This window comes from Enterobacter sp. RCC_40, from assembly GCF_041360735.1.
Lineage (GTDB): Bacteria > Pseudomonadota > Gammaproteobacteria > Enterobacterales > Enterobacteriaceae > Enterobacter > Enterobacter ludwigii.
On the sequence record NZ_JBFUPR010000002.1, the window covers coordinates 623,067 to 680,737 of the forward strand.

53 protein-coding genes (2 of these 53 cut by a window edge) are annotated in these 57,671 nt (G+C 55.4%); 23 read left to right on the forward strand and 30 right to left on the reverse strand.

The features are described 5' to 3' along the window. The 6 genes in view from moaA to AB6731_RS11130 are tightly spaced (at most 58 nt apart) and all read left to right on the forward strand, a layout consistent with a single transcriptional unit that may run on beyond the window. Positions 1–72 carry the 3' portion of a GTP 3',8-cyclase MoaA gene (gene moaA, locus AB6731_RS11105; protein ID WP_371006363.1) on the forward strand. Its footprint begins 918 nt before the window's first position, so the window shows 72 of its 990 coding nt (coding positions 919–990); its start codon lies beyond the left edge, outside the window; it ends in the stop codon at positions 70–72. Positions 73–96: 24 nt separating this feature from the next. Beyond that, positions 97–609 (forward strand): molybdenum cofactor biosynthesis protein B, encoded by a 513-nt coding sequence (gene moaB, locus AB6731_RS11110; RefSeq protein ID WP_020884931.1) that lies wholly within the window; start codon positions 97–99, stop codon positions 607–609. Positions 610–612: 3 nt separating this feature from the next. Further along, positions 613–1,098: a cyclic pyranopterin monophosphate synthase MoaC gene (gene moaC, locus AB6731_RS11115; RefSeq protein ID WP_047357129.1), complete on the forward strand. Its 486-nt coding sequence runs from the start codon at positions 613–615 to the stop codon at positions 1,096–1,098. Beyond that, positions 1,091–1,336: a molybdopterin synthase sulfur carrier subunit gene (moaD, locus tag AB6731_RS11120; protein ID WP_020884929.1), complete on the forward strand. Its 246-nt coding sequence runs from the start codon at positions 1,091–1,093 to the stop codon at positions 1,334–1,336. The genes moaC and moaD overlap by 8 nt, the downstream gene beginning before the upstream one ends. 1 nt (position 1,337) lies before the next feature. Further along, positions 1,338–1,790 carry a molybdopterin synthase catalytic subunit MoaE gene (moaE, locus tag AB6731_RS11125; protein WP_014169225.1) on the forward strand — a complete coding sequence of 151 codons (453 nt, stop codon included), beginning with the start codon at positions 1,338–1,340 and terminating at the stop codon, positions 1,788–1,790. 58 nt (positions 1,791–1,848) lie between these two features. Further along, entirely contained in the window at positions 1,849–2,556 is a 708-nt protein-coding gene (locus tag AB6731_RS11130) for a Bax inhibitor-1/YccA family protein (protein ID WP_014169226.1), read from the forward strand. 58 nt (positions 2,557–2,614) lie between these two features. On the opposite strand, the gene AB6731_RS11135 is transcribed toward AB6731_RS11130, so the two are convergent. Genes AB6731_RS11135 through AB6731_RS11145 form a run of 3 tightly spaced genes read right to left on the reverse strand, consistent with a single transcriptional unit; the run spans position 2,615 to position 5,576 of the window. Continuing rightward, positions 2,615–3,577: a YbhN family protein gene (locus tag AB6731_RS11135; RefSeq protein ID WP_014169227.1), complete on the reverse strand. Its 963-nt coding sequence runs from the start codon at positions 3,575–3,577 to the stop codon at positions 2,615–2,617. Further along, positions 3,577–4,818, reverse strand: coding sequence for a cardiolipin synthase ClsB (clsB, locus tag AB6731_RS11140; RefSeq protein WP_014169228.1), 1,242 nt, complete (start codon positions 4,816–4,818; stop codon positions 3,577–3,579). The genes AB6731_RS11135 and clsB overlap by 1 nt, the downstream gene beginning before the upstream one ends. Then, entirely contained in the window at positions 4,815–5,576 is a 762-nt protein-coding gene (locus AB6731_RS11145; protein ID WP_014169229.1) for an endonuclease/exonuclease/phosphatase family protein, read from the reverse strand. The genes clsB and AB6731_RS11145 overlap by 4 nt, the downstream gene beginning before the upstream one ends. A 133-nt stretch (positions 5,577–5,709) precedes the next feature. On the opposite strand from AB6731_RS11145, the gene AB6731_RS11150 reads away from it, so the two are divergent. Further along, positions 5,710–6,120 carry a YbhQ family protein gene (locus tag AB6731_RS11150; protein ID WP_014169230.1) on the forward strand — a complete coding sequence of 137 codons (411 nt, stop codon included), beginning with the start codon at positions 5,710–5,712 and terminating at the stop codon, positions 6,118–6,120. On the opposite strand, the gene AB6731_RS11155 is transcribed toward AB6731_RS11150, so the two are convergent. Genes AB6731_RS11155 through cecR form a run of 5 tightly spaced genes read right to left on the reverse strand, consistent with a single transcriptional unit; the run spans position 6,082 to position 11,722 of the window. Then, positions 6,082–7,188, reverse strand: coding sequence for an ABC transporter permease (locus AB6731_RS11155; RefSeq protein WP_014169231.1), 1,107 nt, complete (start codon positions 7,186–7,188; stop codon positions 6,082–6,084). The two genes, AB6731_RS11150 and AB6731_RS11155, sit on opposite strands and share 39 nt — an antisense overlap. A gap of 9 nt (positions 7,189–7,197) precedes the next feature. Further along, a complete protein-coding gene (locus AB6731_RS11160; protein ID WP_371006364.1) occupies positions 7,198–8,331 on the reverse strand; it encodes an ABC transporter permease in 1,134 nt (377 codons plus the stop codon). After that, complete coding sequence (locus AB6731_RS11165; protein WP_284942985.1) at positions 8,321–10,060, reverse strand: ATP-binding cassette domain-containing protein; 1,740 nt, start codon at positions 10,058–10,060, stop codon at positions 8,321–8,323. The genes AB6731_RS11160 and AB6731_RS11165 overlap by 11 nt, the downstream gene beginning before the upstream one ends. Continuing rightward, a complete protein-coding gene (gene hlyD / locus AB6731_RS11170) occupies positions 10,053–11,048 on the reverse strand; it encodes a secretion protein HlyD (protein ID WP_371006365.1) in 996 nt (331 codons plus the stop codon). The genes AB6731_RS11165 and hlyD overlap by 8 nt, the downstream gene beginning before the upstream one ends. Next, complete coding sequence (gene cecR, locus AB6731_RS11175; protein ID WP_014169235.1) at positions 11,045–11,722, reverse strand: transcriptional regulator CecR; 678 nt, start codon at positions 11,720–11,722, stop codon at positions 11,045–11,047. Before cecR ends, hlyD begins: the two co-directional genes overlap by 4 nt. A 237-nt stretch (positions 11,723–11,959) precedes the next feature. On the opposite strand from cecR, the gene rhlE reads away from it, so the two are divergent. Continuing rightward, entirely contained in the window at positions 11,960–13,348 is a 1,389-nt protein-coding gene (rhlE, locus tag AB6731_RS11180) for an ATP-dependent RNA helicase RhlE (protein WP_020884924.1), read from the forward strand. A gap of 96 nt (positions 13,349–13,444) precedes the next feature. Next, positions 13,445–15,622, forward strand: a complete 2,178-nt coding sequence (gene dinG, locus AB6731_RS11185; protein WP_371006366.1) for an ATP-dependent DNA helicase DinG — start codon at positions 13,445–13,447, stop codon at positions 15,620–15,622. Here the strand turns inward: dinG and AB6731_RS11190 are convergent. The 5 genes from AB6731_RS11190 to AB6731_RS11210 all read right to left on the reverse strand — a co-directional run bounded on the left by AB6731_RS11190 (position 15,609) and on the right by AB6731_RS11210 (position 20,979). After that, positions 15,609–16,112 (reverse strand): fimbrial protein, encoded by a 504-nt coding sequence (locus tag AB6731_RS11190; RefSeq protein WP_025204629.1) that lies wholly within the window; start codon positions 16,110–16,112, stop codon positions 15,609–15,611. The genes dinG and AB6731_RS11190 overlap by 14 nt on opposite strands. Before the next feature lie 5 nt (positions 16,113–16,117). Beyond that, on the reverse strand, positions 16,118–17,107 hold the full coding sequence (locus AB6731_RS11195) for a fimbrial protein (RefSeq protein ID WP_371006367.1): 990 nt from the start codon (positions 17,105–17,107) through the stop codon (positions 16,118–16,120). Between the two features lie 22 nt (positions 17,108–17,129). Then, the gene (locus tag AB6731_RS11200; protein ID WP_371006368.1) at positions 17,130–19,673 is read right to left on the reverse strand and encodes a fimbria/pilus outer membrane usher protein; all 2,544 of its coding nucleotides are present in this window, start codon (positions 19,671–19,673) and stop codon (positions 17,130–17,132) included. Between the two features lie 26 nt (positions 19,674–19,699). After that, the gene (locus tag AB6731_RS11205; protein WP_032677726.1) at positions 19,700–20,374 is read right to left on the reverse strand and encodes a molecular chaperone; all 675 of its coding nucleotides are present in this window, start codon (positions 20,372–20,374) and stop codon (positions 19,700–19,702) included. Between the two features lie 68 nt (positions 20,375–20,442). Further along, positions 20,443–20,979 carry a fimbrial protein gene (locus AB6731_RS11210; protein WP_014169244.1) on the reverse strand — a complete coding sequence of 179 codons (537 nt, stop codon included), beginning with the start codon at positions 20,977–20,979 and terminating at the stop codon, positions 20,443–20,445. 256 nt (positions 20,980–21,235) lie between these two features. On the opposite strand from AB6731_RS11210, the gene ybiB reads away from it, so the two are divergent. Then, positions 21,236–22,198: a DNA-binding protein YbiB gene (gene ybiB, locus AB6731_RS11215; RefSeq protein WP_032677728.1), complete on the forward strand. Its 963-nt coding sequence runs from the start codon at positions 21,236–21,238 to the stop codon at positions 22,196–22,198. Positions 22,199–22,313: 115 nt separating this feature from the next. Here the strand turns inward: ybiB and ybiJ are convergent, their stop codons facing one another. The 3 genes from ybiJ to mcbA all read right to left on the reverse strand — a co-directional run bounded on the left by ybiJ (position 22,314) and on the right by mcbA (position 23,510). Beyond that, on the reverse strand, positions 22,314–22,574 hold the full coding sequence (gene ybiJ / locus AB6731_RS11220; RefSeq protein ID WP_020884917.1) for a DUF1471 family protein YbiJ: 261 nt from the start codon (positions 22,572–22,574) through the stop codon (positions 22,314–22,316). A 285-nt stretch (positions 22,575–22,859) separates the two neighbouring features. Then, positions 22,860–23,126, reverse strand: coding sequence for a DksA/TraR family C4-type zinc finger protein (locus AB6731_RS11225; protein WP_014169247.1), 267 nt, complete (start codon positions 23,124–23,126; stop codon positions 22,860–22,862). Between the two features lie 117 nt (positions 23,127–23,243). After that, the gene (mcbA, locus tag AB6731_RS11230) at positions 23,244–23,510 is read right to left on the reverse strand and encodes a DUF1471 family periplasmic protein McbA (RefSeq protein ID WP_032677729.1); all 267 of its coding nucleotides are present in this window, start codon (positions 23,508–23,510) and stop codon (positions 23,244–23,246) included. Between the two features lie 243 nt (positions 23,511–23,753). On the opposite strand from mcbA, the gene rlmF reads away from it, so the two are divergent. Next, a complete protein-coding gene (gene rlmF / locus AB6731_RS11235) occupies positions 23,754–24,665 on the forward strand; it encodes a 23S rRNA (adenine(1618)-N(6))-methyltransferase RlmF (protein WP_371006369.1) in 912 nt (303 codons plus the stop codon). Between the two features lie 46 nt (positions 24,666–24,711). Here the strand turns inward: rlmF and ybiO are convergent, their stop codons facing one another. The 6 genes from ybiO to rhtA all read right to left on the reverse strand — a co-directional run bounded on the left by ybiO (position 24,712) and on the right by rhtA (position 31,314). After that, positions 24,712–26,922, reverse strand: a complete 2,211-nt coding sequence (gene ybiO, locus AB6731_RS11240) for a mechanosensitive channel protein (protein ID WP_047366371.1) — start codon at positions 26,920–26,922, stop codon at positions 24,712–24,714. 131 nt (positions 26,923–27,053) lie between these two features. Continuing rightward, positions 27,054–27,776, reverse strand: a complete 723-nt coding sequence (glnQ, locus tag AB6731_RS11245; RefSeq protein WP_014169252.1) for a glutamine ABC transporter ATP-binding protein GlnQ — start codon at positions 27,774–27,776, stop codon at positions 27,054–27,056. Next, positions 27,773–28,432, reverse strand: a complete 660-nt coding sequence (gene glnP, locus AB6731_RS11250; RefSeq protein ID WP_014169254.1) for a glutamine ABC transporter permease GlnP — start codon at positions 28,430–28,432, stop codon at positions 27,773–27,775. Before glnP ends, glnQ begins: the two co-directional genes overlap by 4 nt. An 84-nt stretch (positions 28,433–28,516) precedes the next feature. Next, positions 28,517–29,260, reverse strand: a complete 744-nt coding sequence (glnH, locus tag AB6731_RS11255; protein WP_014883108.1) for a glutamine ABC transporter substrate-binding protein GlnH — start codon at positions 29,258–29,260, stop codon at positions 28,517–28,519. A 362-nt stretch (positions 29,261–29,622) separates the two neighbouring features. Beyond that, positions 29,623–30,126, reverse strand: a complete 504-nt coding sequence (gene dps, locus AB6731_RS11260) for a DNA starvation/stationary phase protection protein Dps (protein WP_010428924.1) — start codon at positions 30,124–30,126, stop codon at positions 29,623–29,625. Between the two features lie 300 nt (positions 30,127–30,426). After that, positions 30,427–31,314, reverse strand: a complete 888-nt coding sequence (gene rhtA, locus AB6731_RS11265) for a threonine/homoserine exporter RhtA (RefSeq protein WP_020884911.1) — start codon at positions 31,312–31,314, stop codon at positions 30,427–30,429. Positions 31,315–31,668: 354 nt separating this feature from the next. Here rhtA and ompX point away from each other — a divergent pair, with 354 nt between their 5' ends. Further along, positions 31,669–32,187 (forward strand): outer membrane protein OmpX, encoded by a 519-nt coding sequence (gene ompX / locus AB6731_RS11270; protein ID WP_020884910.1) that lies wholly within the window; start codon positions 31,669–31,671, stop codon positions 32,185–32,187. Positions 32,188–32,283: 96 nt separating this feature from the next. Here ompX and AB6731_RS11275 read toward each other — a convergent pair whose 3' ends face one another. Further along, positions 32,284–33,867 carry a phosphoethanolamine transferase gene (locus AB6731_RS11275; protein WP_371006370.1) on the reverse strand — a complete coding sequence of 528 codons (1,584 nt, stop codon included), beginning with the start codon at positions 33,865–33,867 and terminating at the stop codon, positions 32,284–32,286. Positions 33,868–34,150: 283 nt separating this feature from the next. Next, a complete protein-coding gene (gene mntS, locus AB6731_RS11280; RefSeq protein ID WP_020884908.1) occupies positions 34,151–34,282 on the reverse strand; it encodes a manganase accumulation protein MntS in 132 nt (43 codons plus the stop codon). A gap of 183 nt (positions 34,283–34,465) precedes the next feature. Here mntS and mntR point away from each other — a divergent pair, with 183 nt between their 5' ends. From mntR to AB6731_RS11325, 9 genes are all read left to right on the forward strand, one after another. Next, positions 34,466–34,939 carry a manganese-binding transcriptional regulator MntR gene (gene mntR, locus AB6731_RS11285; protein WP_014169260.1) on the forward strand — a complete coding sequence of 158 codons (474 nt, stop codon included), beginning with the start codon at positions 34,466–34,468 and terminating at the stop codon, positions 34,937–34,939. Then, the gene (locus AB6731_RS11290) at positions 34,936–36,045 is read left to right on the forward strand and encodes an anion transporter (RefSeq protein ID WP_020884907.1); all 1,110 of its coding nucleotides are present in this window, start codon (positions 34,936–34,938) and stop codon (positions 36,043–36,045) included. The genes mntR and AB6731_RS11290 overlap by 4 nt, the downstream gene beginning before the upstream one ends. 101 nt (positions 36,046–36,146) lie before the next feature. Continuing rightward, positions 36,147–37,241 carry an HlyD family secretion protein gene (locus tag AB6731_RS11295; protein WP_020884906.1) on the forward strand — a complete coding sequence of 365 codons (1,095 nt, stop codon included), beginning with the start codon at positions 36,147–36,149 and terminating at the stop codon, positions 37,239–37,241. Then, positions 37,238–38,809 (forward strand): DHA2 family efflux MFS transporter permease subunit, encoded by a 1,572-nt coding sequence (locus AB6731_RS11300; RefSeq protein WP_014169264.1) that lies wholly within the window; start codon positions 37,238–37,240, stop codon positions 38,807–38,809. Before AB6731_RS11295 ends, AB6731_RS11300 begins: the two co-directional genes overlap by 4 nt. Next, a complete protein-coding gene (locus tag AB6731_RS11305; RefSeq protein ID WP_063925235.1) occupies positions 38,809–40,329 on the forward strand; it encodes an efflux transporter outer membrane subunit in 1,521 nt (506 codons plus the stop codon). Before AB6731_RS11300 ends, AB6731_RS11305 begins: the two co-directional genes overlap by 1 nt. Positions 40,330–40,435: 106 nt before the next feature. After that, positions 40,436–41,476 (forward strand): aldo/keto reductase, encoded by a 1,041-nt coding sequence (locus AB6731_RS11310; protein WP_014169266.1) that lies wholly within the window; start codon positions 40,436–40,438, stop codon positions 41,474–41,476. Positions 41,477–41,623: 147 nt separating this feature from the next. Beyond that, on the forward strand, positions 41,624–43,000 hold the full coding sequence (locus AB6731_RS11315) for a glycoside hydrolase family 1 protein (protein WP_032677737.1): 1,377 nt from the start codon (positions 41,624–41,626) through the stop codon (positions 42,998–43,000). Positions 43,001–43,051: 51 nt separating this feature from the next. Continuing rightward, positions 43,052–44,374 (forward strand): PTS sugar transporter subunit IIC, encoded by a 1,323-nt coding sequence (locus AB6731_RS11320; protein WP_014169268.1) that lies wholly within the window; start codon positions 43,052–43,054, stop codon positions 44,372–44,374. Positions 44,375–44,389: 15 nt separating this feature from the next. After that, the gene (locus AB6731_RS11325) at positions 44,390–45,106 is read left to right on the forward strand and encodes a GntR family transcriptional regulator (protein WP_014169269.1); all 717 of its coding nucleotides are present in this window, start codon (positions 44,390–44,392) and stop codon (positions 45,104–45,106) included. Between the two features lie 70 nt (positions 45,107–45,176). On the opposite strand, the gene ldtB is transcribed toward AB6731_RS11325, so the two are convergent. After that, complete coding sequence (ldtB, locus tag AB6731_RS11330) at positions 45,177–46,097, reverse strand: L,D-transpeptidase (protein ID WP_025204618.1); 921 nt, start codon at positions 46,095–46,097, stop codon at positions 45,177–45,179. A gap of 221 nt (positions 46,098–46,318) precedes the next feature. On the opposite strand from ldtB, the gene AB6731_RS11335 reads away from it, so the two are divergent. Further along, positions 46,319–47,914, forward strand: coding sequence for an ABC-F family ATPase (locus AB6731_RS11335; protein WP_014169271.1), 1,596 nt, complete (start codon positions 46,319–46,321; stop codon positions 47,912–47,914). 76 nt (positions 47,915–47,990) lie between these two features. Here the strand turns inward: AB6731_RS11335 and AB6731_RS11340 are convergent, their stop codons facing one another. After that, positions 47,991–50,354 (reverse strand): TIM-barrel domain-containing protein, encoded by a 2,364-nt coding sequence (locus AB6731_RS11340; RefSeq protein WP_371006372.1) that lies wholly within the window; start codon positions 50,352–50,354, stop codon positions 47,991–47,993. 17 nt (positions 50,355–50,371) lie between these two features. Beyond that, positions 50,372–51,673 carry an MFS transporter gene (locus AB6731_RS11345; RefSeq protein WP_020884899.1) on the reverse strand — a complete coding sequence of 434 codons (1,302 nt, stop codon included), beginning with the start codon at positions 51,671–51,673 and terminating at the stop codon, positions 50,372–50,374. Positions 51,674–51,960: 287 nt separating this feature from the next. On the opposite strand from AB6731_RS11345, the gene AB6731_RS11350 reads away from it, so the two are divergent. Further along, positions 51,961–53,034 (forward strand): LacI family DNA-binding transcriptional regulator, encoded by a 1,074-nt coding sequence (locus AB6731_RS11350; RefSeq protein ID WP_047366374.1) that lies wholly within the window; start codon positions 51,961–51,963, stop codon positions 53,032–53,034. Here the strand turns inward: AB6731_RS11350 and AB6731_RS11355 are convergent. From AB6731_RS11355 to AB6731_RS11365, 3 genes are all read right to left on the reverse strand, one after another. Beyond that, entirely contained in the window at positions 53,031–54,287 is a 1,257-nt protein-coding gene (locus tag AB6731_RS11355) for a DUF1479 domain-containing protein (protein ID WP_371006374.1), read from the reverse strand. The two genes, AB6731_RS11350 and AB6731_RS11355, sit on opposite strands and share 4 nt — an antisense overlap. A 149-nt stretch (positions 54,288–54,436) precedes the next feature. Beyond that, entirely contained in the window at positions 54,437–55,252 is an 816-nt protein-coding gene (locus AB6731_RS11360) for a Cof-type HAD-IIB family hydrolase (RefSeq protein ID WP_086532758.1), read from the reverse strand. 161 nt (positions 55,253–55,413) lie between these two features. Further along, on the reverse strand, positions 55,414–57,671 hold the 3' portion of the coding sequence (locus tag AB6731_RS11365; protein WP_371006375.1) for a formate C-acetyltransferase/glycerol dehydratase family glycyl radical enzyme. The gene runs 175 nt beyond the window's last position; the window shows 2,258 of its 2,433 coding nt (coding positions 176–2,433); its start codon lies off the right edge, out of view — the gene reads right to left on this strand; its stop codon occupies positions 55,414–55,416.

The window sequence follows — 57,671 nt, forward strand, 5'->3', positions numbered from 1 at the left end:
AAAAAACAGACCCACTTCCTGCATCAGGGCAACACCGGCATTACTCAGAACCTGTCCTACATTGGCGGGTAATCAGGCTTAAGAAGGAACCAGAAGATGAGTCAGGTTAGCGCGGAATTTATCCCGACACGCATTGCTATTCTTACCGTTTCCGACCGCCGCGGTGAAGAGGATGACACCTCCGGCCACTGGCTGCGCGATGCGGCACATGATGCCGGGCACAGTATTGTTGATAAGGCGATCGTGAAAGAGAACCGTTATGCCATTCGTGCACGGGTCTCTCAGTGGATTGCCAGCGATGAGGTGCAGGTGGTGCTGATCACCGGTGGCACCGGTTTTACCACAGGCGACCAGGCTCCCGAGGCGCTCGTCCCGCTGTTTGACCGGGAAGTGGAAGGCTTTGGTGAAGTGTTCCGCATGCTCTCGTTTGAAGAGATTGGCACCTCCACGCTGCAGTCGCGTGCGGTGGCCGGTGTGGCGAACGGCACGTTGATTTTTGCCATGCCCGGCTCGACAAAAGCGTGTCGCACCGCGTGGGAAAATATCATTGCGCCGCAGCTGGATGCCCGTACCCGTCCGTGTAATTTCCATCCCCATTTAAAGAAATAAGTTATGTCGCAACTGACCCACATTAACGCCGCTGGCGAAGCACATATGGTGGATGTCTCTGCCAAAGCCGAAACGGTGCGTGAGGCGCGTGCTGAAGCCTTCGTGACCATGTTGCCAGAGACCCTGGCGATGATTATTGACGGCAGCCATCACAAAGGCGACGTCTTTGCCACCGCCCGCATCGCCGGGATCCAGGCTGCGAAACGCACCTGGGACTTAATTCCGCTCTGCCACCCGCTGATGTTGAGCAAGGTGGAAGTCAACCTGCAGGCGCAGCCGGAGCACAACCGCGTGCGCATCGAGTCGCTCTGCCGCTTAACCGGGAAAACCGGGGTTGAGATGGAAGCCCTGACGGCGGCCTCTGTCGCCGCGTTGACTATCTATGACATGTGCAAAGCGGTGCAGAAAGATATGGTGATTGGCCCGGTTCGTTTGCTGGCGAAAAGCGGTGGTAAATCCGGTGATTTTAAGGTGTGCAACCATGATTAAGGTGCTCTTTTTTGCTCAGGTCCGCGAGCTGGTGGGCACCGACAGCCTGACGCTTGATGCCCCGTTTGACACCGTTGCCGACCTGCGTGCGCATCTTGCCGCGCAAAGCGACCGCTGGGCGCTGGCGCTGGATGAAGGCAAGCTGCTGGCCGCGGTTAACCAGACGCTGGTGGAGCTGACCCATCCGCTGACGGCCGGGGATGAAGTGGCCTTCTTCCCGCCGGTGACAGGGGGCTAAGATGGCTGAAACCCGAATTCTGGTAGGTCATGATCGTTTCAGCGTTGGTACAGAATATGACTGGCTGGCAGAGCGTGACGAAGACGGTGCGGTTGTCACCTTCACCGGTAAAGTGCGTAACCATAATCTCGGCGACAGCGTAAAGGCGCTGACGCTGGAACACTACCCGGGCATGACGGAGAAATCCCTCGCGGAGATCGTTGAACAGGCGCGTGGCCGCTGGCCGCTCGGGCGAGTGACGGTTATCCACCGTATTGGTGAAATGTGGCCTGGCGAGGAAATCGTTTTTGTCGGCGTGACCAGTGCCCACCGTAGTAGCGCGTTTGCAGCTGGGGAGTTCATTATGGATTACCTCAAAACCAAAGCGCCATTCTGGAAACGTGAAGCGACGCCGGAAGGCGACAGGTGGGTTGAGTCGCGTGACAGCGACAAAGAAGCCGCCAGTCGTTGGTAGTCGGTTTGCGTGGATGTGTTAGTCTTAACGTGTGTGTCTACTTAATCAGGAGTGAATCATGGACCGATTTCCGCGTTCCGATTCAATAGTACAGCAGACCCGTACCGGGCTGCAGACGTATATGGCTCAGGTTTATGGCTGGATGACGGTCGGTTTACTGCTGACCGCCTTTATCGCATGGTATGCAGCCAACACGCCTGAGCTGATGATGTTTATCTTCTCAAGCAAAATCACCTTCTTTGGGCTGATCATCGCGCAACTGGCGCTGGTCTTTGTTCTCTCCGGCCTGGTGCAGAAGCTGAGCGCCGGAATGGCGACCACGCTGTTTATGCTCTATTCGGCACTGACGGGGCTAACGCTCTCCAGCATCTTCATCGTGTATACCTATTCCTCCATCGCCAGCACGTTTGTGGTCGCAGGCGGGATGTTTGGTGCGATGAGCCTCTACGGCTACACCACGAAGCGTGACCTGAGCGGTTTCGGCAGCATGCTGTTTATGGGGCTGATTGGGATTGTGCTGGCGTCGCTGGTGAACCTGTGGCTGAAGAGTGAAGCGCTGATGTGGGCGGTGACCTATATCGGGGTGGTGATCTTCGTCGGTTTGACGGCCTACGACACTCAGAAGCTGAAAAATATTGGCGAACAGATTGACGTACGCGACAGCTCAAACCTGCGCAAATACGCGATTCTGGGCGCCCTGACGCTGTATCTGGACTTCATCAACCTGTTCCTGATGTTGCTGCGTATTTTAGGCAACCGTCGTTAAGGGTATTTCCCTTACCCGACCTGCGTTGCGCAGGCCGGGTAAGTTCCCTCGCCAGACCTCACTTCGCTAACGCTTTCTCATTCTTCGCCCGCAATTTCTTCGCCCGACTCTCCAGCACCAGATAACACACCGTTGCCAGCGCCAGCGGCAGGAAGTAATAGAGCATACGGTAGGCCAGCAGGGCGGCAATAATCGTACCCTGTGAAACATGCTCTCCGGCGAGCAGGGCGATAAATACCGCCTCCAGCACCCCAATCCCCGCCGGAATATGCACGATCACACCGGCAATGCTGCTGACCAGCAGCACACCCAGCACAAAGAAGTAATTCACATCTTCACCAATGAGCATCCAGATAATCGCCCCCATCGCCATCCAGTTGGCGCTGGACACGGCCATCTGCAGGACCGCGAATTTCCACGAAGGCAGTACCAGTTTTTGTCCCTTGATGGTCATGTGTCGGCGTTTGGCAAAGGCGCAGGCCCAAAGATAGAGCGCAATGATGAGCAGTAATGCAAAGCCTAAAATCCGCAGCGTGGTTTCATCGATGTACCAGTGCGCAGGCAATTGCACCACGCCGATGGTGAAAATCACCCCGCCGAGCAGAATGTAACCCAGCCAGTTGGTGGTGATGCTGAGGGAAAAAATGCGCGTAATGGTCCCGCCCGGCAGGCCGAGGCGCGAGTAAAGGCGATAGCGCATGCCGATCCCACCCACCCAGGTACTCAATGTCAGGTTAAAGGCGTAGCAGATAAACGACACCAGCATGACCTGGCGCTTCGCGAGCTTATGGCCGCAGTAGGCGCGGCCCAGCAGGTCATAGCAGCCGTACATAAGGTAGCTCACAATCACCAGCCCCACCGCGCCCAGCAGCACCAGCCGGTTGTAGTTGCGGATAACTTTCCACACCTCTTCCCAGTCAACTTTCTGTGCGTAAACCACCAGCAGAACCGCGACGGCGATGAAAAACAGCCAGGTGAGGATCTTTTTAGCCAGCCGCCAGCGTGGATGTGATTTCGACATCAGGTTTTCCCTCCATCTTCCGCTTCAACGCGGTCCTGGGTTTCCATTTCGGGCTGGACAGGCGGATCCACCAGCGCAAGTTTTGGCGTGTGCGCCGGCAGCCAGCCCACCATCGCCGGGAAATGACGCAGGAAGTGGAACACCACCACGCTAATGCCCAGATTCCACCAGGTGCGTTTGGGCACCATGGATTCGTCCACGCGCACGCAGTCGTTCACGATCAACGCCTGCAGGTTATCCCTCAGAGTCTGGTTGAACTGGCGATCGTGGATGATCAGGTTAGCTTCAAGATTGAGTGACAAACTCAGCGGGTCGAGATTGCTGGAGCCCACGGTGGCCCAGTGATCGTCCATCAGGGCTACTTTGCCGTGCAGCGGCCGGCGGCGATATTCGTAAATTTGTACGCCACCTTTCACCAGATAGTTGTACAGCAACCGGGCACCGATTTTGACAATCTGCATGTCCGGCTCGCCCTGAACAATGAGCTTCACGCGCACGCCGCGTCGGGCCGCATTGCGCATGGCATGCAGCAGGCGATAGCCCGGGAAAAAGTAGGCGTTGGCGATAATCACTTCGCGCTTCGCATTCGCCAGCATCTTCAGGTAATGCCGCTCAATGTCGTCCCGGTGCTCACCGTTATCCCGCCAGACAAACAGCGCCTGCGCTTCACCGGGGTGACGGTTCTCTTCCGGACGATGATGGCGGCGCTGCCACCAGCGCCGGGCAGCCTCTTTACCGGGCAGGTTTTCCAGCTCAAAGAGCAGGATATCCTGCACCACCGGTCCTTCAATGCGAATCGCGTAATCCTGCTTGGCTTCCGGGCCGTAATCGGACATATGTTCAGCGGAGTAGTTAATGCCGCCAACAAACGCTACCGTCTCATCCACCACCACAATTTTGCGGTGCATCCGGCGGAAAAGATTGGTACGCATGCCGAAAAGGCGAGGGCCAGGATCGTAATAACGGAACACGACGCCTGCTGAGGTGAGCTCATTGACGAACGCATCACTGAGGTCCGGTGAGCCATAGCCATCCAGCAGCACTTCGATTTTGACGCCACGCAGGGCAGCACGCAGCAGCACGCTGTGCAACTGCTTACCGACGTCGTCTTCGAACCAGATAAATGTCTCAAGGATCACTTTCTGCTTTGCGTGGTCAATCGCGTCAAACACCGCGGGGTAATATTCATCTCCGTTGACCAGCAGCGTGATCCGGTTGCCTTCCTGCCATGAACATTTCATAAGTGGATCTCCGCGCTGAGCGGCGCATGGTCGGAAAGATGTCGCCAGTTAAGTAACGCCAGTGCCGTCGGGCTGCTGGCATGGGCGTTTTTCACGTAGATTCTGTCGAGTCGCAAAAACGGGAACCGTACCGGAAAGGTGCGTGCAGGCCTGCCGTTTGCACGGGTGAAAATCTCCTCAAGTCCCGCATCAACCTTCAACGGATGGTTAGCACGCTGCCGCCAGTCGTTGAAATCACCGGCCACGACCACGGGTTCACCTTCGGGCAGGGCATTGGTCCATTCGGCCAGCATTTTTAGCTGTGCCTGGCGATGGGCTTCGCGCAGGCCCAGATGAACACAGCCCACGTGCACCGGGAACGCCAGGTCCGGTGGGGCGATACGGCAGTAAAGTAGCCCGCGTTTTTCACTTTCACCCACAGAGACGTCGCGGTTCTCGTAATGTTCAATGGGAAAACGTGACAGCACCGCATTACCGTGATGCCCTTCCGGGTACACCGCGTTGCGCCCGTAGGCGTAATCACTCCACATGGTGTCGGCCAGGAATTCGTAGTGCGGGGTGTCCGGCCAGTTTTCAAAGTGAAGCGGATGCACTTCGTGGGCGCCCATGACTTCCTGAAGACAGACAATGTCCGCGCTGACGGTGCGTACCGCGTCGCGCAGCTCCGGTAAAATGAAGCGGCGGTTAAATGCTGTGAAGCCTTTATGAATGTTTATCGTCAGCACTTTAAGCGAGAAATGCTGCATTTTTTTGGTCATACGTTCCTTCTAGGGTGACTATCCCGATGAAAATAAAGTGTAGTAGGCGTCACAAAAAGATGCGGTGTTACGGAATTTTCCGTAAAGTGCGGTAGTCTGATTAAGCAGAGAAAAATCCTTCAGGAGAGAAGCCATGAAGTGGCAACAACGCGTTCGTGTCGCAACTGGCCTGAGTTGCTGGCAGATAATGTTGCATTTACTGGTCGTGGCCGTACTGGTGATGGGCTGGATGAGCGGCACGCTGGTGCGGGTCGGCTTAGGGCTATGCGTCCTCTATGGCGTCACCGTACTGTCGATGCTGTTTTTACAGCGCCACCACGAAGCACGCTGGCGTGAGGTGGGTGATGTGCTCGAAGAGCTCACCACCACCTGGTACTTTGGTGCGGCGATGATTGTGCTTTGGTTGCTGTCGCGTGTGCTGCAAAACAACCTGCTGCTGGCCCTGGCCGGTCTGGCAATCCTCGCAGGGCCTGCCGTGGTCTCGTTACTGACCAAAGAGAAAAAGCTACGCGATGTTTCGTCTAAACATCACGTACGCCACTGAGCCCGTCGTGGCCGCTATGATCAGTAGCGGCCACAAACTTCCCCAGACAATGTCCAGACTCGCATCCTTCAGATAGATTTGCTTGGTGATATCCGTGAAGTGCCGAATCGGGTTTATCCACGTCAAATCCTGTAACCATACCGGCATGTTCTCGACGGGCGATACGTAGCCCGAAAGCAAAATCGCCGGCATCATAAAGACGAACACGCCAATAAATGCCTGCTGCTGGGTAGAGCAGAGCGCGGAAATCAGCAGTCCAAACCCGACCAGCGACAGCCCGTAAATCACCATGGTGAAGTAGAACAGCGCCAGCGAACCGGCGAACGGGATCTGGTAGGCCCATATTCCCACGCCCAGCACGATGGTGGCCTGGAAGGTCGCGACAATCAGCGCCGGAACCGCTTTGCCGACGAAAATTTGCCATGTTGCGAGCGGGGAAACCAGCAGCTGATCGAGCGTCCCCTGTTCGCGCTCACGGGCGACGGAGAGCGACGTTACGATCATCACTCCGATGGTGGTGATCATGGCGATCAGCGATGGCACCACGAACCATTTGTAATCCAGATTCGGGTTATACCAGTTGCGCACCACCAGCTCGCTGTTGTTGGGTTTCGGTTTCCCGTCCATCAACTCCTGTTGGTAATCTTTCACCACCTGCTGAAGATAGTTGGCTGCAATCTGGGCGCTGTTGGAGTTGCGCCCGTCGAGGATTAATTGCATTGGTGCCGTCTGGAAGGTATCCAGGTTGCGGGAAAAATCGGCCGGAAAACGCACCAGCAATAACGCTTTTTGCGTATCGATGGTGGGCTGGATCTCCTGCGGGCTTTTCAGCAGCAGGATGTGGGTAAAAGCCTTCGCCCGGGCGAAACGCTGCGTCAATTCGACAGAATGTTTGCCGTTATCTTCGTTGTAGATAGCAATGGTGGCGTTAGTCACCTCCAGCGTGGCGGCAAACGGGAAGAGCAACACCTGAAGCAACACCGGTAATACCAGAATGGCGCGCGTCTGCGGCTCGCGCAGCAGCGACTGCAGCTCTTTGCGTATCAATGTCCATAAACGGTGAAACATGTTCGCTCCTTAATCCAGACGCCGTTTGGTCTTTATCCACGTCAGCCCAATAAACATCGTCGCCGATGCCAGCAAAAACAGCGTGTTGATGATCAACACCACCGGAATATTCCCCGCCAGGAACAGGCTTTGCAGCGTACTCACGAAGTAGCGCGCCGGAATAATGTAGGTCACGGCACGGATCACGGCGGGCATGCTGTCTATCTGGAAAATAAACCCGGACAGCATAATCGACGGTAAAAAGGCGGCGTTCAGGGCCACCTGCGCGGCGTTGAACTGGTTACGGGTGATGGTGGAGATAAGCAGCCCCATCCCGAGGGTGCTCAGTAAAAACAGACTGGTGATAAAGAACAGCACTACCAGCGATCCGCGGTACGGCACGCCGAGGATAAACACCGAGACCAGCATGCAGAGCAGCATCGCCAGCATGCCGAGGAAGTAGTAGGGGATAAGCTTACAGAGCAGCAGTTCAACCCGTGTGACCTCGGTAGACAGCAGCGCTTCCATGGTGCCGCGTTCCCACTCGCGGGCAATCACCAGCGAGGTCAAAATGGCGCCAATAACCGTCATGATGATGGTCACTGCACCCGGGATAATAAAATGCTGGCTAATGGCTGCAGGGTTAAACCAGTAGCGCGTCTGCACGTCGATCAGCGGTTCGAAGGTTTCCCCGCGATCTTCGGCACGCTGCATTTGCCACAGCTGCCAGATGCCCTCCACATAGCCTTGTACAAAGTTCGCGGTGTTTGGCTCGCTGCCATCAGTGATCACCTGCACCGGCGCACTGGCCTCGGTGCGCGCCATGTTGGCGGCAAAATCCACCGGGATCACCACCAGCCCGCGTATCTTCCCGGCCTGCATCATCTGGATTAGCGCCTGCCGGTTGTCGCTGATGGTGGCGTCGATGTAAGGGGAGCCGGTCATGGTGTGGGTGAAATCAAGCGCCTCTTCGCTCTGTTGCTCCAGCAAAATCCCGACCCGCAGTTTGCTGGAGTCAAGGTTGATCCCGTAGCCAAAGATAAAGAGCAGCAGCAGGGGGATCACCACAGCGATCAGCCAGCTGCTGGGGTCACGCACGATCTGGCGCGTCTCTTTGATACACAACGCACGCACCCTGCGCCACGAAATGGCGTTATTGCGCATGGGCATTCTCCTTATCCCAGTCGTGGATGAGGGTAATAAACGCCTGTTCCATGGTCGGGTCCGGCACCTCGTCATCGGCGGCCTGTTCTTTCAGGTCGTCCGGCGTACCGTGGGCAATCAGCTTGCCGCGATACACCAGCCCGATGCGGTCGCAGTATTCCGCCTCATCCATAAAGTGGGTGGTTACCATGACCGTGACCCCTTTCTCCACCATGCTGTTAATATGCAGCCAGAACTCGCGGCGGGTGAGGGGGTCAACGCCGGAGGTCGGCTCATCGAGAAACAGGATATCGGGCTCATGCATTAATGAGCAGGCCAGCGCCAGCCGCTGCTTGAAGCCGAGCGGCAGTTCGTCGGTGGCATGGGAAGCAATGCCCGTCAGGCCAAAGGCCTCGCTCATGCGGTGGATTTTCTCGTTCTGCGCGCGGCCCCGCAGGCCGTACACGCCGGAGAAAAAGCGCAGGTTCTGCTCGACCGTCAGGTTGCCATACAGCGAGAATTTCTGCGCCATATAGCCCAGATGCTGACGCGCCTTGCCGGAGCTGACCTTCAGGTCCATGTCGAGCACCAGCGCTTTCCCCGAGGTCGGTACCAGCAGGCCGCACATCATCTTAAAAGTGGTCGATTTCCCGGCGCCGTTTGGCCCGAGCAGGCCAAAAATCTCACCGCGTTTCACCGCGAAATTGACGTTATCGGTGGCGGCGAAATCCCCAAACTTTTTGGTGAGGGATTTGGCTTCAATCACCGTTTCACCCGGCGTACCTTCAACCGTATGCAGGATCGCGGCGAGGGGGGATTCTGATGTCCCTGCGCCGCCGAGCAGATCGATAAACGCATCTTCAAAGCGTGGCGCGGTCTCCTCCATCTCAATTTCAGGCATTCCCGGTGCACGGCGTATATCGTCCGCGGTCGCCTCTTTCGTGAGGATCACGCGCACCGAACGGCCCTGAATCATTCCGTCGCTGACCTGAGGTAGCTTCAGCACCCGCTGCAGCAGCTGACGGTTGGAGGCCTGGGCGCTGTGCAGCAGGAAGCTGCGTCCAGCCATGCTCTGCGTCAGCGTGGTCGGCTCTCCCTGATAAAGCAGCTCACCTTCGTTCATCAGCAGAACGTCACGGCACTGTTCCGCTTCATCAAGGTACGAGGTGCTCCAGAGGATCAGCATCCCATCGCCGGCTAACTCATGCACCATCTGCCACAGCTCGCGGCGCGAAATCGGGTCGACGCCCACGCCGGGTTCATCGAGCAAGAGAACCTTCGGCTCGCCCACCAGCGTACAGGCCAGCCCCAGCTTTTGTTTCATCCCGCCGGAGAGCTTGCCCGCCAGCCGGTCGGTGAAGGGGCCAAGCGAGGTAAATTCCAGCAAACGGGCAAAGGTCTTCTGACGGGTTTCGCCAGTGACGCTGCGTAGGTCAGCATACAGATTAAGGTTTTCCATCACCGTCAGGTCTTCATACAGACCAAACTTCTGCGGCATATAGCCCAGCATGGCATGGAGCGCGCCATCGTCTTTAATCGGGTCGAGTCCGAGCACGCTGGCGGTTCCTTCATCGGGCTTTAACAAACCCGCCAGCATCCGCATCAGCGTCGTTTTGCCTGCGCCGTCCGGGCCAACCAGCCCGGTCACATAGCCTTTCTGAACGGTACAGTTCAGCGGGGCGACGGCAGGTTTTTCCATCCCCGCGAAGCGTTTGACCAGATTGTTGAGCTGAATAACCGCGTCATTCATGTCGTTCCCCGTCGCTGACTTTTACGGTGACAGGCATGCCCTGACGCAGCGCGTCGTCGGCATCGGTCACGATGATGCGCAGGCGATAAACCAGGTCGGTACGCAGATTCGGCGTTTCAACCGTTTTGGGTGTGAATTCAGCCGTCGGTGACACAAAGCCAACTTTGCCATGATACGGTTTATCCGGCCGACCGTCGGTGTAGAGCAGCAGCTCGCGGCCCGGCTGCATCTGGCCGAGATTAGGCTCATCAATGTAGGCGCGCACCCATACTGGACGCGTCAGAGAAAGCGTCAGGACGGTGCTTCCCGCGCTTAACATGCTGCCCGGCTCCACGGCGCGGGTCATCAGCGTGCCGTCAGACGGGGCAATGAGCGTGGTGTCGTGCAGATCCAGTTCCGCCTGCGCCAGCTGCGCCTGCGCCTGTTCCAGGCTGGCTTTTGCCTGCGCGATGTCCTGCGGGCGGTTACCGGTGTGGTACTGGCTTAATTTATCCTGGGCGGATTTCAGCGTCGCCTGGGCCTGGTCGCGGGAGGAGCGGGCGTTTTCCAGGTCGTTGGCAGAAATGGTGCGGCTTTTCCACAGCCCCTGCTGACGGGCAAAGAAGTTTTGTGCGTAGTCATAGGCGGCCTGCGCCTGTTTGACCGCGGCGGCGGCCTGAGCAATCTCTTCGTCACGGTAGCCGGCCAGCATCAGGTCATATTGCGCCTGCGCCACGGAAACGCCTGCTTTCGCCTGCATCAGCGCGTTCTCGTACGGGGCCTTGTCGAGCATCCCCAGCATCTGACCGGTTTTGATGGTATCGCCTTCATCAACGGTGAGGGAGGCCAGGCGCCCCCCGACGCGGAAACTCATATTCACGGTGCGAATATCGACGTTACCGTACAGCGTCAGGCCTCTGTCCTGGTGACTTTGATACCACAGCCAGCCGCCGATACCTGCGGCAAGCAGAACAACGACCACCAGAATGATGGCGACAGGTTTTTTCATGACTTCAGGCTCCTTTGCGTTAAGCCTTGCAGGATCAGATCGAGATGACAGGTGATGACCTGGCTAATCTGCGCGGCTTTATCCTCATCAAATTGTGTCCAGCCGGTGCGTAACAGGATCGTTTCGCGCCCAAGACGGAAGGCGAGAATTTCACCCAGCAGGGCGTGGGTATGCAAAATAGTCTCGGTATCGTCGGCGTCTCGTCCGGTATAGGCCGCGATCAGCCGGGTCAGGTGCGTATGCATAGGGGCAATCACCTGATCGTGCACTCGCTGGTAAGCCGCCGTAGGGGAGAGCTGCTCACGGGAGATGAACTTACTCAGGCTCAGCGTCTCGTCGTGGGTCAGCAGGCGAATCATATTGTCGCAGGCGCTGATAATCAGCTGCCTGATGGCGGCGCGATCCGGCGACGGCTGGCTCAATAGCCCGCTGGCCTCTTCAACGTGTGGCCGAAAATGGTTACCGATAAAGTCGGCGATCCACTGGGCACAGGCGAGGTACAAATCCTCTTTTGAGCCAAAATAGTAGGTAATGGCCGCAATGTTTTGCCCGGCCTGCGCCGCGATGTCCCGCGTGGTGGCATGCAGACCATATTCGCCAAACTGCGCCAGCGCGGCGGCAATAAGCTGGTTTTTGGCCTGTTCACCTTTCGATGTCGTAGGGGTCGTATTCATGGCGGTTTTAAAAATTAATCAATCGATTGATTAACATTATGCCCGGTTGCCCTTTTTGTCCAGTGACCACACGGCGGGAAATCTGTCGTCAACGCAGCGCCGAGGGATATTTTATGCGCCACGTCACAAAACCTGCTACACTCCGCTGCTTCACGACATTGTGGTTTTTGTCCTTCCCTATTCGTTATATCTCCCTGAAAACTACACCTGTGATGGTCGGGGCGGTTCGGAGTTTTTATGTCTTTTGATTCCCTTGGCCTGAACCCTGAAATTTTGCGCGCTATCGCAGAGCAGGGCTACGTCGAGCCAACCCCAATCCAGCAGCAGGCTATTCCAGCCGTTCTGCAGGGCCGCGACCTGATGGCCAGCGCCCAGACCGGTACCGGTAAGACCGCGGGTTTTACCCTGCCGCTGTTAGAGCTGCTGGTAAAAAATCAGCCGCACGCCAAAGGACGTCGTCCGGTGCGTGCTCTGATCCTCACCCCAACGCGTGAGCTGGCGGCCCAGATTGGTGAGAACGTGCGTGAGTACAGCCGCTATCTCAACATTCGCTCGCTGGTGGTTTTCGGTGGAGTAAGCATTAACCCGCAGATGATGAAGCTGCGCGGTGGCGTGGACGTGCTGGTGGCAACGCCGGGTCGTCTGTTGGATCTTGAGCACCAGAATGCCCTGAAGCTTGATAGCATCGAAATCCTGGTGCTGGACGAAGCTGACCGCATGCTGGATATGGGCTTTATCCACGACATTCGTCGCGTGCTGGCTAAGCTGCCACCGCGTCGTCAGAACCTGCTGTTCTCTGCCACCTTCTCTGATGAGATCAAGGCGCTGGCGGAAAAACTGCTGCATAACCCGCTGGAAGTGGAAGTGGCGCGCCGCAACACCGCCTCTGAGCAAATTACCCAGCACGTACACTTCGTTGATAAAAAGCGTAAGCGGGAACTGCTCTCCCATATGATTGGTCAGGGCAACTGGCAGCAGGTGCTGGTCTTTACCCGTACCAAGCACGGCGCTAACCATCTGGCGGAACAGCTGAATAAAGACGGTATCCGCAGCGCGGCGATCCACGGCAACAAAAGCCAGGGGGCACGTACCCGCGCGCTGGCTGAATTTAAATCCGGTGACATTCGCGTCCTGGTTGCCACCGACATTGCTGCCCGTGGTCTGGATATTGAAGAGCTGCCGCACGTCGTAAACTACGAGCTGCCAAACGTACCGGAAGACTATGTTCACCGTATCGGTCGTACCGGTCGTGCGGCGGCAACCGGTGAAGCGCTCTCGCTGGTGTGTGTGGATGAACACAAACTGCTGCGTGATATCGAACGTCTTCTGAGAAAAGAGATCCCGCGTATCGAAACCCCGGGCTATGACGTGGACCCGTCCATCAAGGCGGAGCCTATTCAGAATGGCCGTCAGGGCGGCGGCGGTGGTCGTGGTCAGGGTGGCGGGGGGCGCAGTCAGCAGCCGCGTCGTTCTGAAGGCGGTGCACCGAAAGCCGCGGGCAAACCTCCGCGTCGTAATACAGAGGCTAAGCCAGGCGGTGAAAGCCCATGGCGTAGCGGCGAGGGGAAACCGGCAGGGGAAGGGCAGCGCCGACGCCGCCCGCGTAAACCTGCTAACCCGCAGTAATCTGGAAGCCCGGTCGTAAAGCCGGGCTTTTCTTTTGCGGCAGCGGAAAGAAAGTGCCACAATAGTGGCTGTTTATACAGTATTTCAGGTCCTCCGATGGCTTTAACCGCGGCGCTCAAAGCGCAAATTGGCGCCTGGTATAAGGCGCTACAACAGCAGATCCCCGATTTTATCCCCCGAGCGCCTCAGCGGCAGATGATTGCTGATGTGGCAAAAACGCTCTCCGGGGACGACGGACGACATCTGGCGATTGAAGCCCCGACGGGTGTCGGGAAAACCCTTTCGTATTTAATCCCGGGCATTGCCATCGCGCGGGAAGAGCAAAAAACGCTGGTGGTCAGCACCGCTAACGTGGCCCTGCAGGATCAAATCTTCAGCAAAGACCTGCCGCTGCTGCGCAAAATCATCCCTGAACTGCGATTTACAGCTGCCTTTGGCCGCGGGCGTTATGTGTGTCCGCGCAATCTCGCGGCTCTCGCCAGCAGTGAGCCCTCTCAGCAGGATCTGCTGGCCTTCCTGGATGATGAACTGACGCCGAACAACAAAGCGGAACAGGAGCAGTGCGCGAAGCTAAAAACCGAGCTCGACAGCTACAAGTGGGACGGCCTTCGCGATCACACCCGCCATGCCATCAGCGATGATTTATGGCGCAGGCTCAGCACCGATAAAGCCAGTTGCCTTAACCGCAACTGCCACTACTATCGCGAGTGCCCGTTCTTTGTCGCACGGCGGGAGATACAGGAAGCGGAGGTGGTTGTCGCTAACCACGCGCTGGTCATGGCCGCGCTGGAGAGTGAGGCCGTCCTGCCGGAGCCCAAAAACCTGCTGCTGGTGCTCGATGAAGGCCACCATTTGCCCGATGTGGCGCGGGATGCGCTGGAGATGAGCGCCGAAATCACTGCGCCGTGGTTCCGCCTGCAGCTGGATCTGTTCTGCAAGCTGGTGGCGACCTGTATGGAGCAGTTCCGCCCGAAAACCACGCCGCCGCTGGCGGTGCCCGAGCGGCTGAGCGAACATTGCGAAGCGGTCTACAGCCTTATTGCTTCCCTGAATAACATTCTCAATCTTTATCTCCCGGCGACCCAGGAAGCAGAGCACCGCTTTGCGATGGGAGAGCTGCCCGACGAGGTGATGGAGATCTGCCAGCAGCTGGCGAAGCACCTTGAAAAGCTGCGCGGGCTGGCGGAGATGTTCTTAAACGATCTCAGTGAGAAAACCGGTAGCCACGACGTGGTACGTTTGCACCGCATTCTGCTGCAGATGAACCGTGCGTTGGGCATGTTCGAAGCCCAGAGCAAGCTCTGGCGTCTGGCCTCGATGGCGCAGGCGTCCGGTGCGCCGGTCACCAAATGGGCAACCCGTGACGTGAAAGACGGACAGGCGCACCTGTTTTTCCACTGCGTGGGGATTCGTGTTGCCGATCAGCTGGAAAAGCTTATCTGGCGCAGCGTGCCGCACGTGGTAGTGACTTCCGCGACGTTGCGTTCCCTGAACAGTTTCTCCCGTTTACAGGAGATGAGCGGGCTGAAAGAGAAAGCTGGCGATCGTTTTGTGGCGCTGGATTCGCCGTTTAACCACTGTGAACAGGGCAAGCTGGTCATTCCGCGCATGAAGTATGAGCCGCTTATCGACAACGAAGAACAGCACATTGCCGAAATGGCAGCGTATTTCCGCGAGCAGCTGGAGAGTGAAAAATATCCCGGCATGCTGGTCCTGTTTGCCAGTGGAAGGGCGATGCAGCGTTTTCTGGAGCACGTTACCGACCTGCGATTACTGTTGCTGGTGCAGGGCGATCAGCCCCGCTACCGGCTGGTAGAGCTGCACCGCAAACGCATTGATAACGGGGAACGTAGCGTGCTGATCGGGCTGCAGTCATTCGCGGAGGGGCTGGATCTGAAGGGGGATTACCTGACGCAGGTGCATATCCATAAAATCGCCTTCCCGCCCATCGACAGCCCGGTCGTCATCACCGAAGGTGAATGGCTCAAAAGCCTCAATCGCTATCCGTTCGAGGTCCAAAGCTTACCCGCGGCGTCGTTTAATCTGATTCAGCAGGTGGGACGTCTGATCCGTAGCCACAGCTGCTGGGGAGAGGTGGTGATTTATGACAAACGTCTGCTCACCAAAAATTACGGCCAGCGGTTACTCAACGCTCTGCCGGTTTTTCCGATTGAACAGCCGGACGTGCCCGACGTTAAAAAACGTCCGGCAAAACCTGCCGCCGGGCGGCGTAAAAGCGTCCGTACGAAGGGGCGCGGTCCTACTGGTAAGTAAAGGTCACCTGGACCACACTGTTAAACGTTCCGGCGGTGACGGGCAATGCGCTGGCATAATAGCGGGCAGCCAGAGGAAACGTTGCCGTGTGGTCCGCTGAGTTAACCGGAACGTTAAAGGCTGCCTGCGGGGCAATGAGTATATTGTCTTGGCGGTCTGCCAGTTCCAGAGCCAACCCTTTCGCACTGCCGATATTGGCGAATTTTGTCGGGTGCGTACTGTCGGCCTGACCATAGAAAAAGGCGGTCGCCAGCGCAAGTGTGGGAGGGCAATGTGAGACCGAGAGCGTAAAGTCTTTCCACGCGCCGGTATCGCCCACATTTTTAAAATCCCCTGATACCGCCTGGCCTAAATCCACCGTCAGGTTGCGGCTGGCGCTGTCAATAATGCAGGTGTTGGCGTAAATATTGCCTGTCATCTGGATCTGAATATCGTCCGCCTGTGCCCGGGCAATCAAGCCGAGAATCAGGATCGCAAGTGTCTTTTTCATGTTGGTCACTTATAAGCCAGAGTGATAGTCGCCACGGTATTGGCCGGCCCCGGTGTCACCACGTTGCTGACCTGTTCGTAACGAACCTCGAACGGTATTCGCAGGGTTTCGTTGGCGATGGCCTGGCTTCGGGTGCTGACATAGGTGTCAAAGGTGGCGAGATGGTCATCAAAGAGCATTCTCACGCCCACGCCGGTTGCCATGCCGTTCTGCTGAGTCAATTTGATCACCCCTTCGAATGCCGTTTCGTAGCCGTTTGCGCTGGTCACCTTTAGCTCAGGCTGGACGGTGCTGTCGCAATTAATCGTGACGTCAAAGTTTTGTGCAGGGCTGGATAGCAACCCGATACTGATAAAATCACTGACGGGAAAATCGCCCAGATTCACGGTGAGATTTTTAGGCAGGACAGAGCAGGTAACCGTTTCGAGATTCACATTGCCCGCATAGGAAATCGTATTGGGATCGCTGATGCCTTCATGCTGATAAACCCCGACGCCAAATTTAGACTCCGCCTGAGAAAGCGAACCTGATTTGACCGTATTGCTCGTTTTCACCAGTTCCAGCGTGACATTAAAGTAAAAGGACTCAGAAATGTCGTTGGAGACATAGCCCAGCGGCGTGCCGCTTGAGTTACAGTAAATTCCCCCGGCACCGGTAATTCGCTGGCCTTTGTCATTCATCAGCGCTACGCCAATTCCTTCCAACCCTGATTCATACACCCCAGAAAGACCGGGGATCTCCAGACCTGCGCCGTAATAGCACGCAACAATCGGAAGCCCGAAGTCAGAAGGGTTATAGCAGTTGCCCGCCACGTGAACGGTCTGCTCGGTGCCCGGAATGGTGGCACCTACCGGCAACGTGCTTGAGACGGATACGGAGGCCACATTAATCTGTTTTGGCAGATCGGATGAGGTACAGAGCGCGTTAGCATGTGGCATAAATAACGCGGCGGTTCCCAGGACCAGGAAGAAAAAGCACTGTTTAATCATTTGCATAATGGTTTGCCTGAACGGTGAATCAGTGGCACTGCGCAGCAGCGTTAAGGATGTTGGTTTTCTCTGTCTCATCCGTAAGGACGTAGTCGGCCTCGCAGTGCTCGCTTGCATCCTGTCCCCAGGTGACGGCGAGATGCCCTCGCTTTGGCAGGCCGGAGAGATAGGTCTGGCCGTCATTGCCGACAATAAATTCGCTGTCCTTATCCTCCGTTGTTACCGTCGCACCGAAGGGCAGCGGTTTACCGTTGTGCGTCAGCGTCATCAGCACGCGGCTGCCCACGCGGGTATTAAAGCTGGCGCGCACCACGGCCCCGCGTGTCGGGGTCACAACGTACGCTGCGTGCGTCACGTCGGCCTCGTCGGGCAGGGTTTCGGTATCCAGCGCAATGGTATTGTGGCGATAAGGGGTAACAAACGGCACGACGGTATAGCCGCGGAAGTCGGTCTCAACGCCCGTCTGATTGGCGATATGCGTACCGTGTGTTCCCGGTGCTTTCACCAGCGCAATGGTCTCTCCGAGCGGCTGGCTCAGGGTTATCCCGTTGGCGTGCACGATCGCGCCACCCTGCAGCCCGACGTTTACGGTTTGCTGGTATTTATCCTGGCTTACCCCGCCGCTCACTTCGCCATAGGTCGCTTTATAATCGGCGTTCATGCTGGTGGAGTTTCCGCTACCGGTGCTGCTCAGCCCCTCCTGAATATTCCAGTTGAGGTTGTCTCCCTTCAGCGCGGTACCGTTAAGGCCGATGTTCTGCGTCGTACCGTCTTTGGTGTTGTTGAGGTTGTAGGTGGCCCAGGTGTTATGCATCCAGCGATCCAGTGGAACGGAGACGTTTAATGAGAACTGGTTGTCGTTCATCACATCGTCACCGTTCGCATCGCTGTCCTGGGTGTTTTTGTTCATGCTGTAGCTCAGGCTGTAACTGACGCCGTGCCAGCTATTGTTGTAGCTGACGCTCATGGAGGTCATATCCTGGCTCTGGCTCCAGTAGGTCTCTTTGACCAGGCTCAGGGTGACAGAGCCCCAGCCCGCGGGCAGCGTCTGGTCGACGGTGGCTTCCGTTCGGGCACGTCGCTGCTGCGGCGCAGACCCGTTGTCTGAACGGGTGTAAGACTCCATCGTGTCTTCCAGGGTGTAAAACCCTTTGCTGTTGTAGCGATAGCCCGCCAGGGAGAAGTGAGTGCCCGAGGCGACAAAATCTTTGCTGTAGCGAACGCGCCAGGAGCGGCCTTTGCTGGCCTGCTGCTTTTTCAGCAGCGCTTTGGCGCGGGTGACATCAAGGGAGAAAGCACCCAAATCGCCCAGGTTTTTCCCGACGCCCAACGCCCGGGACTGATAATGGCGACTCTGCTGCGCACCACCGTAGGCGGTGAAACCCAATGGCATGCCGTAGATGGCGCTGCCCTCGGCAAACGGAGTTTGTTCGACGTCCTTGTCGTAAGACCGGTAACGCCCGGCGGTCACGCTGTAGCGGAGATTCTTTTCACGCTGCAGTACCGGGACCGAGGCGTAGGGCACGACAAAGTGACTTTCGCTGCCGTCGGTCTCTTTCACGGTGACCTGCAGATCGCCGCTGCTGCCGGTGGGGTAGAGATCGTTAATTTCAAACGCACCGGGTGCAACCGTGTTCTGATAAATGACGTAACCGTTCTGACGAACCATCACCAGCGCATTGCTGTGGGCAGTGCCGCGAATAATCGGCGCATAGCCTTTTTCACTGTCCGGGAGCATGTCGGTATCGGATTTCAGCTCAACCCCGGTATAGGGCACGCTGTCGAAAACGTCCGACGGGGAGGTGCTTTGCCCGACGGTCATATCGCTTTTCATCGCCACGATATCGCGTTGAGCATAGGTGTAGACGGAGCAGAACCTGTGCTCTTCCTCGTTGCCCGTTGTGCTGCGATTCCACGTGGAATAATTGCGTATGCGCCAGGCCCCCACATTGAGGCCCGGGCGCAGGTTAACGTACTGGCTGCTGTTATCCTGCTCTCCCTGCACACGGGCATGGCTCTGGCTGGCGGTGGCGCTGTAGTTCAGCAGACCTGCGGTGATCCCTTCGTCGAACGTTTTCGGGTCGATATACCCGCGCGGGACCTGGCCCAGCGCCGTTTGTGGAATACTGAGCAACAGTTGCTGATGTCGAACCTGAAACGTTGCGGATGCCGCGGGAATGGCGCTTATATCTGCGCACTGGCCTTTCGCCATCAGCGCGGGATACTGCCGGGTTTTGATCCCAAGATTTTTTAGCTCATCCAGGCTAAAGCAGGGTTGAAGAGAATGATTGCCCTGAGCGTCTTTTATTAATTTGAACGTGACATCACGGGTATCAATTTTATTATTGTTGATGAAAATATTGACCTGATATTTCCCGGGGGCTTGTCCCGGTCCTTTTTCATAAACAGACAGGTCGGTTTTCCCCTGTTGAGGATTATCAATATCCAGTAATGCCGGGTTGAAATAATCATCAGCCATAACCTGCTGCGCAAAGATCGCCAGTGCCAGGCCACATAAAATGACCAGCATTGAAGAAAGGCGATGGATGAACGGCTTTTTATGGCTGTACATGATGATATTAATAGCCTGAGTGGGTGTTAATGAACGGATGCCGACCAGGTCTGACTGATGCTGCCGTAATCAGTAATAATGGAGTAGGTGACGGTCGACCCGCTGGCATTATCGGGTAAGGCAAAGTGCGTTTCCGTTTTGGGGACTGCCCAGGTGGCTTTATCCACTTTATGGCCGTTAAGCATCACCGTCTGGAAATTCATATAGAAAGGCGTCGGGTTATTCACAACCAGGTCGTGACCTTCACGATGCCACTGAAGCTTGTCCGCCACAGCCTCGGGTTTGCCTGTTATTGCTGACGGGCGATACAACAATTTAATGCGTGTATTAATGGCAATCTGCAGGGTATTTACCCCTTCGACGTGCTTTGACGAGGGAATAGCTTTGATATTAAGCCAGTAAAGAGATTCACGATCCTCGGGCAAATTTCCGCCGGTGCGCACGACACGCAGGACGTTATCCTCTTTTGCATCGAGACGAAACAGCGGTGGGGTGATCAGGAAGGGGGCTTTAGCCGGGTTTTTACCGCCAGAATCAACCCAGGACTGTACCAGATAATCCGTGGCATCTGGGTTTGAAAGACCCAGAGACGACTCCTTTTTGTCGCCCTGATAGACCAGGCGTGTGCCATTAATAACGACACCGGCATGGGAAGTGGCGGCTACCAGTAAAAGAGCACTCAGTAAATAACCGTGGCGCATAAAGGTATCTCAATAAAAGAAGAGATATTAACTCCCAGAACAGAGCTAATATCTCAGGATGGATAATATCAGTTATAAATAACGGTGAAGGTCGACACGGCGTTTGCCAGGCCTGCGGTGATTGCGGCCTGGGTCTGAATATAACGGGCTCCAAACTCCAGGTTATTGACCGCCGTACCGGAGGCTAACGGATATTGCTGAGAGGGCGTATACAGACTCACCGGTTGCTCAGACGCGTCCACCAGCTGAATAGCGACACCTGTTGCAGCATCAACATCCGGCGTTAATGCCAGCGTAGTGTTGTTATCCGGATCCGGCGTGCCACCGAAGTTAATGGCGGCGGAAGTCACGGTCTCCGGGCAATTCTTTAATTGAATATCAAACTTCGTTAATGTGCTGGTAGATCCAGCCCCGGTAAATACCGTTTTAGATACTTTACCTAACTGAACATTTAATGGATTACTTAACCCGTTCACTACCTGACAAGCAGAATCAATAATTTCACCGGTGAAGTTAATCTGACCTTCACCGTTTGTTGCCGCAAATGCGGATGCAGAACATCCTGCCGTCGCGGCGATAAATAAACCTATAGCAACCTTGTTCATAACAAATCCTGGTATGTTTCTGGTGAGAACGTTGCCTGGACGTTTTCACCGTTGACCTTAAATGATTTTCCGTTGGTTATTTAATCAGAAACGGGTGGGGTAAGAATCTTCAACGGCAATCACAAATAATTGAAATAGTGCTTGAATTTCTTTTTTCATCATAAAAACAGAAGGATGATCCGGTTCAAAAACACTAACGGCCAGACGTTCTTCAGGGCTATATTGTTAACAAGATGAAGCTGTCAGGAGAGATGTCGTGGATTATCGCAAAATTATCAAAGAGGTAGGACGAGGGAAAAATCATGCCCGCGATCTGGACCATGAAACCGCTCGTGCGCTCTATACGCATATGCTCAACGGTGACGTACCCGACCTTGAAATGGGCGGTATCCTGATAGCGCTGCGTATCAAAGGAGAAGGCGAAGCGGAAATGCGCGGCTTCTACGAAGCAATGCAGGCGCAGACCCTGCGCTTAAACGCGCCAGTGGCAAAACCGATGCCGATTGTGATCCCGAGCTATAACGGGGCACGCAAGCAGGCCAACCTGACGCCGCTGCTCGCTATTTTATTGCACAAGCTGGGCTTTCCGGTGGTGGTGCATGGCGTAAGCGAAGATCCAACCCGCGTGCTGACCGAAACGATTTTCGGCATGCTGGGTATCGAACCCACACGGCATGCCGGCCAGGCACAGGCGAAGCTTGATGGCCATCAGCCGGTTTATATCCCTGTCGGAGCCCTTTGCCCCCCGCTGGAGAAGCAGCTTGATATGCGCTGGCGCATGGGCGTGCGTAACAGCGCGCATACGCTGGCGAAACTGGCTACGCCGTTTGGCGAAGACGCGGCGCTGCGTCTTTCCAGCGTCTCTCACCCGGAGTACGTGACGCGCGTGGGGAAATTCTTTGAAGACATAGGCGGCAGGGCCTTGTTGATGCACGGCACGGAAGGCGAGGTGTATGCTAACCCGCAGCGCTGCCCACAGATGATGCTGATTGATTCCGCTGGCACGCGCGCCATTCTCGAGCGAGGGGAAGAGCGTTCCGACGCGATCCTGCCTGACGCAAAAGATCCGCATACCACCGCCCACTGGATTGAGCAGTGCCTGGCCGGAAAGGTTCCGGTACCGCACGCGATCAAGTTGCAGATGGCCTGTTGCCTGCTGGCGACCGGTGAAGTTGAATCCGTAGAGGCAGGGATGGAACGCGTCGGGAAGACGTTTTAAGCCCAAAAAAAAGCCCGTCCAGTGGCGGACGGGCAAGCAAGGGTAACAACAACAGGGTCAATGAGGGTTGGAGCAGCTCACCAGAGGGTATGGCGAGGGTGGAGCATTCAGTCAATTACTTATAGATAACCGCAGTACCGCTCAGTTTGTTATTGGTGTTCGCGGAGGTGATGGTGTATCCGCTTGCACCGGCAGCAGCAGCTTTCTCAGCCAGTTTCGCTTCCAGACCGTCCAGAGTGGTCGCGCCTTCAGCACTTACCACACCGAGTTTGTTCATGCTCTGCGCCTGAGATGGAGACACAGGTTCTGCAGCAAAAGCGCCGAAAGACAGAGCGGACAGGGCAACAGCAGCAACAGCATATTTGATGGTTTTCATAATTAATCTCTCGCAGGTGATTCTGTTAAGGGGACGATGTTCCGTCGATGTGATAAGTATCACGTTTTTTTATGCGAGAGAAAATCGAAGAGAATTGACGTGGTTGCTCAAAAAAATTGAATGACAAATAACTTATTGAATATTAATAAATTCAGAGGACGACTTTACACTTCTTGTAGCTGCGCTTTACAGAAGCGACGAGAAGGGCACATTTTGCTACGCGGTTCGCAAAAAACCGTGAGCGTAAAGGTAACCGCTTGCGCCGTTAACTTCGGTAAAGGAAAGTCAACGTAGCTGGCTGTCTTTCGATCCTCTGCGATTATATCCTGAGTGTGCGCTATTTTTCGAATCTTTCTCCTGCTGGCAGGCGATGCATAACCGTACGCCCGGTATGGCTTTGCGCCGCGCTTCCGGGATCACCTCTCCGCACTCTTCACATTCATAGAGACTTTCACCGCGCGGAATTTCACCGCGAGCGCGCGCAACCGCATCTTCAATTGTACTGTTGATTTGTTCGTTAACGGCGTCATCATTCGCCCAACCGGAAGCCATGGTTTACTCCTGGGATCTGTTAAGCCCTGTTTTTACTATGGGGTGAAAAAACGTGCAGTCAAGGCAGAGAGGAACTGCATCTGTCAGGCAGATGCAGTTTGTTTATAGAAAGAGACCTTATTTATAAATGGTCGCCGTGCCATACATATGGTTATCCCCGCCCGCGGCGTTAACCACGAAACCTTTAGCCCCTTCCTGGCGGGCTTTTTCGGCGAGTTTATTCTGGAGATCGTCAAGGTTACTTGCGCGGCTTACCGAGACGGTGCCCGCAGGCTTGAGCTGGCTGGTATCTGTATTGTCGGTCAATGACTGTACCGCCATGGCAGAGAATGACGCGGTAGCCAGTGCACCCGCGAGAACAACAAGGGTCAGGTATTTTTTCATAATCACATCCTCATGAGGAAACAACAGGTGATTCCCTTTAAGTTTAGAAGCCTGGCGAGTGTGATTTAGCGCAAAAATTTGATGATGATCTGCTTATTTTTTGAACGATAAAAACTGACGTTTTACTGACAGATCATAGACATAAAGGTGTTTGATTTATGACGGGTTTTTGAGCGTCGCAGAGAAATATTTACCGTTGAGCCTGCAAAGGGTATCTTACGCCGCTGTTTAAAGGAGAAAGCCATGACTTCCCAAAAGCCGGGATTGCACCCACGAAATCGCCATCGTAACCGCTATGACATGAATGCGTTGTGTCAGAGCTGTCCTTCGCTGCAGGACTACATTGTGCAGACACCTGCCGGTGAACCTTCGGTCAACTTTGCCGATCCGCAGGCGGTTAAAATGCTCAATAAAGCCCTGCTGGCACACTATTACGGTGTGGCGCACTGGGATATTCCGGAAGGCTTTCTCTGCCCACCCGTGCCGGGGCGGGCCGATTATCTCCACCATCTTGCCGATCTTCTCGCTGGCGATCGCAACGGTGTCATCCCTGAGCAAGCATCCGTGCTTGATATCGGTACCGGGGCGAATCTGATTTATCCGTTGATTGGCGTTCATGAATATCACTGGCGCTTTACCGGCAGTGAAATCGGTAATGAGGCGTTTTCCAGCGCACAGGCGATTATCAACGCCAACCCTGGGTTAAGCCGGTCTGTCCGCTTGCGTCGGCAGAAAGATGCCGCATCGATCTTCAACGGGATTATCCACAAGAACGAAAGCTACGATGCCACCCTGTGTAACCCACCGTTCCATGACTCCGCGTCCACCGCCCGTGCGGGCAGCGAGCGCAAACGCCGCAATCTCGGTCAGGCGGAAGATGCCGCGCTGAACTTTGGGGGGCAGCAACAGGAACTGTGGTGCGAAGGGGGAGAAGTGGCATTCATCCTGCGAATGATTGAGGAAAGTAAAGTATTTGGCCGTCAGGTTAAATGGTTCACGACGCTGGTATCCCGTGGGGATAACCTGCCCCCCCTCTACCGTGCACTGACCGACGTGGGCGCCGTTAACGTGGTGAAAAAAGAGATGGCGCAAGGCCAGAAGCAGAGCCGCTTTATCGCCTGGTCTTTTATGGACGCTAACAAGCGCAGTAAATAGCCCACAGGCAGGCCGGGTAAGGCGACGCTGTTACCCGGTCCCCACGCTATAAGGTGGGCTCCTGTGGCGGTGTGGGGGACGCCGGTGAGGGTAATACCTGATAGGTCTGCACCGGCATCCGCACCGCGGCCAGGTCAAAGTGTTTTTTCACCATGCTGTCGAGTGCAAAGCGCACCGTCCACTGCTTCAGTGGCTGCGTGGTGAACGACACGCGCAGGGTAAATGCCGTGTTCGTCAGGCCGACAATACCGGCAAACGACGGCTCTCCAATCACCAGCCCGCGAATATCCTCCATCGCCATCATCTCTTCCACGGCGTCCCGTAGCGCCTGTTTCGCTTTATCTGCATCTTCATGACGGTCAACGTCGTAGTTGGCCACTACCGAACCAATGCCTCGGACAAAGTTAGCGAAGGTGGTTATCGATGACCATGGAATTATGTGGTACGCCCCGGTGTCCTGGCGCACGCCGACGGAGCGAATGGACATGCGCTCTACCGTGCCGGTTAACGGCCCAATCGTGACCAGATCCCCGGTGTTCATCCCGTTCTCAAACTGGATAAAGACGCCGGTGATTATATCCTTCACCAGGGTTTGCGAACCAAAGGAGATAGCCAACCCCAGCGCGCCGGCACCTGCCAGCAGTGGCGCGATGTTCACGCCGATTTCCGAGAGCACAATCATGATGGTAATGGTGCTGATAATAACCGCCAGCGCATTGCGAAACAGCGTCAGCAGGGTGCGGGCACGGGCGCTGGGCAGGGGGCGACCGTGAATGTCGGAGACCAGACGGTTCTCGATAAGGCTCGCCAGCAACGTCCAGCCAACCGCAGAGAAGAAGAGGATCAGCGCGATGCGAATTAAAATATCGACGGTCTTTTCGCCCGCGCCGTTGTGCAGCCAGTTCCAGAAGTCAAACAATCCCCATGCGTTAAGCAACAGCATAATCGCCACGCAGACGGTGAGAATGCGCGCCACTTTCAGTGATACCGAGATCCAGCCGTTGACCCTTTTTTGCAGTTCCGGATAACTGCGCTGCACCTGTGGCGAGAGGGTGAAGGTTTTCGATAGCCAGCGCGACAGCAGGCCAGAGACAAATGCCGCAATGCCAATGATGGCCAGGCTCTTGAACGTCGCTCCCATCATAAATTTCAGGCTGTTGCCCGGGTCGAACAGCGAGAAGAAGCACAACACGATAAAATAGGCGCTCGCCAGCCAGTGCCACACCAGCGCGAAGGCGCGGATAAAGAGACTGAAAAACGACAGGGAACGATCGGCCAGATGCAGCAAGCTTTGGGTAATGGTCTTTTTGTTATGGAAGATAAGGTACAACGCCCAGACGGTAATGCAGATCATAATCAGTACATTCGCCAGGGCGCCAAACTGCACGTTGACCTGGTTGGAGATGATCGGCACGGCAACCAGCAGACCGTAACCAATCAATCCACTGAGCACGCTGAGGCGCAGCGCCCAGTATCTGGCGCTCTCATCCCGAATCGAGAAGGGACGAAGATCCGGTACGTGCGGGCAAAATATCAAACGCAGCAGCGCCTTAAAGAACTCGATCAGCGCAAAGGCGTTGAGGAAGAGCGCCTGCTGGAAAGCGATGGTTTTATTGCCGGCGTTAAGCCTGTCGGCCAGGACCTGGCCCATAAACAGCGTCAGCGCCAGCAGCAGTAAATCGATGATAAACGCCGACGCTATCATCAGCGGCAGGTGTAACCAGCTGCTTTTCTGCTGGTTCTTCTTGCGCCCCCATTGCCCCATCTTACGGTAGAGCGGCCATGCGCACAGGCGTACCAGCCAGTAAAACAGAAATACAGCGCCCGCCAGCATCAAAAACTGCGTGGCGGCTGTCGTAAACGTATGGGGATTAAACGGTTTATGGGGCGAACCAATCAGGTTGCGATAGAGCTGGGCAAAGCGCGAGGAGAGCTCGCTTCCATAGTGACGGCTCACGTCGGTGACATTTTCCAGCACCGTTTTTTGTTCTTCCACTTGCGGAGGGGTAATTGTCGGCACCGGCTCCTGCGGCGGCGTGGCGGCGACTTTTCGCAACTGTCCGATTAACTCCTGCCGGGAAGTATCGTTTTCAAGCACATCGGCAAGGGCACTGTAGGCGGCTTTTTTCTGTTCAACATCCGGCTCTGGGGGCGGTGTCGTTTGCTGTGTGGCGGTCGTGCCGGTGGTGACGCCAGGGATGGAAACGGCGAACGATGGCGCACAAAACAGGCTAAGCAACAGCAAGATCCACGGCACGGCATCCTCCGGTGAAAATAATGAACAAAAAGATAAGTATAGAGGGCGAGGCGCGCGGGAGGATTTTTGGGAACAATCTGGCGTAAAAAAGCCGGGCATGCCCGGCTCAGAATGGCGTAGCTGAAGCGCTATCAGGAGACGTGCTGCAGGAACTCCTGCAGGCGCTGGCTCGGTGGATTGGCAATTAGCGCTTGTGGGTTACCGTCTTCAGCGATGCGGCCCTTATCAATAAAGATCAGGCGGGAAGCCACTTTCTCAGCAAAGCCGATTTCGTGGGTCACGATAACCATCGTCATCCCTTCTTCAGCCAGATCCTGCATGACTTTCAGCACTTCGTGACGCAGTTCCGGGTCAAGCGCCGAGGTTGGCTCATCGAACAGCATCATCTTCGGTTTTACCGCCAGTGCGCGGGCGATAGCCACACGCTGCTGCTGTCCACCGGACAACTCAGAAGGGTAGTGATGAGCACGCTCCGCGAGGCCGACTTTAGCCAGCAGATCTTTAGCCAGCGTTTCCGCCGCCGCTTTGCTGGCGCCACGTACGCGCAGTGGACCAAACATTACGTTTTCCAGCGCCGTCAGGTGCGGGAACAGGTAGAACTGCTGGAACACCATGCCGGCTTCCTGACGAATCAGACGGTCGTCGACTTTCGGGTCATTCACCTTCAGGCCATCGACAATCAGATCGCCGCTGGTGATCTCTTCCAGCTTGTTGATGCAGCGCAGCAGGGTCGATTTACCGGAACCGGATGGCCCGATAATGACCACCACTTCACCCTGTTTGATGTTCAGATCGATATTGTGCAGCACCTGGGTTGGGCCAAAGTGCTTGGAAACGTTTTTAAATTCAATCACAGGATTTTCATCCTTCTTTCAAGACGACGCAGAACGAAACTCAGAACCAGAGTGATGATCAGGTAGACAACGGCTACCGCACTCCAGATTTCCAGCGCACGGAAGTTGCCCGCGATGATCTCCTGGCCCTGACGGGTCAGCTCAGCAACGCCGATAACGATGAACAGCGACGTATCCTTAATACTGATGATCCACTGGTTCCCCAGCGGTGGCAGCATGCGGCGCAGGGCCAACGGCAGAATGACGTGGCGGATCGTTTCGCGACGAGAAAGGCCTAACGCCAGACCCGCTTCACTGAAACCTTTATGAATCGACAGGACCGCACCACGGGTAATTTCCGCGATATAGGCACCTGAGTTGATCATAATGGTCACGACAGCGGCGCTGAACGGGTCAATGCGCAGGTCGGTGAAAGCCATTGGCAGGGCGAAGTAGATGAACATGACCTGAACGACAATTGGGGTGCCGCGGATCACTTCGATGAAAACCAGTGCGATGTGGTTTGCAATCCAGCCGCCGTAGGTGCGGGCGAAACCGGCGACAAGACCGATAATCAACCCGCCAACCAGACCGAGGACCGAAATCCACAGGGTCATTTTAGCGCCTTCAAGCAAGATAGGAATGGCAGGCCAGATGGCGCTCCAGTCAAACTGCATGATAGTTTCCTGTTACTGTTACCGTGTTTCTAAAATAGCAGGGGCGAAAGGTCGCCCCCGAGTGAACGTCATTTTTAAGAATTATTATTTAGGCTCGGTACCGAACCATTTTTTATAGATTTCGTTGTAGGTGCCGTTCTCTTTCAGGGTTTTCAGCGCGCCGTTAACTTTCGTACGCAGGTCGTCGCTGCCTTTAGGGAACGCAATACCGTACTGCTGGGCTTCCAGAGAATCACCGACGGCTTTGAACTTGCCGTTGCCCGCCGTTTTGATGAAGTACAGGATGTTAGGGGTATCGTGCAGCACCGCGTCAGCACGGTTGGTACCCAGCTCCATGTAGGCGTTATCGATGTTCGGGAACTGACGCAGGTCTTTGGTTTTGATGTTTGCTTTCGCGTAATCAACAGAACCGGTACCGCCTTTCACCGCGACGACTTTACCGTCGAGGTCTTTCACGCTTTTTACATCGTTATTATCGGCTTTCACCATCACCAGCAGGCCGCTTTTGTAGTAGCCGTCAGAGAAGTCGATCGCTTTTTTACGTTCTTCAGTAATGGTGATACCGGCCAGGGCCAGATCAACGTTTTTCGTTTGCAGTGCCGGGATGATGCCGCTGAAGTCCATTGGCTTCAGGGTGTAATCCAGTTTGAGTTCTTTTGCGATAGCAGCCCACAGATCAACATCAAAGCCAACGTACTTATCACCCTGTTTGAATTCAAACGGAACGAACGCCGTGTCGGTCGCCACAACCAGTTTGTCGGCAGCCTGGGAAGAGACCGCAAAAGCCAGGGTAAGTGCAGCCAGTGAAACTTTTAATACAGACTTCATAGCATTTCCTTTTATATCCACGGGGCGATCCCCTGCGAGAACGAGTGGCACAATGAAAAAATCGTGCCAACTTTACAAGCTGTTGTTTTACAAAGGGGATGATGTCATGCATTGCACAGAAAACGGGGCAATGAACTTTTATTGCACCAAAGTGGAGCACCGTTTTGGTGCGCGTCATTTGGCTCAACAGACGAAGCGTTATTTAGCGTAAATTCTGACGAAAAAACAATCTTCCGTTAACGGTTGTGTGAGGTGATTATTACAATTTTTTCACTTTTGCAGCGTCTCAGGCCAAAAACGTGCACCATAGATGTGCAAAACCCTCACCGGAGGGCGAGGGTTGTATAGGAAATTCTTATGAATTATTCGATGTTGGACTCAATGAACCACAGGAACTGGTCCAGGTCGCGGGAAGCGGCGGTGAAGATATCGGCTGTATCTTCGTCTTTCGCTTCACCGATAGCTTTACGCACATCATTAGCCACTATCGCATAGCGGTCTGCCAGCTCTTTCAGGTGATCCTGAACGGTATGGATATCCAGCGGATAACTTTTCAGTGGCGTCTTGCTGTTAATCACCTGCGTGGTACCCAGTGCCACACCGCCTAACTGTACGGCACGTTCGGCCATGGTATCGAGGTGGGTAACCAGTGCTGTGCGGAAGCCATCCAGCATTTCATGAACGGCAATAAAGTTTGCACCGCGCATATTCCAGTGGGCCTGTTTGGTGATCAGCGAAAGATCGATGAACTGGATCACCTGGCGATTCAGCAACTCAATGGTCGCTTTTTTGTCGCTATCCGATACATCGTTACGGGTATAAAGCAGATTAGACGCTTTCGTTTTCACCAGTTTAGCGGTACTCATAATCTCATATCCTCTTGATGTTTGTGTCCCAGGTAATTGCGGGATTAAGTATAGCACCGGATTTTTTCCCTGCGGGGAGGCTCTGCCTATCAGTTTAATAGTGAGAAGGACGTTGTGTTTACAATGGTATGAAATTAAAGGGATTATTTAAAATTGATGCAGATCAATCCTAATTCAGGAAAACGTTATCGACAGCGGGGGAAATATTTCACGAAGAGTGCAAAGTATGTAAAAAAATATTTTAAACGGGAAACTGGCCTTTATTCTGCATGGCTATAAAGCCACGCAGAATATAGGGCGCTAATTGAGGTCAATTTTCTCAACTTTAGGTTCCGGGCGCATCGTCAGCGTTGAGCCCATTGAGGCGGCGATAATCGAACACAGGGCCAGCGTCTGGGTGAAGGTCAGGGTTTCCCCGAGGAAAACCATCCCTGACAGGGCGGCGAGTGCGGGCTCCATGCTCATCAGCGTGCCGAAAATGCGCGTCGGCAGGCGCGTAAGGGCTATCATCTCTAAAGAGTAGGGGAGTGCTGTGGAAAGAATGGCGACCGCCAGCCCGATGGGCATGACTGACCATTGCCAGATGGACTCGGTGGCCTGAGCCATACCCACCGGCACAAAGATGATAGCGGCAATCAATGAACCGATTGCCACCGTCGCCGGGCCATGCTCTTCCCCGGCGCGCTGTCCGGTCACTATATAGATAGCCCAGCAGGCACCCGCCCCCAGAGCCAGCGCCGCGCCCGTAAGATCGATCTCTGAGACGCTCTGGCCCAGCGGCAGCAGGAACCACAGGCCAAGAACGGCTAAAATTACCCAGATAAAGTCAACGGGACGACGGGACGAGAAAAGCGCTACCGCCAGCGGGCCAGTAAACTCCAGTGCCACGGCAATTCCCAACGGAATTGTCTGGATGGAGAGATAGAACATGTAGTTCATCGCTCCCAGGGACAGCCCGTAAAAAAGCAGCGGTAAGCGTTGTTCTTTTTTAAAGCGTAAACGCCAGGGTTTGAAAATCACCACCAGGATCGCGGTTCCGAGGGCAATACGCAGGGCCGTGACCCCAGGCGCACCGACCAGCGGAAAGAGAGATTTGGCCAGCGAGGCACCGCTTTGAATGGACAACATGGCGATGAGTATGACGACAACCGGCAACCAGACCGACGACGAGCGGGATAACCCAGGCATCCTTTCTCCTGTCAACTTATGTCAAATGAAGTAAAGGTTGCAGTGTAAAGGAAATAAGCTGCAACGGTTGAGAGACCGTTGAAAAAAAAACGTGTAAATTCCGTAAAATGGTTAAGCGCTGGTGGATTTATCGCCTATCAGATTAGGAATAATCTGGATGAATGTAACGGCGCAGACGCGCAGTATGAGCGTTTTATAGCGAAAATTGTATGTGATTTGAATGAGATAGCTGACGCTGGAAACGTTCTGTTACAGGAAAGGTTCAGTTAGACATCACGAATCACAAAGAGTTTCGCAAATTTTTTTGATATATTTAAAACTTACGGACTTACTTGAAGCACATTTGAGGTGGTTATGAAAAAAATTGCATGTCTTTCAGCACTGGCCGCTGTACTGGCTGTTTCCGCAGGTACCGCTGTAGCTGCTACTTCTACTGTAACTGGTGGTTACGCTCAGAGCGATATGCAGGGCGTGATGAACAAAGCTAACGGTTTCAACCTGAAGTATCGTTACGAGCAGGATAACAACCCACTGGGCGTGATCGGTTCTTTCACCTACACCGAGAAAGATCGTTCTGAAAACGGCGCATACAACAAAGGCCAGTACTACGGCATCACCGCTGGTCCAGCTTACCGTCTGAACGACTGGGCAAGCATCTACGGTGTTGTAGGTGTTGGCTACGGTAAATTCCAGCAGACCGAAAACCAGGGTCTGAACCGCACTGCAAGCAACAGCGACTACGGCTTCTCCTATGGCGCGGGTCTGCAGTTCAACCCAATCCAGGACGTCGCTCTGGACTTCTCTTATGAGCAGAGCCGTATCCGCAACGTTGACGTTGGCACCTGGATCGCGGGCGTAGGTTACCGCTTCTAATCACTTCGGTGAGCCAGTAAAAAATCCGCCCAATGTGGCGGATTTTTTTTTACGTTAACCCCTCGCCTTGCAGGAGAGGGTAGCAGATTGCCCGGATTATTTACTCTTAATATCGAAGATATCGGTTCCCAGATGGTTATAGTCAACTTTCTGTAACTTGAAGTTGGTAACGTAAACTGGGGGAGCCTTCTTGTTAGAGACAAACGGGTACGCATTTTTTATCTGCTGTGCCGAAATCCCCGTCCACTGCGAGAAGAAGGTCAGGAAATCATTGGCCGAACGCCGCGCTTTAATAATGCGATGCGTTTTATCATCACTCGACACAACCATAAACGGTACCTGGAAGTTCTGCTGGAACTTATCGTCGTGCGCCAGATACTGCACCTCTTTACCGCGCTCTTTAAACGCCAGCCCGTGATCCGAGAAGTAGACCATCGAGAAACTGTCACCCGTATTGCGTAACTGATCGTACAGTTTGCTCAGCAGGTCGTCGGTTTGCGTCATGGTGTAGAGATAGCATGAGGTCTCTTTGGACTGCACAAACTCTGCGTATTTACCGCCGGTCCGATCGCAGGCCTGCGGGTGAGACCCCATCAGGTGCAGAACAATCAGCTGCGGCTGGGTACGCGGAGAGGCAAAGACCTGCGCCGTCATTTTCAGCAACGCTTCATCTTTCGTGTTCTTGTCCGCTTCAAAATCACCGTTCTTCAGGAACTGCACTTCGTCGGCGCGTCTGGCGATACTGGCAATGGCCGTATCGTATTCGCCAATTTGTCCCTGATTGGAGAACCACCAGGTCTGGAAACCTGCCCGGTTCGCCAGGGTAACAAAGTTATCCTGAAACTGGGGTTTGTCATCGACCACCCGGTTCAGCGTCAGGCCGAGAGATTTCTGCGTTGAGCCGCTGGCCGCAACATAATCGGTAAACAGGATGCCTTTGACCGAACTGGCGAACGGTGTGTTGTCCCAGTGTCCGCCAAAGGCTCCCATGGCGTCGCGACGTGCACTTTCACCAATCACCACCACATAGGTGTGATATTTGGGCTTCACGGCCAGCACGTTCCAGGTGTCTTTCATATTTGAAAGCTCAGCCATACGTGCCTGTTCGTCGAGCACCTCTTTATTGTTAACGACGACGTCTTTCACAAAACGGAACACCGGATAGCCGGTATCCTTCAGCTTGAACACCCCACCCCAGGCCAGGTTTTGTACTGGTGCGACAAAGAATGCCACCACGCTAAACGCCAGGCACAGGTGCTCAATTTTTCCCCACGTTTTTTTCTCTTCCACTTTACGGCGAACGGCTATCACGCCAAGGGCAAAGATAAAGAGGCCGACCACATAGCTGTACCAGGGGAAGATCGTCAGGATCTCTGTTGACTCTTCCATATTGGTCGAGTGCAGCGCCAGCAGGGTATTAAAGTTCGGCGAGCCGTAAGCCTGACCAAACGGGAAATAGAGTGCAGCGACCAGAGAACAGATTCCGACTAACGTTTTTTGCGCGCGCGGAGCCGTTCGCCACAGCACATGCAATATGCAGGTAAAGGCCACGGCATAGAGCAGGCTAAAGGGATAGCCCAGCGCAAAGTTAATCAGTAATGACTGCAAAAAGTAAAATCCCGTCCACGGGCTTAAGGCCCGGCTACGGGTAACAACGGTGTCTATCAGGGTTAAATTCATAGGTCACTATCATGGATAAAAACGCCATGTGCTCACCCTGGCGTCAAGGGTCATAACCTGCCTGACAGTGCGTGGAGAGGGAATGAGGGTCCGCTTCAGCGAGCCGCAAATTGTGCAGGGCTGCAAGAAGATAGTGCGAGCGCTAAATAATAGCAACAGTTGCTAAGCAGATGTTTTGCGAAGGGGATTGCAAATCCGTAAAAAAGATCGGGAATAGGGCGGCTAAAAGCCAGTGTACAGAGGGGTTGTGACGGAAAAATGAAGCGGCGTACCGCAACGCCGCTTAGTGGGAAGGTTTGTCGTCCTGATGCGGGGGTTTGTTGTTAAACATATCGCACAGCATGTTCAACAGCATCAGGCGTACTTTAAAGGGGGAGTGGGTAAACACGTTCATACACCTCTTGAATTCGTTCATGAGACCTCCTGATTTTTGATCCCTTCGATCCGTGAAGGGTGACTGCATTACATACAGATATAGCACAGGCTATATTGTATAGCTATGGCTATTTCGTTAATTTTTTGTGCTTGTAGAGGGATGGTTTACAATGTGCGCTCTCGATACCGGGCGCTGGAAGCGTCACCCCACTGAGGAAGTACAATGAACCGTCGCGCAGGTAAGCCAACAATCAGAAAAACGACGCAACTGGTGAATGTTGAAGAACATGTCGAAGGTTTTCGCCAGGTACGTGAAGCGCACCGTCGTGAGTTGATTGATGACTATGTTGAACTGATTTCCGATTTGATTCGCGAGGTCGGGGAGGCGCGTCAGGTGGATATGGCTGCACGGCTGGGCGTTTCCCAACCGACAGTGGCAAAAATGTTAAAACGTCTGGCCTCCGTGGGCCTGATTGAAATGATCCCCTGGCGCGGCGTCTTTCTGACGCCGGAAGGGGAGAAACTCGCCCAGGAGAGTCGTGAGCGCCACCAGCTCGTCGAAAACTTCTTACTGGTGCTGGGCGTAAGCCCGGAAATTGCCCGCCGGGACGCGGAAGGAATGGAACACCACGTCAGCGAAGAGACGCTGGTTAAGTTCCGCGAGTTTACCCTTAAATATGGTCCCTCCGCTGAATGAACATCCCCGGACTGCAGGCCCTGGCACGCGATCGTTTCTTCCATCTCTTATTCATCATTGGCGCAGTATTAAGCATCTTTGTGCCGTTTGCGCCACACACCTGGCCTGCGGTGATTGACTGGCGCACCATCATTACCCTCAGTGGCCTGATGATGCTCACCAAAGGGGTAGAGTTGAGCGGCTATTTTGACGTCCTGGGACGTAAAATGGTGCGCCGCTTTGCCACTGAACGCCGCCTGGCGCTATTTATGGTGTTCTCTGCTGCGGTGCTGTCGACGTTTCTGACCAACGACGTGGCGCTGTTTATCATCGTGCCACTCACGCTCACGTTGCGTAAGCTCTGCGAGATCCCGGTTAGCCGGCTGATCATTTTCGAGGCGCTGGCCGTTAACGCCGGTTCGCTTCTGACCCCTATCGGCAACCCACAAAATATTCTCCTGTGGGGACGCTCCGGGCTGTCTTTTGCCGCTTTTACCTGGCAGATGGCTCCGCTGGCGCTGGTGATGATGGTGTCGCTGCTGGCGGTCTGCTGGTTCGCGTTCCCGGTTAAAAAACTGCAGTACCACAGCGGTACCACGGGCCCGCAGTGGCAGCCGCGTCTGGTGTGGAGTTGTCTGGCGCTGTACATCGTTTTCCTGTTCGCGCTGGAACTGAAGTATGAACTGGCGGGCGTACTGCTCGTCGCCGCCGGTTTTTTATTCCTGGCGCGGCGCGTGCTGATCAGCGTGGACTGGACGTTATTGCTGGTCTTTATGGTGATGTTTATTGATGTGCATCTGCTTATCCAGCTTCCGGTACTGCAACACGTTCTGCACAGCGTCAGTGGCCTGTCGCAGCCGGGATTGTGGCTCACGGCGATTGGTCTGTCACAGTTCATCAGCAACGTGCCTTCCACCATTTTACTCCTCAACTACGTTCCCCCTGATACGCTGCTGGCGTGGGCGGTGAATATCGGCGGGTTTGGGCTGCTGCCCGGTTCGCTTGCTAACCTGATTGCCCTGCGTATGGCTAACGATCGTCGTATCTGGTGGCGTTTCCATGTCTGGTCGATCCCGATGCTGATTTGGGCCGCGGCGATCGGTTTCGGAATTTTCCTTCTCATATAGTGCGCAATTTGTCAGTTTTTCCTGGCAAACGTATAGCAACGTCCTAGCTTTAGTGAACGGCATAGTGTGATGCCGCTCACTGACAGGACTGTTGCTGACCTATGGCTGAAGATCAAAACCTGCCTGCTGACGAGCAGGAAAACAACACTAAACAGCGTAAGCGCCCGGGCAAAAAACCGTTAATCATCCTTGGCATTGTCGTGGTGGTGATGGTTATCGTGGCGCTGGTCTGGTGGTTTTTAACCCGTAACGAAGAGACCACTGACGACGCCTTTACCGACGGTGATGTGGTGACGATTGCCCCGAAAACGGCAGGCTATGTCACCGAGCTGCGCGTGCGCGATAACCAGCGGGTGAAAAAGGGTGACCTGCTGGTGGTTATCGATCCGCGTGATACCACCGCCCAGCGCGATCAGGCGCAGGCCCAGCTTGGGCTGGCGATCGCCCAGCTGCATCAGGCTCAGGCGCAGCTGGCGCTGTCAAAAGTCCAGTATCCCGCTCAGCGTGATGAAGCTAAAGCGCAGGTGATTAAAGCGCAGGCCGATCTGGCCAATGCGCAGGCGGAGTATCGCCGCCAGCGAGGCGTTGACCCGCGAGCGACCACCCAGCAAAGTATTGATACCGCCAATGCCCAGCTGCGCAGTGCCCAGGCGGGCCTGGCAAGTGCGCAGGCGCAGCTTGAAGTGGCGGAGCAGGTACAGCTGCAGATCCGCCAGCAGGAAACCAATGTGGAAGCGCGTCAGCGCCAGGTCGATCAGGCCAAAGCGCAGCTGGAAACCGCGACGCTGAACCTCTCTTACACCGAAGTCCGCGCCCCGTTTGACGGTTTTGTCACTAAACGCAACGTCCAGCCCGGCACCCTGGTGCAGGCGGGTACCGCGCTGTTTTCACTGGTCTCTCCGAATGTGTGGGTGGTGGCGAACTTTAAAGAGTCGCAGCTCGAACGCATGAAGCCGGGCGATAAGGTCGAGGTGTCCGTAGATGCCTGGCCGGATATGGCGCTCGAAGGCCATGTCGACAGTATTCAACAGGGCAGCGGCTCGCGCTTCTCCGCCTTCCCGTCGGAAAACGCTACCGGTAACTTTGTCAAAATCGTTCAGCGCGTGCCGGTGAAGATCGTGATTGATAAAGGGCTGGATCCCAACAAACCGTTGCCGCTTGGGCTGTCGGTTGCACCGAAGGTGACAGTGGAATGACGGATCACAGCCACGACAACTGGCGACCCGCCAGTAATCCGTGGGCGGTGGCGATTGTGGTCACGCTGGCGGTGTTTATGGAAATCCTCGACACCACTATCGTTAACGTGGCACTCCCGCATGTGGCCGGGTCGCTCTCGTCCAGCTACGACGAATCCACCTGGGTATTGACCAGCTACCTGGTGGCAAACGGCATAGTGCTGCCGATATCGGCTTTCCTGAGCCGGGTTTTTGGCCGCAAGCAGTTCTTCCTCATCTGCATCGTGATGTTCACCGTCTGTTCGTTCCTGTGCGGGATCGCCACCGAGCTGTGGCAAATCATTCTCTTTCGCGTAATGCAGGGCTTTTTCGGCGGGGGGCTGCAGCCCACGCAGCAGTCGGTGCTGCTCGACTACTTTAAACCCGAGGACCGGGGTAAAGCGTTTGGCCTGTCGTCAATCGCCATCATCGTTGCGCCGGTACTTGGCCCGACGCTGGGCGGCTGGATCACCGATAACTACTCCTGGCGCTGGGTTTTCTTCATCAACATTCCGGTGGGGATTGTAACGGTGCTGGCGATCTACCAGCTGCTGGAAGACCCGCCATGGGAAAGCAAATCGAAAGAGAAGCTGTCTATCGACTGGACGGGGATTGGCCTGATCGCGCTGGGGCTGGGCTGCCTGCAGGTGATGCTCGACCGGGGAGAAGATGAGGACTGGTTTTATTCGAACTTTATTCGCACCTTCGCCGTGCTGACGCTCATCGGCATTATTGGAGCGATTTACTGGCTGGTGTATGCCAAAAAACCGGTGGTAGATCTGCACTGCATGAAAGATCGCAACTTCGCCATCTCCAGCCTGCTGATGGCGGGCATGGCGATGATTCTGTACGGCAGTTCGGTGGTGATTCCGCAGCTTGCACAGCAGGATCTGGGCTACACCGCCACCTGGTCGGGGCTGGTGCTTTCGCCGGGCGCCGTGTTGATCGTATTGACTATCCCGCTGGTGCTGAAGCTGATGCCGGTGGTGCAGACGCGCTGGATTATCGCTTTCGGTTTTACCTGCCTGGCGGTGTCGTTCTTCTGGTCACGTACGCTGACCCCGGATATCGATTTCGAAACGCTGGTGTTGTTCCGCAGCGCCCAGTCGATAGGGCTTGGGTTCCTGTTTGTTCCTCTCACCACCATTGCTTTTATTTCGATACCGAGGCGGCTGAACGCCGATGCGGCGGCGCTGTTCACCATGTTCCGCAACGTGGCGGGCTCAATTGGCATCTCGCTTTCTACGGCGGCCATTACCGAACGTTCCCAGGCGCACAGCGCGCATCTGGCCTATCACGCGTCACCGTTTAATGAACAGTTCCAGCTGGCGATACGCGAAAGCGCACAGGCGATCCAGAACTTCACCACTCAGGTCGGGGACCCTACCGGTATCGCCACCGGGCGCATGTACCAGACCATGATCGAGCAGTCGCGCTTCCTAGCGTATATCGACGTGTTCACCATTCTGAGCGTGGTAGCCATGTTACTGATTCCGTTTTGTTTGTTGCTCTCGCCGGTTAAGAGCGAGGGGAGTGCAGGAGCACATTGATGATACACAGACGTTTAACCCCCCTGATGATCATGCTGCTGGCAGGCTGTGCCGTGGGGCCGGATTACCAGCCGCCGGCGTCGCAGACCCCGACACACTGGAACGACCCGGGTGACAGCGGCGTGAAGTCAAAAACGGCCTCGATGGCAACCAACCCACGCTGGTGGAAAACCTTCGGTTCACCGCAGCTGGACAGCCTGATAGAGCGCGCGATCGCGGGAAATTTATCCCTGCAGCAGACGGTGTTGCGTATTGCCGGGGCGCGCGAACAGATTAACCAGGCGGGTGGGGCGTTTTACCCTTCCGTAAACGGTAATCTGCAGGCAACGCGCCAGCAGCTTGGGCTGGAGGGAGAGCTGAAATCCCACGGCGTGTACGACCAGCTTGATAACGTGGATCCTGAACTCAGGGGCGCGCTAGGACCGCTGACGCAGCCGATCAATCTTTACCAGGGGAGCTTCGATGCGCAGTGGGAAATCGACCTGTGGGGCAAGGTGCGCCGACAGGTCGAGGCTGCCGAAGCGCAGCAGAAAGCGGCGATAGAGCAGCGTAACGACGCGCTGGTGTCGCTGGAGGCGGAAGTGGCGCGCGCATGGCTGCAGCTGCGGGGTGCGCAGAGCATCATTGCCACGCTGAACACCCAGATTAAGAGCGCGCAACAAACCCTGGAACTCACCGAAAGCCGCCAGCGGGGCGGGCTGTCACCGCAAATGGACGTTGAAAATGCGCGTGCCCAGTTGGGGAACCTCGAAGCGCAGCTTCCTCAGTATCAGGCCCAGGCACGGCAGGCAATGAATGGCCTCGCGATTTTACTCGGCAAGCCGCCGGGGGCGCTGGATGCGGAGCTGCAGTCGGCGCAGCCGATGCCCGCCCTGCCGGATATCGTACAAACGGGTATCCCCTCTACGCTGGCCCGTCGTCGTCCTGACGTACGCGAGGCGGAAGCCAACCTCCACGCCGCCACGGCGCAAATTGGCGTTTCCGTGGCGCAGCTGTTCCCGAGCTTTACCCTCTCCGGGCAGTTTGGTCTGCGAAACAGCGAAACCAACTGGCTGACGGACTGGAGCAGCCACTTCTACAGCTTCGGCCCGCAGGTCTCGATACCGATTTTCCAGGGCGGAAGACTGGTGTCGAGCGTGAAGGTGGCGCGTGCGCAGCAGGGCGCGGCAGTGCTCGACTACCGCCAGACGGTGCTCACCGCGCTCGGGGACGTGGAGAATGCGCTGGTGAGCTACCGCACCGATCAGCAGCGTGAAGCCGGCCTTGCTAAAACCATCGATGCGTTGCAAAACGCGTTTGATTTGGCAAGCGACAGCTACCGGCAGGGGATCGCCAGCTTTATTGACGTGCTGGATGCCCAGCGGCAACTGGCGCAGGCGCAGCAGCAACGCGCGCAGGCGCAGGTACAAAGCGCTCTCGATCTGGTGGCGCTCTACAAAGCGCTGGGCGGCGGCTGGGAGCCGTATCAGCAGGTGCAATTACCGGATTACAAGGTCTTTGGTGAGGCTCCGCGCGGATAAGATTCAGAGGATTGGGCAAGAAACGGACAGGAACACCACATTCGCGATGGCTATGGGGCGGGTATAACTATCGGGTACCCATCGAACGACATGCGAGGATTATCTTATGCGTTATCAAAAACTGGGCAATACCGGTCTGTTTGTGTCTGAACTGTGCCTTGGCACCATGACCTTCGGCGGAGAAGGCGGCATGTGGGGCAAGATTGGTCAGCTGCAGCAAAGTGAAGCCGAGCAGCTGGTGGGCCGTGCACTGGATGCCGGAATTAATTTCATCGATACCGCGGATGTGTATTCGGAAGGGCGCTCGGAGGAGATCACCGGCCAGGCGCTGAAGAACCTGAAAATTCCGCGCGAAAATGTGGTGGTTGCCACCAAAGTGTTTGGCGAAACGGGCACGGCCGGGGTGAACTCCCGCGGCAGTTCGCGCTATCACATCATCAGTAGCGTCAAAGAGAGCCTGCGCCGTCTGCAGCTCGATCATATCGATCTGTATCAGCTCCACGGTTTTGACCCGGCAACCCCTGTCGAAGAGATGCTCTACGCGCTGGATAACCTGGTGCAGCATGGGCACGTGCGTTATATCGGCGTCTCTAACTGGGCGGCGTGGCAGATTGCCAAAGCGCTGGGCATTTCCGAACGCCTTGGACTGGCGCGTTTTGCTTCGCTGCAGGCGTATTACACCATCGCCGGGCGCGATCTTGAGCGTGAACTGATACCGATGATGCAAAGTGAAGGCGTCGGGCTGATGGTCTGGAGCCCACTGGCAGGCGGTCTGCTTAGCGGAAAATATGGCCGTGACGGGCAGAGTGAATCCGGCGGTCGCCGCCTGGAATTTGACTTCCCGCCGGTGAATAAAGAGCGTGCTTTCGATTGCGTGGATGTGATGCGCACTCTGGCCGAGCGCAAGGGTGTCTCTGTGGCGCAAATTGCGCTGGCGTGGTTGCTGCATCAGAAGGCCGTAACCAGCGTCATTATTGGTGCCAAACGTGTCGACCAGCTGGACGACAACATTGCCGCCACCGGGATCCGTTTAAGCGAAGACGAGCTTAAACAGCTTGATGCCGTCAGCGCGCTGCCGCGCGAATACCCGGGCTGGATGCTGGAGCGGCAGGGTGAATATCGCCGTCATCAGCTCGCACAACAATAACCGTCCTTCCCCCCGGTCTCGCTTCGCTGACCGGGTTTTTTTCCCGCCTTGCTCACAAAAAACGATCCTCCTCTTTGATTGATTTTTCGTCTTCGCCTATATGACTAGTCATGAAATTTTAAATGACTAGTCATATAGGGAGCGATCATGAATCAATTTCTGCCAGCCAATTTTTTATGGGGCAATTCCGTATCCAGTATGCAGACGGAAGGGGCCTGGAATGAGGGAGGAAAGGGAATGTCGGTTTATGACATTCGCGAAGCCGGGGAGAACGTTTCTGACTGGAAAGTCGCGACCGATTCCTACCACCGCTATCGGGAAGATTTCGACCTGATGCAGGATCTGGGCATGAACTGCTACCGCTTTCAGATCGCCTGGAGCCGCGTATGTCCACAGGGCGACGGTGACTTCAACGACGAAGGTATCGCCTTTTATGACCGCTTTATTGACGATTTAATTGCCCGCGGCATTGAGCCGATGATCTGCCTCTACCACTTCGATATGCCGCTGGCGCTGGCGCAGGAGTACAACGGTTTTAACGATCGCCGTGTGATGGACGCGTTTATCCGCTACGGCAAAAAGATGATCGACTGTTACGGCGACCGGGTGAAGTACTGGCTGACGTTTAACGAGCAGAACATCTTCCACATGCCGGAAGCCTTCCGGATCTCGGGCTATATGAAAGGCGAGAAAACCCTGCGCGAGCTGTATGAACTGCAGCACCACACCATGGTCGCGCATATGACCCTGACCGAATACCTGCACCAGACCCGTCCGGGGCAGCTGATGGGCGGCATGCTGGCGCACCAGCTGGTCTATCCGGCGACCTGTAAACCGCGTGATATCTTCTGCGCCCAGCAGTATGACGAATTCCTCAACCAGAACCTGCTGCGCGTCTTTGCCGGCCAGGGTTACAGCCCGGCGGTGATGGCGGTAGTTGAACAGCAAGGTTTTGCGGATATCTACCGCGCTGAGGATCTTGCGCTGCTGGCGCGTACCAAAAACGACTATATGGCCTTCAGCTACTACGCCAGTAAAACCCTCGACAGCGATGCGATCCCCGAAGGAACGCCGGTCAACGATTACCTTCTGCACGGTGATAAAAATAACCCGTACCTGAAAGCGACCGAATGGAACTGGCAGATTGATCCGCTGGGCTTTCGCACCATCATCACCCGCTATTACAACGACTGGCGTATGCCGGTATTCCCGATTGAAAACGGTATTGGGGTGATCGAGTCCTGGGACGGTGTGAATCCGATTGAAGATACCTACCGTATTGACTACCACCGGGCGCATATCGAGGCGATGAAACAAGCCATGTTTGAGGATGGCGCGGAGGTGATCGGTTACCTCGGCTGGGGCTTAATCGACATTCTGAGTTCACAGGGAGACATGCGTAAGCGTTACGGCGTGGTCTATGTGAACCGTGAAAACCACGACCTGAAAGACTTAAAGCGCGTACCGAAGAAGAGCTACGCATGGTTGAAACAGGTTATCCATACCAACGGACGCGAGATGTAAGCCGTACGCTGCCGGGCCGTTTTTGTGACTGATTGAAGGGAAATATCCGCTATGTCTGAAACAAAAATAACACCGCATATGCAGTCTTTTGTCGACAGATTTGTTGAGTTCTCGGCGCGCCTGGCAAACCAGGTGCACCTGCGTTCCCTGCGCGATGCCTTCGCCACGGTCATGCCCATTTTCATCCTTGCCGGTCTGGCGGTGCTGGTGAATAACGTGGTATTCCCATGGATTTTTGAAGGCGACACGCTGGCGCATTTTAAGGTGTGGGGCGAGGCGATTATTAACGGTACGCTGAATATCGCCGCGCTGTTGCTGGCACCGATGATTGCCTGGTCGCTGGCACGCAACAAAGACTTCGACAACCCGGTCTCGGCAGTGGTTATCGCCATCAGCAGTTTTATCATTATGATGCCGATGCGCTTACAGCTCACGCCCGTCGGCAGCGACGCCACGGTGAACGTCACGCAGGTGCTGACGTTCTCCAATATTGGCTCAACCGGCATTTTTGCCGGGGTGCTGATTGGTCTGCTCTCAACGGAACTGTTTATCGCCATTTCTCGTCTGAAAGCGCTGCACATTTCTTTAGGTGAAAATGTACCGCCGGCGGTCAGCAAATCGTTTACCGCGCTGATCCCGACGATCCTGACGCTTTCCCTGTTTGCCATACTGGCCGCGCTTCTGGCGAACGTGTTGCACACGGATCTCATCCATCTGATCACCACTTTTATTCAACAGCCGCTGCGCCTGATCAATACCAGCCTGCCGGGCACGATTTTTATCTATAGCTTTGGTAACTTCCTGTTCACGCTTGGGATCCATCAGTCGGTGGTTAACAGCGTGGTGCTGGAGCCGTTTCTGCTGATCAACACCAACGAGAATATGCTGGCCTTTGCCAACGGTCAGCCTGTCCCACATATCATCAATAATATCTTTGTACCGACCTTTGGTATGGTGGGGGGGACCGGCAGCACGATTTCCCTGTTGATTGCCATTTTCATCTTCTCACGGCAAAAATCGGCGAAACAGGTGGCCCGTTTGTCGCTGGCGCCGGGCCTGTTTAACATCAACGAGCCGGTCATTTTTGGCCTGCCGATTGTGTTCAACCTGCCGCTGATGATCCCCTTTGTGCTGCTACCTGCCATAGGTATCTGGTTTGCGTGGTTCTGTACTACCCTGGGGTTAATGTCGCGCTGTGTGGTTATGATCCCGTGGACAACCCCGCCCATTCTGAGCGCCTGGCTGGCAACGGCAGGGGACTGGCGCGCCGTGGTCGTGCAGTTGGCAATCATTGTATTTGGTGTATTCTTCTACCTGCCTTTCCTCAAAATTGCCGAGAGAGTGGCATTAAAAAACAGCGGGACAGAAAACTAACAAAAAGGAAGGACGATGGCGGCGAAGTACATCACCATAGCGCGGGAAATTAAGAAACGCATTATTAGCCAGCAATACGCCGCCAACGAACCGCTCCCGGACCAGTTTGCCCTGGCGGCGGAGTTCAGCACCAGCCGGATGACCATACAGCAGGCCATACGCCAGTTAATTGTGGAAGGGCTGATCTATACCCGTCAGGGGCAGGGGACGTTTATCCGCAAAAATTTCCTGCAACTCTCGCAGTGGGATCTTTCCGGCAGCGACTACTTCGGCGCAACAAAAACCTGGGAGCATCTGGGCACCGTTTCCAGCGTCGTGGTCCATTTCGAGTTGCGCTTTCCGAACGAGAAGGAGCAGGCCTCGCTGATGATTAACGCCGATGCGCCTGTCTATGACTTTGTTCGTTTGCGTCTGCTCAACGGTGAGCCGATGTCGCTGGACTCCACCGTTATGCCGCTTAATCTGGTGCCCGGTCTGAATAAAAGCCATCTTGAAGGCTCCGTGTTCCGCTACGTGCAGGAAACGCTGGGGCTGAAAATTATGGGGTCGTACCGGGTGGTGCGGGCGCTAAAGCCGAACGCGCTGGATATGCAACACCTTATCTGCGAGCAGACCGATCCGGTGCTGGAGGTGGAGCAGGTTATCTATCTGGAGGATGGCACACCGCTTGAGTATGCCCACTGTCACTACCGTTACGACCACGGCGGGATAGTTATCGTCAATAACGGATAAAAAAAAGCGGGCATCAGAGCCCGCTTTTTTATTCTCAGACCCGGTCAGCAAAGCGCCACCGGGCAGAGGGTCAGTTCAGACGCACTGGCATACCAGAACGGTTCTGAACGGCCTGGTCAACAATCGCTGTCTCTACATCCGGCTGAGAGGTCACGGACTGCACCGCGCTGTTCAGCGTAACCGGAACGATTTCGTTGTTGTTGATCTGGTCTTCGCTGGTGGACAGCGGGTTGTGTACTTCAATGTAACGGCTGCCATCCGGCTCAGACGTCGCTTTAACCGGTTCGTTGATGAACTGGACGCGGGTACCGACCGGCACGTTTTCGAACAGGAATTTGATGTCTTCGTTACGCAGACGTACGCAGCCGTGGCTTACGCGCAGGCCGATACCGAAGTTGGCGTTGGTCCCGTGAATCGCGTACAGACGGCCAATGTACAGCGCGTACAGACCCATTGGGTTATCCGGGCCTGCCGGTACAACAGCTGGCAGGGGTTCACCCGCAGCGATGTACTCTGCGTGCATTTTGGCGGTTGGCGTCCAGGTTGGGCCTGCTTTCTTACGCTCAACTTTGGTCGTCCAGTTCATTGGGGTGTCTTTACCCAGCTGGCCGATACCGATTGGCAGCACGATAACCGTGTTGGTGCCTTTCGGGTAGTAATACAGACGCATTTCCGCGCTGTTGATGACGATACCTTCATGGACGGTATCCGGCAGGATCAGCTGCTGAGGAATGTTCAGCACGGTACCGGCTTTAGGCAGATACGGGTCAACACCCGGATTCGCTTCCAGCATGTTAGACAGGCCCAACTGGTACTGCGCCGCGAAATATTCCAGTGGCTGAGCGTTACCTTCAGGCACCGTGACCACCTGGTTTTGACCAACCAGACGGCTACCGTCTGTCGGCAGCGGATAAGTCACCGCAGAAGCGGTTTTGCAAAAACCTACTACGGCTAACGCCGCCGCAAAAAGCGTTGTTAATTTCATGTTCATGTTGTGCGAGGTATCTAAGCCATTCCGGCGATGAGTTGATAAGTCTGAATCTTGATGGGAGCGCATTATATGTGCATTCCCGCTAACAGGGAATTCAGATGTGTACGAAATCACATTTTTTTCGATTTTGTTAAAGTTTAGCGGATTGCCGCAACGCGGGATCTCAATTCGGAATTGTGGCATAATGCCGTGTTTATCACACTTTTCGCAGGAATCTCCCCGTGTTAGTTACCAGCAACGTCACTATGCAGTTTGGCAGTAAGCCGCTGTTCGAAAACATTTCCGTCAAATTTGGCGGCGGCAACCGTTACGGCCTGATTGGCGCCAACGGTAGCGGTAAATCTACTTTTATGAAAATCCTCGGCGGTGATTTAGAGCCGACGCTGGGCAACGTTTCGCTGGATCCAAACGAGCGCATCGGTAAGCTGCGTCAGGATCAGTTCGCCTTTGAAGAGTTCACCGTGCTTGACACCGTTATCATGGGACACGCTGAGCTGTGGGAAGTGAAGCAGGAGCGCGATCGCATCTACGCTCTGGCGGAGATGAGCGAAGAAGATGGCTACAAAGTGGCCGATCTCGAAGTGCTGTACGGCGAAATGGATGGCTACTCTGCGGAAGCGCGTGCGGGCGAGCTGCTGCTGGGTGTGGGTATTCCGGTAGAACAACATTACGGTCCGATGAGCGAAGTCGCGCCAGGCTGGAAACTGCGTGTTCTGCTGGCGCAGGCGCTGTTCTCCAATCCGGATATCCTGCTGCTCGACGAACCAACGAACAACCTGGACATCGACACCATCCGCTGGCTGGAGCAGACGCTGAACGATCGCGACAGCACCATGATCATCATCTCGCACGACCGTCACTTCCTGAACATGGTGTGTACACACATGGCGGACCTGGACTACGGCGAGCTGCGCGTTTATCCGGGCAACTACGATGAGTACATGACGGCAGCCACGCAGGCGCGTGAACGTCTGCTGGCGGATAACGCCAAGAAGAAAGCCCAGATTGCTGATCTGCAGTCTTTCGTCAGCCGCTTCAGCGCGAACGCCTCTAAATCTCGCCAGGCGACCTCTCGTGCGCGTCAGATTGACAAGATCAAGCTTGATGAAGTGAAAGCGTCCAGCCGTCAGAACCCATTCATCCGCTTCGAGCAGGACAAGAAACTGTTCCGTAATGCGCTGGAAGTGGAAGCCCTGGCTAAAGGTTTTGAAAACGGTCCGCTGTTTAAAAACTTTAACCTGCTGCTGGAAGTGGGCGAGAAGATCGCCATTCTGGGTGCCAACGGCGTGGGTAAATCCACCCTGCTGAAAACCCTGGTCGGCGAACTGCAGCCGGATAACGGTACCGTGAAGTGGTCTGAAAACGCGCAGATTGGTTACTACGCACAGGACCATGAATACGAGTTCGAAAACGACCTGACCGTCTTCGACTGGATGAGCCAGTGGAAGCAGGAAGGCGATGACGAGCAGGCGGTGCGCAGCATTCTGGGTCGTCTGCTGTTCAGTCAGGACGACATCAAGAAGCCTGCTAAAGTGCTGTCCGGTGGTGAAAAAGGGCGCATGCTGTTCGGCAAGCTGATGATGGAAAAACCCAATATCCTGGTGATGGATGAACCGACTAACCACCTGGATATGGAATCTATCGAATCGCTGAACATGGCGCTGGAGATGTATCAGGGGACCCTGATCTTCGTCTCTCACGACCGTGAATTCGTCAGCTCGCTGGCGACCCGCGTGATCGAAATTACGCCTGAGCGCGTGGTGGACTTCACCGGTAACTACGAAGATTACCTGCGCAGTAAAGGTATCGAGAGTTAAAAAAAGCCCGGTGGCGCTACGCCTACCGGGCCTGTGTTTGATGCCCTCTCCCTGTGGGAGCGGGCATCAGGCCGTACTAGACCACCCATTCACTCCCTTCAATACCATTCACCAGCAGCGTGCGTTTTTCCCCGGCCGGTAACGATATCTTCAGCGCTTTCCACGCCGGACGATAATCTCCCCGCGCACTGACCTTCAGGTTGATGGTGGCACCGTCGCATGCCATGTCCCATTCCACCCACAGCGCATTGCCGTTCTGATAGCCCCAGCTTTCACCATCGTCTTCAAACAGCAGGCCCGCGGTTGAACCGACGCCTTTCACCGGGAACAGTTTCAGCTCACGGGTAGTGTCTTTTTCCGCGCTGACATGCGTAATGCGTTCGCTGAGCGGCAGACCCGCACCGGCACGTACCAGCAGCGGCAATTTCTCCAGCGGCGCATCACGTACGATCCACTGCCCGCCAGCGAACCACTCGTGGGTGTAAAAATCGTACCAGCCCGTTTCGTTATCCGGCAGCCAGACGCGTCGCTCGCGCTGCCCGGCCTCCACCACGCTGGCCACCAGCAGGTCGCGACCCAGCAGGAAATCATCGTTCTCCTCAAACGTCTGCGCATCGTGTTCGTGGTCGAGGAAGGTCGGGCGTAGCATCGGTTCGTCGTCAGCATGCGCCTGCCAGAGCAGGGTATAAAGGTACGGCAGCAGACGATAGCGTAATTCAATGGCACCACGAATAGCCGGCGTCACGCCCGGATACATCCACGGCTCGTTAACGGTGTGGTCATCATTCCATGAGTGAATGGTAAAGCGCGGATGCATCACGCCGTTTTGCACCCAGCGTACGAACAGTTCCGCGTCGGGTTTGTCGCCGGAGAAACCACCGACATCATGCCCCACATTAAACAGCCCGGACAGGCTCATTCCCAGACCCATGCGGGTGTTATAACGCAGGGTGTCCCAGCTGGTACGGTTATCGCCGCTCCAGGTCTGGACGTAACGCTGCATGCCCGCGCAGCCGGAGCGGGAAATGAGATACGGACGTTTTTCCGGGGCAAAACGCTGCTGCGCTTCCAGCGAGGCACGCATCATCAGCAGCGGCATTACCGGGCGAATGTGCTTGATCGCGATTTCCTTGCCAAAGCCGTGGCAGCGGGCTTCGCCATCCCACACTTCATATTCGTTGTTGTCGTTCCAGGTGGAGTCGATCCCCATCTCAAGCAGCTGCGTGGTTACCCCTTCCTGCCACCATTTCACCGTCTGTGGGTTGGTAAAATCGAGGTGAGAACCTTCGTCATCCCAGAAGCTGGAGCGTTCTGGCGCGTCGGTTTCTGAATCGCGGATGAACAACCCGTTTTCCGCAACTTCGTTATAGCGCGGGTGATCCTGCAGCAGGCATGGCTTGATGTTGGCCGCCAGCTTTAACCCCGCGTCGTGGAAGGCCTGGGTCATCACCTTCGGCTGCGGCACCTTGTCGTGGTTCCAGTTAAAGACGTAGCGCTTGCCGTTGATCGAGGTATAGCCCGAAGAGAGCTGGAACGAGTCGCAGGGAATAGCATGTTCTTCGCACAGACGAATAAAGTTCATCAGCTGGTTCTGCGCATCCGGCGCGTCGGTGTAATGCATGGTCGAACCGCTGTAACCCAGGCTCCATTTCGGCCCGAAGAGCGTTTTCCCGGTCAGACGCACGAAGGCTTTGGTCACGTCCAGCGCCCGTTTGCCCGTGAACAGGTAGTAATCGATGTCGCCCGCTTCCGCCTGCCAGCGACGATAGGCGGTGTGATAGTTGTCAATCTCGTTGCCCAGATCCAGCCAGCAGCTGCTCAGGTTGTCGTAGAAGAGACCGTAACTCACGTCATCGCGACGGGTGAGGGTGAACGGAATATGTTTGTACAGAGGATCGGTGCTGGCCGCGTTGTAGCCCATTGCATCGAGGTTGCGCATCTCGTAGCGTTTACCGTTACGCTGCAGATCGCCGGCTTTCTCACCCAGACCGTAGAAGCGTTCATCCTTGCGGCGGCTCAGGTAGTGCGCCGCACCGTCGCCATGGGCATTCAGCAGATAGGCACTGGTTGGACGGTCGTTGACCAGTGGCTGCCACTCACCCGCCTCATTGCGGTAGTGCCACTCCAGCCACAGCGGCTGATGCACGGTCACACGCAGCTGTTCGGTAGCAACCGTCAGTACGTCGTCCTGCTGCGTTAGTGTCCAGGCGGGGCAGGTGAAACCACTCAGATCGTCGCGGCGGCGACCTTCCCACGGCACATCTTGTTGCGGGGCGATGCTCCAGGTGCGATCCAGCGTCAGCTCACCTTTGCGTTTAATCAGCACGCGGAACAGATTTTCTTCCAGCATATACAGGCACAGACGGTGCTGGTTATCGACCAGCAGTTCCAGATGATTTGCCGACTGCTTATCAACGGTCCAGCTTTTCAGGGTTTTCATATGCAATACATCCACTATCAGGCGCGCTTGGCGCGACGTTCAGCAATAAATGCCACCAGGAAAACAGCGCCAATCAGGTCAAAGAACCCCATGGCAATAAAGAGCGGGTTAAAGCCGATTTTGTCGGCGGTCACCCCAATTAACAGGGAGAACAGGAAGCTGGCGATCCAGGCCGCCGAGCCGCGCATGCCGTTAACGGTCGCCATCTGACCTTTATCAAATGACTCCACGACCAGGGCGCTGAGCATGCAGGAGATGATCTGATGCCCGAAACCGCCGATGGAGATCAGCACGATGGTGATATACGGGTCGCGGGTAATGGCCACGACCGCCAGGGAGATCATCAGGAATGCGCCGGTGACGGAGCTGGCCACCACCGAGTTCACACGGCTGCAGCCGAACAGTCGGGCATACAGACGGGTGAGGTAGCCGCTTGCCACGCTGCCGAGGTCCGCGGCAAGGAACGGCAGCCAGGCAAACATCGCAATCTGCTTCAAATCCATGCCGTGCTCTTTGGCGAGATACAGCGGAACCCAGAAGCTCAGCACGGCCCAGGCCGGTTCGGCCATAAACGCCGGAAGGGCGATACCGTAGAAGCGCTTATTTTTGGAGACATTTTTCAGCGCGGTGAGGAAGGGCAGTTTTACCGCAGGCGGTTCGTTATCCTGCTTGATAAACGCCAGCTCGTCCTTGCTCAGATTCGGATGCTGTTCCGGGTTGTGGTAAAAAGCCCACCAGAGGATCACCCACAGCAGCGCCAGCACGCCGGTAAACATAAATGCGCCCTGCCAGCCAAACGAGGCGTGCGCGAAATAGATGATGGGCGGTGCCAGCATCGCGCCAATGGAAAACCCTACGCCCGCCCAACCGGCCGCGACAGGACGTTCCGATTTCGGGAACCATTCGCCAATGGTTTTCGCATTCGCCGGCGTGGCGGCCGCTTCAGATGCACCCATAAAGAAGCGCAAGATAGCCAGGTGCAGCCAGCTGCCCGCCCCGGCGTGGAAAATACACATCAGCGCCCAGATCCCGGCGCAAACCATAAAGCCAATCTTCAGACCAATCACGTCGATCAACCAGCCGCACAGAGGCTGGAAAATGGTGTAGGCAATCTGAAATGCCCCGACGATCCAGGAGTATTGCTCGGTGGTGATCCCAAGGCTCTCTTTCAACTCAGGGGCGAGAATACCCAGCGAGTTTCGGGTGATGTAGTTAACGGTGACGCCCAGTAAGAACAGCACCAGCACATACCAGCGCAGGTTCTTAATGACGCGACGGGTTTTGCTTGTCGCAACGGTGTTATTGATGTCCTGACTCATTTTACTCTCCACAAGACGGACGGTAAGGGGACGGAGGTTCAGGTGTCACACAGATTTTTATGGCTTTGATTTCTATCCGTTTTAATTTAGAAGTTGCTATACAACTAGTATGGAAGTGGTGTGACAAATTCACCTTAAGGGAGAAAATGAGCGGGCAATAGTGGATTTTGTGCAAAATTTCTCATCAATGACATAAATCATCTGGCATGATGCTTTTCATGCCCGTTACTGCCTGATGAGTACGCTATGAAAATTTTTTCATTTCGCAAATGGAGCCAGATCACAAAATGGACAAAAGGCTAAAAATCACCGAAATTGCCGCCCGCACGCAGCTCTCCATCAGCACCGTGTCGCGGGTGCTGGCAGGAAAAGCGAACACCAGTGAAAAAGCGCGCGCCAGGGTACTGGCCTGTGCGCGGGAGCTGGGAGTGATGGACGGTCTGGCGGCGGGGCGTCTGCTGCTCAACAGCCTGGTGGTTTTTGCGCCACAGCGCGCCTTTGACGAGCGGTCCGACATCTTTTACTACCGCGTGATCCAGAGCGTGAGTAAAGGCCTTGCTTCCCACGATGTCCGTCTGCGTTATTGCGCGCTGGAAGAGAATGACAGCGACGCACAGCTTTTTCTGGCACGGATGAACGAGCCGGAGACACAGGCCGCTATTCTTCTCGGTATCGACGATCCGCATATCCACGATCTGGCGGTGGATGTGGGTAAACCCTGCATGCTGATTAACTGCCGCGACCGGCATATGCGCCTGCCTGCAGTGGCACCGGACCACCGCGCGATAGGTGAGCGGGCCGCGGACTATCTGTTTGAAATGGGACACCGTGAGGTGATGAATGTCCTCTGCCTGCGGCGTTACACCATGGAACTGCGTCTGGCCGGGATCCGCGATGCGTGGCAATCTCACAACCTGAAATTCAACGATAAACGCGATCTGCTGGTGGCTCCGAGCTTCAGCGCGCGCGAAACGGAAGAGCTGGTCACCTCCTGGCTCCGTCAAATGCAGGGTAAGGATCTGCCCACCGCATTTTTGGTCGGCGGCGATTTTATGGCGGCGGGCACCATCAGTGCGCTGCAAAAACAGGGCTTGCGCGTGCCGCAGGATATCTCGGTGATGAGCATTGACGGGTTTAATCTGGCGGCCATTCAGGATGTTCCGCTCACGGCGGTGCACGTACCGCGCGATGAACTGGGAACCGAAGCGGTGCATATGCTTCAGCAACGGCTGATGCGCCCGGATGCGCCAGTGGGAACGTTATTGCTTAACGGCACGCTGGCCGTGCGGGGATCTGTCCGGCGGATACGTCAGGGGAAACGACGCACCGCCGTGGAGCGGGAAGGGTTATACGACAGTTAAGCCATGCCCAGTGCACGCTTGCCGTGAATATTCAGATCGTTCACGGTAAAGCGGTCCTGCCAGTTTTTTTCATAATCTTCGCGCGGGAAATCGCCCGGCGATGCACCGGTTTCCAGCGCTGCTTTCACTTTTTTCGCATAGGCGAGATTTTTCTCGCACATTGGGGCGGCAGGGATATACATCACGTTGCCCCAGCCTTGCTGATTTTCCACCGGTGCAACGGAGTGGATCACGTCACAGTGCCACCACACGGAATCGCCTGCTTCCAGTGCAGGAATGCTGCTCAGCGCTTCGATTAGCAGCGGATGCCATTTCTCGGAGACCGGCAGGACACGTCCCGGCGCGACGCCGCAGAGTTCATCTTCCGGGACATCATCCAGCAGCGGACGCAGCAGAATGTAGGCCATCGCTTCCGGAATAGGCACCACATGCAGCAACCCCTGACCCGGGATCATATCTGACAGCGCCGTCCAGCCCTGGAAGGTGCGGAATACAGAACATTTTGTGGTGTTATCCACGGTGTACTCTTCCACTTCGGTACGGTGTGCGGCGTTCCACGGATCGTATTTATCCACGTTGCCGTCAAAAACGCGGGCAAAGACCTGCTGATAGGCCGGCAGCAGCCAGCGCTCCAGCGCGCCGGAATCGGTATGCGCGCCCAGCCCTTTAGAGGTGGCACCCGGTGGGCGACGACGAATACGGTCCGGATAAATGACGCTGACGTCCGGATCGAACCACTGTTTGCCATTACTCTCGAATGTCCATAAACGGTTCAGGAACGACTGTACCTGCGCCATCTCTTCACTCTGTCGGGCCTGCATTTGCGCCTGCGACCAGTAGATAGGGTAAATTTCCGGACGTGAGGCGGTTAAGGTACCAAAGAAGTTATCGCCCGGACCTTTATAGACCTCATCAAACCGGTTGAGATCGAGGTAGTCGAGCATCGATTGATCCCACGCCAGCGCCTGCTCGCGGGGGAAGTGACCTTTAATCACCGCGCAGCCACGGCGTTTGACCGCGTCACGCTGTGCCTGGGTGATCGTCCCGTTTTTCACATCCGCAAACGGGATAACCGGCCAGACGGTTTCACCTTTGTTCTTCAGGGCATTAATTTCCGCCACGCGGGTCGCGATTTTATCGCTGAGCGTGTCGAATACCGCCTGAACGTCTCCGATCTGCGCACGTAGTTCACGCTTCAACTGACGAATCGCTGCTTTATGGTCCGCAGGCAAACTTTCACTGGTAAACGTCATAACTGCCTCGCATCTTTCATTCGAAAGTAAAAATATCTACAAGTGATACTTTAAGTTAAAAATTAGTTAATGCAAGTTTAAATATTTGACGTGTGCCACAGGATGGAAAAAGAGTGAGGTGCCGGAGCAGTGCTCCGGCAAGGGAGAGATTACGCGTCGAACGGGGAGTGGTCGTCAAGCACGGCCTGAATCACATTCAGTGCGCCCTGATGGTTGTTGTCATCCGTGCTGTAGCGGCAGATCGTTTTAATGCTCTGCGCCGCGTTGCCCATGGCAAAATTGTATTTCACCAGCTTCAGCATTTCCGCATCGTTGCCGCTGTCCCCGATGGCCACGCACGCCTGCGGCGAGATTTTCCAGCGCTTCAGCAGACGGCTAATACCGTTGGCTTTGTGCAGGCCCGGGATAATTAAATCGACAAACCCAAAACCGCTGGTGACGGGTTTCATAATCCCGTCGAGGGAGACGTGCAGTTTGTCGACAAGATTCGGGATATCGCTGTCCGGCAAATTCAGGGAGAATTTGAACAGCACGTCGTCAATTTCGCGGTAATCACGGATGCGTTTTAAGCGGTGGTAGTGCTTTGACATGAGCGCCACAAACGCGTCCGGCGCCCGTTCGCTGACGTAGGCGCTCTCCAGCCCACAGGCCACAAAGTTGAGCGCGTTGTCTTTCAGCAACTCGCCAATGACAATTTGCGACTCATGGCGGGTCAGTTCACCGTGAAAAATCTGCTCACCGTGATCGAACACCAGCGCGCCATTTTCCGCCACGAAGGAGATCTGATCTTTCAGTTCCGGGAAGAAGGAGATGAGCTGGTAATACTGGTTGCCGCTGGCGACAACAAATTCAATATTACGGGATTTAAGCTGCTCAAACTGTGCCTGAAAGCGGTCGCGGTCGTACTGCTTGGCATCATCAAGGAAAGTTCCGTCCATATCGGTGACGATAACTTTTACGGTCATACTGTGCTCCTGAGTCACTGCGTTTGAAACATTCTAATAACAAGGTGACGGAGAGCACAAATTTAATTTCATTCGAAAGTCAAAGCAAAGCGGCAACCGAAATTGCCGCTTAAAGACAGGTTCCCTCTCCTTGATGGGAGAGGGCATAAGTCTGAAGAGAGTTAAAGCGTGTGCTCGGTACGCGCAATAATATCGTCCTGCGCATCCGGCGACAGGGCGGTAAAGAACGCGGAGTACCCTGCGACGCGCACCACCAGGTCACGATACTGGTCCGGGTGTTTTTTCGCTTCCAGCAGCGTTTCACGCGAAACGATGTTGTACTGAATATGCCAGCCCTTGTGCACTTCAAAGAAGGTACGCAGAAGCACCATCAGTTTCTGACGGTCACTGTCATTTTCCAGCGTCGACGGATTGAGCTTCTGGTTTAACAGTACCCCGCCGAGGATCGCTTCGGTTGGCAGTTTGCCGACAGAGCCAATCACCGCCGTAGGGCCGAGGTGGTCAGTACCGGAGGCCGGGCTGGCTCCTTCTGCCAGCGGAGTATGCGCCTTACGTCCATCCGGGGTTGCCATCGTTGCCGCGCCAAACGGCACGTTCGCGGAGATAGATGACGTGCCGGCATAGTAGTTACCGCCAATCGGACCACGGCCATAGCGCGGGTTATGGTACTGCTTCAGCTCGGCGATATAGGTTTCGTAGGCACGGGTCAGCAGCATATCCACGTTGTCGTCATCGTTACCGTATTTTGGCGCGCCGTTGATAAGCCGCTGACGCAGCTGCTCGTGGGTCAGCCCGTCGAAATCATCGGCCAGAGCGGCGGCCAGCTGTTGCTGACCTATCGTACCCTGTTCGAAGACCAGTTTTTTCACCGCGGCCAGGCTGTTGCCCAGGTTAGCAATACCCACCTGCAGGCCTGACACCCAGTCATACTTCGCGCCGCCTTGTTTGATGCTTTTCGCGCGTTCTATACAGTCATCCACCAGCGCTGAGCAGAGAATATCGGGGACGTTCTCTTCCAGCATCGTGTCTACCACATACTCAATCTCGATAGATTTGCGGGTGTAGTAGCGGATCTGGGTATCCCACGCCGCCATCACCTCTTCGAAGTTATCGAAGTTACCGGCAGAGAGTGCTTTCTCCTGTGGCAGGAATACCTTACCGCTGGTGGCATCGCGGCCGCCTTCCAGCGCTGCCAGCATCACGCGGGCGAAGTTGATAAAGCTCATGCCGGTGCAGCGATAACCCCATTTGCCACCCACTGCGGTTTCGATGCAGCCAATCGCGGCATAGTCATAGGCATCCTCTTTTTCGACGCCGAGCTTGATGAATTCCGGAATAACAATCTCATCGTTGTTGAACGCGGGCATACCAAAGCCGCAGCGGATCACCTGCACGCAGGCGTCGAGGAAGTCATTGCTCATGCCCGCATGATAACGCACGCTCAGGTTTGGCTGCGTGGAGCGCAGGCGACCACAGGATTCCAGAATCGCGTAGCTGAGCGGGTTGACCGCGTCCATAGGCTCACCGTTGATCAGCGTCTGTCCACCGATGGTGACGTTCTGATACAGCGGGCTACCCGCTGAAGCTTTGGAGTGCGAACCGGAGCGGATTTTGTTCACTTCCAGCAGCTTCAGCCAGCAGCTGTGCAGCAGCTCGATGGCATGTTCGCGGTCGAGGCTCTGGTTCAGCTCCACGTCGCGGCGGTAGTACGGATAGAGGTACTGGTCCATGCGGGCAAACGAGACGGAGTGGCCGTTGGACTCAATCTGCAGAATAAGCTGGATGAAGTAGCACAGCTGCAGCGCCTGCCAGAAGGTTGTTGGCGGCTGATGGGCGATTACATCACAGTTTTCTGCCATCGCCAGCAGCTCGTCGCGACGGCTTACACGGGATTCGGTTGCCGCCATTTCACGCGCCAGCGCGGCGAAACGTTCGATGTGCAGGCTGACCGCTTCCAGCACAATATCGATCGCTTTCAGGAACTGTTCCCCGTGAAGGTCGTCGAGCACCGTCAGGTTGATACGCGAACGACGCTCGGCCACTTTGTCGCGCAGACCATCGAGACCTTTTTCCAGCAGCAGCGGGAAGTTAACCGCCAGGTGTGCGTCGCCGGAGGTCATGTTACCTTCCGCTTTGATAATGCCGGTTTCCAGCAGCCCTTTTTGCTCGTCGGTGAACATGCCGTAGCAGCGATCCTGCACCGTCTGGCCACGCCACCATGGGCAGATCTCATGCAATACGCGCTTGTTTTCTTCGCTCACCGCAAAGCCTGCGCCCGGACGGTCCGCCAGATCGTCAATCTCTTTTTCAATCCACGAGACGGTGTATTCCGGGAAAATTGGCGCGGCGCGGACTTCACTGGCCTGGTTACCGATGATCAGCTCATCATGTTTTATCCAGATGGTGCGCTGCGCGAGGT

Bases quoted from the DNA above. Each gene is read 5' to 3' on its own strand.
- moaB (WP_020884931.1), top strand. From the start codon at position 97: ATGAGTCAGGTTAGCGCGGAATTTATCCCGACACGCATTGCTATTCTT.
- moaC (WP_047357129.1), top strand. From the start codon at position 613: ATGTCGCAACTGACCCACATTAACGCCGCTGGCGAAGCACATATGGTG.
- moaD (WP_020884929.1), top strand. From the start codon at position 1,091: ATGATTAAGGTGCTCTTTTTTGCTCAGGTCCGCGAGCTGGTGGGCACC.
- moaE (WP_014169225.1), top strand. From the start codon at position 1,338: ATGGCTGAAACCCGAATTCTGGTAGGTCATGATCGTTTCAGCGTTGGT.
- AB6731_RS11130 (WP_014169226.1), top strand. From the start codon at position 1,849: ATGGACCGATTTCCGCGTTCCGATTCAATAGTACAGCAGACCCGTACC.
- AB6731_RS11135 (WP_014169227.1), bottom strand. From the start codon at position 3,577: ATGTCGAAATCACATCCACGCTGGCGGCTGGCTAAAAAGATCCTCACC.
- clsB (WP_014169228.1), bottom strand. From the start codon at position 4,818: ATGAAATGTTCATGGCAGGAAGGCAACCGGATCACGCTGCTGGTCAAC.
- AB6731_RS11145 (WP_014169229.1), bottom strand. From the start codon at position 5,576: ATGACCAAAAAAATGCAGCATTTCTCGCTTAAAGTGCTGACGATAAAC.
- AB6731_RS11150 (WP_014169230.1), top strand. From the start codon at position 5,710: ATGAAGTGGCAACAACGCGTTCGTGTCGCAACTGGCCTGAGTTGCTGG.
- AB6731_RS11155 (WP_014169231.1), bottom strand. From the start codon at position 7,188: ATGTTTCACCGTTTATGGACATTGATACGCAAAGAGCTGCAGTCGCTG.
- AB6731_RS11160 (WP_371006364.1), bottom strand. From the start codon at position 8,331: ATGCGCAATAACGCCATTTCGTGGCGCAGGGTGCGTGCGTTGTGTATC.
- AB6731_RS11165 (WP_284942985.1), bottom strand. From the start codon at position 10,060: ATGAATGACGCGGTTATTCAGCTCAACAATCTGGTCAAACGCTTCGCG.
- hlyD (WP_371006365.1), bottom strand. From the start codon at position 11,048: ATGAAAAAACCTGTCGCCATCATTCTGGTGGTCGTTGTTCTGCTTGCC.
- cecR (WP_014169235.1), bottom strand. From the start codon at position 11,722: ATGAATACGACCCCTACGACATCGAAAGGTGAACAGGCCAAAAACCAG.
- rhlE (WP_020884924.1), top strand. From the start codon at position 11,960: ATGTCTTTTGATTCCCTTGGCCTGAACCCTGAAATTTTGCGCGCTATC.
- dinG (WP_371006366.1), top strand. From the start codon at position 13,445: ATGGCTTTAACCGCGGCGCTCAAAGCGCAAATTGGCGCCTGGTATAAG.
- AB6731_RS11190 (WP_025204629.1), bottom strand. From the start codon at position 16,112: ATGAAAAAGACACTTGCGATCCTGATTCTCGGCTTGATTGCCCGGGCA.
- AB6731_RS11195 (WP_371006367.1), bottom strand. From the start codon at position 17,107: ATGCAAATGATTAAACAGTGCTTTTTCTTCCTGGTCCTGGGAACCGCC.
- AB6731_RS11200 (WP_371006368.1), bottom strand. From the start codon at position 19,673: ATGTACAGCCATAAAAAGCCGTTCATCCATCGCCTTTCTTCAATGCTG.
- AB6731_RS11205 (WP_032677726.1), bottom strand. From the start codon at position 20,374: ATGCGCCACGGTTATTTACTGAGTGCTCTTTTACTGGTAGCCGCCACT.
- AB6731_RS11210 (WP_014169244.1), bottom strand. From the start codon at position 20,979: ATGAACAAGGTTGCTATAGGTTTATTTATCGCCGCGACGGCAGGATGT.
- ybiJ (WP_020884917.1), bottom strand. From the start codon at position 22,574: ATGAAAACCATCAAATATGCTGTTGCTGCTGTTGCCCTGTCCGCTCTG.
- AB6731_RS11225 (WP_014169247.1), bottom strand. From the start codon at position 23,126: ATGGCTTCCGGTTGGGCGAATGATGACGCCGTTAACGAACAAATCAAC.
- mcbA (WP_032677729.1), bottom strand. From the start codon at position 23,510: ATGAAAAAATACCTGACCCTTGTTGTTCTCGCGGGTGCACTGGCTACC.
- rlmF (WP_371006369.1), top strand. From the start codon at position 23,754: ATGACTTCCCAAAAGCCGGGATTGCACCCACGAAATCGCCATCGTAAC.
- glnP (WP_014169254.1), bottom strand. From the start codon at position 28,432: ATGCAGTTTGACTGGAGCGCCATCTGGCCTGCCATTCCTATCTTGCTT.
- glnH (WP_014883108.1), bottom strand. From the start codon at position 29,260: ATGAAGTCTGTATTAAAAGTTTCACTGGCTGCACTTACCCTGGCTTTT.
- dps (WP_010428924.1), bottom strand. From the start codon at position 30,126: ATGAGTACCGCTAAACTGGTGAAAACGAAAGCGTCTAATCTGCTTTAT.
- rhtA (WP_020884911.1), bottom strand. From the start codon at position 31,314: ATGCCTGGGTTATCCCGCTCGTCGTCGGTCTGGTTGCCGGTTGTCGTC.
- ompX (WP_020884910.1), top strand. From the start codon at position 31,669: ATGAAAAAAATTGCATGTCTTTCAGCACTGGCCGCTGTACTGGCTGTT.
- AB6731_RS11275 (WP_371006370.1), bottom strand. From the start codon at position 33,867: ATGAATTTAACCCTGATAGACACCGTTGTTACCCGTAGCCGGGCCTTA.
- mntS (WP_020884908.1), bottom strand. From the start codon at position 34,282: ATGAACGAATTCAAGAGGTGTATGAACGTGTTTACCCACTCCCCCTTT.
- mntR (WP_014169260.1), top strand. From the start codon at position 34,466: ATGAACCGTCGCGCAGGTAAGCCAACAATCAGAAAAACGACGCAACTG.
- AB6731_RS11290 (WP_020884907.1), top strand. From the start codon at position 34,936: ATGAACATCCCCGGACTGCAGGCCCTGGCACGCGATCGTTTCTTCCAT.
- AB6731_RS11295 (WP_020884906.1), top strand. From the start codon at position 36,147: ATGGCTGAAGATCAAAACCTGCCTGCTGACGAGCAGGAAAACAACACT.
- AB6731_RS11300 (WP_014169264.1), top strand. From the start codon at position 37,238: ATGACGGATCACAGCCACGACAACTGGCGACCCGCCAGTAATCCGTGG.
- AB6731_RS11305 (WP_063925235.1), top strand. From the start codon at position 38,809: ATGATACACAGACGTTTAACCCCCCTGATGATCATGCTGCTGGCAGGC.
- AB6731_RS11310 (WP_014169266.1), top strand. From the start codon at position 40,436: ATGCGTTATCAAAAACTGGGCAATACCGGTCTGTTTGTGTCTGAACTG.
- AB6731_RS11315 (WP_032677737.1), top strand. From the start codon at position 41,624: ATGAATCAATTTCTGCCAGCCAATTTTTTATGGGGCAATTCCGTATCC.
- AB6731_RS11320 (WP_014169268.1), top strand. From the start codon at position 43,052: ATGTCTGAAACAAAAATAACACCGCATATGCAGTCTTTTGTCGACAGA.
- AB6731_RS11325 (WP_014169269.1), top strand. From the start codon at position 44,390: ATGGCGGCGAAGTACATCACCATAGCGCGGGAAATTAAGAAACGCATT.
- ldtB (WP_025204618.1), bottom strand. From the start codon at position 46,097: ATGAACATGAAATTAACAACGCTTTTTGCGGCGGCGTTAGCCGTAGTA.
- AB6731_RS11340 (WP_371006372.1), bottom strand. From the start codon at position 50,354: ATGAAAACCCTGAAAAGCTGGACCGTTGATAAGCAGTCGGCAAATCAT.
- AB6731_RS11345 (WP_020884899.1), bottom strand. From the start codon at position 51,673: ATGAGTCAGGACATCAATAACACCGTTGCGACAAGCAAAACCCGTCGC.
- AB6731_RS11350 (WP_047366374.1), top strand. From the start codon at position 51,961: ATGGACAAAAGGCTAAAAATCACCGAAATTGCCGCCCGCACGCAGCTC.
- AB6731_RS11355 (WP_371006374.1), bottom strand. From the start codon at position 54,287: ATGACGTTTACCAGTGAAAGTTTGCCTGCGGACCATAAAGCAGCGATT.
- AB6731_RS11360 (WP_086532758.1), bottom strand. From the start codon at position 55,252: ATGACCGTAAAAGTTATCGTCACCGATATGGACGGAACTTTCCTTGAT.